The organism is Pseudomonas sp. CFBP2511, assembly GCF_030209255.1.
Classification (GTDB): domain Bacteria; phylum Pseudomonadota; class Gammaproteobacteria; order Pseudomonadales; family Pseudomonadaceae; genus Aquipseudomonas; species Aquipseudomonas avellanae.
In genome coordinates this window covers 1-57,406 of the sequence record NZ_JARVSI010000001.1, presented here as the reverse complement: position 1 = coordinate 57,406, position 57,406 = coordinate 1, and the positions used below count along the sequence as shown (strand labels likewise).

The window sequence follows — 57,406 nt, the reverse complement described above, 5'->3', positions numbered from 1 at the left end:
CACAACCTACACATTCGAATTTCACAGCCGCAACTCCTGACTGGTAAAAAGAGTTTGATGGCTTATTCCGCAGAATTTTACATACTATCTGTGAAGTTTACTTTATTGCTGGTACTGGATTCATAGAATCCCACGATAGCAACGATGAGTTTGATGGATTAATAGCGTAAAAAGTTTTGGTTGCCCTCGTTGCATGAGTCATGATGATGTTAACCTTCTTAACCAAGGCGCAGCAGAAGAAGCTGCTGCGGTATATTTGTCAGCGAGACGCTATTGCGCTGAGGAGCCGGTGATGACAGACTTATATTGAGGCCACCCACTTCCTGCTAAGCAATTCTCATGATCTTCAGACCTTTGCAATACCGATGATTAATGCTGGTTTGTTGTTTCAACTCGCGAAGCAGGTTTATATTAATATGCTTTGTGCACGCTTTCGGAAATCGCGCTGCAAGCAACCTGCTTTTTAAGCTGGTTAGCCCCCTAGATGAGGTCGACTGATAACACCCCTCTGATTTTAGCCTCCCAGTTTTATTGGGACAGATTAGCAATTATGTGTAAATTATTAGGATTAGGAGCTTTACATGTCTCGTCTCGCTGACTACAGAAAACTCGAACAGCAGCTCGCAGCCCAGCTTGCAGAGTTAGAAATGCTTAAAAACGATTCCGGACTGAAAAAAGAGATCGAGTTTGAGACAAAGCTCCGTGGACTTCTGGCTGACTACGGTTACAGCTTGAGAGAGATAGTTAGCATAATTGATCCTCAAGGATTGAATAGTCGAAAAGTACCGGCAACTGTTCCTGAGAAGAAAACCCGTAAGCTGAGAGTGACGAAGGTTTACAAAAACCCAGTGACCGGCGAAGTCGTTCAAACCAAAGGTGGTAACCATAAGATACTCAAAGCTTGGAAAGCCCAGTTTGGGCGAGAGGTCGAGACCTGGCTGGTAAGATAAGTCGTCTCAGAACAGCCGTTTTCGGGCGGCTTTCTTGGCCAAGATTGATCTGTCGCCATGCTCATATGACCCATCAGATTGTGCCGATTGAACTGCGCCATCGTGCGTTGATAGATGTTGTAGTGGTCACAGTAGCTTGAGCGCCCGCCTATTTGCTGATTGAGTTCTGTACAGCGTATCGGACGCCATTCCGGGTATCCTGGCAAGGCTGAAGGGATGTTCTACTGCGATCGCAAATGCGGCTGGCCGCTTGAGCTGGACTTCCGGTGTCATTCCAGCGTAGATGACCGCACGTGCGGCATGGACTGGGGCCTATCTGCTAGGTTAATGCCATTTTTTTCTCTTTACCGAGAGCAGACCTTGTTGCCATGGCCTGCTTCGGTAATTTGTTACAAATAATCCCCAGTGCGTTTGTCCGTCCGATTCGGGTAAAGCATTCGTGACCTGCAGTGGTCGCTTCGGCGCATTGGCGTTCATTAATCGAGCCAGCTCATACCTGTGATTTTATGATTGCGATAGTCAATTCATTAGCCGAGCGGATAATTTAATCGGTCAAACTCAATGGCAGCCCGCGTTATTTAGAACGTCTGCTTGAGCTTTCCGAACCTAAAAAACCAAGAACCGTACGATCCCTGATGAGGATGGAGCTATGCCAAGCGATGAAGCTAACCGGGATGACGATGTAAGTCTCTCCCCATCTTCAATTGTTGACAGCGTTGTACCGTCGCGCCGTAGCTTTCTGAAATTCGGTGCCTCAAGCGTCGCTGCGGTTACTGTGTCCACTTGGTTACCGCAAGCCGTTGCTCAGATTGCTGAAAGCTCACAAGGTGCGATCTCCGATGGAGAACCAGCAGTAGGCGAGCGGCGTATCCAACTTTTCGTAAACGGCCAGCGTCATGTTCTCAACGTTGCCACTAATGCCATCTTGCTCGATGTTCTCAGAGACCGCCTTCACCTCACGGGGACGAAGAAGGGTTGCGACCAGGGTCAGTGCGGCGCTTGTACGCTGTTGGTCAATGGTGTTGCGATCAACTCATGCCTCTCGGTTGCGGTACAGCACGATGGTGACCAAATTCTCACGGTCGAAGGGCTGGAAAAAAATGGGCAGTTGCATCCAATCCAACAAGCTTTTTGGGAGCATGATGCTTACCAGTGTGGCTACTGCACGTCTGGACAGATCATGAGCGCACTCGCGATCCTGAAAGATCCGAACGTTGGAACCGACGACGCCAGTGTTCGAGAGGCCATGAGCGGCAACATCTGTCGGTGTGGTGCGTATAAAAATATTCTATCTGCGATCCAGTCTGCTCGCTCTAAAATGGGGAGTATTGGTTGATGCGTACTTTTGATTATACAAAAGCTGATTCTGTACTTAAGGCCATAGGTCGCAGCGACACCTCTCAGCAAGCCTTTCTCGCGGGAGGCACGACTCTACTTGACTTGGTGAAGCTTGATATCATGCAACCGCCAACAGTCGTTGATATAAATCACTTGCCGCTCAAGCAGGTCGAACGGCTCCCTGACGGCAGATTGCGTATTGGAGCGCTGGTTACTAATACCGATCTTGCCCGGCATCCGCAGGTAAGAGAACACTATTCGGTTCTATCAGAGGCTCTTCTGGCCGGTGCCTCCACGCAACTGAGAAATAAGGCTACCACCGCAGGAAATGTCATGCAGCGCGTGCGTTGCGGCTACTTTCGAGATGGGGTTTCACCTTGTAACAAACGAGTTCCTGGCTCGGGGTGTGCCGCCATTGATGGTCATAACCGCAGCGTTCATGCAGTCCTAGGCACTAGCGACTCATGCATTGCAACTCATCCGTCGGACATGTGCGTCGCAATGGCCGCGATCGGGGCTCGTGTCATCGTACAAGGGCGTTCCGGCACCAGAGAAATCGACTTCGCCGATTTTCATTTACTGCCCGGCAATACGCCGTGGGCCGAACATGCACTCCAGCCCAATGAACTCATCACTCATATCACCTTGGACGCTCCAATCCCCGGCGGTAAGTCTGCGTATCTGAAGCTGCGTGACCGCACTTCTTATCAGTTCGCTCTCGCCTCAAGCGCGATCATTGTCTCTCTGGACGGCCAGCGGATTCGCGATGTTCGCATCGCTCTCGGCGGTCTTGCGACAAAGCCTTGGAGAGCGCGGGAGGCGGAGGCTGCGCTGATCGGCAAGGTTGCATCCCTTGAGCTGGTCGCAAAAGCAGCCGCGGCGGCGTTTAAAGATGCCCATCCTTACTCTCAAAACGCTTTCAAGATCCCGTTGGGGCAGCAAGCCATCGTCCGAAACTTTCGAAACTTGATCGCCTGAGGAGCATCCCGTGAGCGCAGAGACAATAGGAAGTCCCCACCGGCGCATTGATGGCCGTAAAAAGGTAACCGGCAGCGCGGCCTATGCTGCTGACCACCCAGTTGACGGTCTGGTGTACGCCTATGGCGTTTACAGTACCGTGGCAAGCGGGCGCATCCGTGCGATACACGATGAGGATGCCAAGCGCATGCCAGGGGTGTTAACCGTTTTGCATCATGCAAACGTGAACCACCTGCACCGAGCTCCAAAAGCAGCGTTTACTATGGACATCACCAAAATATGCTACCAGGACGAGCGTCGGCTGCCGTTTGAAGATGACGTTGTCAGTTACCCTGGCCAGTTTGTGGCGCTTGTTGTCGCCAAGACGTTCGAACAAGCGAGAGCTGCAGCTTATCGCGTAAAAGTTGATTATGAGGTGGCTGCTGCTGTGGCGACCATGGATGCCGCACTCAAGTCATCGACGCCCAAAGATAATGGTGCTGGTCATACTCGGGGTAATGCTGAGGGTGCTTTCACGTCCAGTGCTCATCGAGTGGACGCGACATACTTTACGCCGATAGAAACGCATAACCCGATGGAAATGCATGCCACTACCGCTCGCTGGCAGAACGGGCGTTTGTACGTTTACGAGTCCACTCAGGGGGTAGTGAATCACCGAAACGTATTGGCTAGCGTATTTGACCTCACTCCGGACAAGGTGGAGGTTAACGCCCCGTTTATTGGTTCCGGTTTCGGAGGGAAGCTGTTCCCCTGGCCTCATTCCATTGCTGCCTGCGAAGCGTCACGACAAGTTGGACGTCCCGTGCAGATGGTGGTGCCCCGTGCCCAGATGTTCACCACTGTCGGCCATCGCCCAGAGACGCTCCAAAGGCTGCGACTCGCGGCGGATTCGCGCGGCAAGCTGGTCTCAATCCGCCACGAAACGATCAACACCACGTCCATGACTGATGATTATTTCGAGAACTGCGGTGGCGTTACCAAAAGTCTTTACTCCTGTGCCAATGTCACGGTCTCTGAAAAGTCCGTTCAGGTACACCGAGGCACTCCTACGTCGATGCGTGCGCCTGGAGCAGCTCCAGGCCTCTTCGCGTTGGAATCTGCCATCGACGAAATGGCCCTTGCATGTGGCCAGGATCCGCTGGCGTTTCGCCAGCTAAATATGGCCAAACGCGATGAGAGCAGTAACTTGCCCTGGTCAAGCAATCACCTCGCCGAGGCCCTATCCACGGGCGCCGAACGCTTTGGTTGGCACAATCGAAATCCAGCGGTCGGATCGATGCGCGATGGTGACGAGATCATCGGCTACGGGCTGGGCGCGTGCAACTGGGAAGCCTTCAGATTGCCCGCCCATGCTCGCGTACTACTGCGCGCCGACGGTACTGCTCTGGCTCAATGCGCCGTACAGGACATCGGTACCGGCACCTATACGATCGTTGCGCAGACAGTGTCGGACATCACAGGCATCCCTATGGAGAACATTGAGGTGGAACTGGGCAGTTCTTCCTTTCCCCCAGGGCCACTGTCGGGGGGGTCGTGGGCAACGGCTAGTGTCATGCCGGCGGTAGCCGAAGCCAGCCGTGAGGCGCTTCGGAAGTTGCGAGAGTACGCGGTCTACGCCAATGGCCCGTTCCCGGGGGCTGCGCCGGAATCTTTGGAACTTGAGGGTAGCGGCCTACGTTTGGGTAGCAATGTCGCCTCGTATGTCCAAATCCTTAAAGGGCAGCGTCTCGCCAAGGCGGAAGGGGAATATGCGAGCCCCGGCGGGGATGTTTCAAAATACTCCTTCCGCTCGTTCGGAGCTCACTTTGTCGAGGTTCGCTGGGATCCGGGTATTTCCCGTTTACGCGTTGCTCGGGTGGTGAGTGCGATCGACGTCGGCAAGGTCATCAACCCTCTCGCGGCGCGAAATCAGGTTGAAGGCGCGGTAGTGATGGGCATCGGTATGGCGCTATTTGAGGCGTCGGAATTCGATGCCCGCAACGGGATGCCGGTGAACAACAACTTCGCTGAGTACGTTGTACCTGTGCACGCTGACCAGCCGGAGATCGATGTGATTCTGCTCGATCATCCCGACTTGCACCTCAACGAGTTTGGCGCCAGGGGCATCGGGGAAATCGGTATGACTGGCTTTGCGGCGGCGGTGGCCAATGCTGTCTATCACGCTACTGGCAAACGAATCCGGAATTTGCCCATCACGCTGGACAAGTTGATGGAAAGCGTACCGGTTTGAGGAATCGCAGGATTGCTCGGCAGCTCCGTTGCTGTAGCAATCCTCACCTTCGGTCAGTGCTCGTCATCGTGGAAATTCAGCTACAACATCTGTGGATCGCATGAAGCACTTAGATTTGCAAGTGATACAGCAGGGTATTGCATGGCTGGAGGAAGGGCGGCCGGTGTGGTTGTCAACTGTTCTGGCGACCTTCGGTTCAGCTCCTCGCGGGCCTGGGTCGATGCTGGTAGCAGCGTCGAACGGCGAATCGCGTGGGTCACTATCAGGGGGGTGCGTAGAGGAAGATTTCCTTGAGCGAGTTTCCGCGTCTGGATTCAGCAAGCTCACTGAAGTAGTCCGCTACGGCGAGGGTGGGTTAGCACCAAACTTGGCGCTGCCATGTGGCGGCGCCCTCGATGTGCTGGTGGAGCATTTCACCCCAGGCAATGAATCTCTGAATCATTTTCAACATATCGCAGACGCGCTTTCCGGGAGTCGATGCATCGGCCGGGTCATCAGCGTGGGTACTGGTATTAAACGGATTGTGTCTACCGAAACGAAACAAGCTCGGGTTACCCGGTCTGAATCGGAGGTGACAATTTTGGTCGGCCCTGCCAAACGGCTGATTGTTGCCGGCTTTTCGCCGGTAGCAGAGCACTGCGCGATCTTCGCCGTGGCATTAGGATTTGAAGTTATTGTTTGTGATCCGCGGCCGGAACAAGTCGCACAGGCTCAACGCGTGTTACGCAATGTTCAAGTGCTCGAAGTCATCCCGGCATTGTTCATTGAGCAAGGCGGATCTCACGCAGAGACGGCGATAGTCGCTCTAACCCACGATCCTCGGCTTGATGACCTGACGTTGATGGAGTCCATCCGAACCGAGGCCTTCTACATCGGAGCGATGGGATCTACTAGGACAAGTATTAAACGACTGGAGCGGCTGGCCCGCATTGGCGGATTTACTCATGAGCAGAAGCAGCGCATTCATGCGCCAATAGGTCTTAACTTGGGTAGCAAGACTCCAGCCGAGATCGCAATAGCAGTGATGGCAGATGTAATTCGAGTCGGCAATGGAGTCTTACGAGACGCCCTGTGAATGGGTCATTTGGTCATGGGTATAGATCCGATCGGTGTTGCTAGCGCGACCTGGATTGTGGAAAACCCTGAGGAAATCGTTGCGATTGAGAAGTCGCAGTGGGGGAACGTCAATAAGGTTGAAATGATGCGAGCTGCACTGAGCTATGACAACTTGAAATCCTATGATCTGCGCTGGGGGTTCTCGGATGATCTGGCCCCGATGGTTAATTTCATCAGGTTGGCCAATGCCTCATGTTGAGCCTGGATCAGGTTCGCCTTATCATATTAAGACGATAGCCTTCACTGGCCTGCTTGCGCTTCCCGTGTCCTCTTTCTCGAGGAGGATCGGGCTCGATGACAATGAGACGACAAGGCACAGGTTTACGCTTGATCGCGTTTCCAAAGCTTATGCACTGTTTGCTTACTGATCCCAAGCGTCGCCGCGGTGTCCTTCTGAGACATCCCCTGCGCTTTGCACCTCAGGACATTCTCAAGCCTTTGCAGGTCAATTTGCCTACCAGGGGGGCGTGAGACTAGCTCGCCATCTTTTATCTCACTATTGAGCTCATCCAGCCCGCCGGATGCTTCGAACCTGTCAAGCTCCATGCGAGTCTGTGACAGTACTTCCTCAATCGATTTGCCCTTACTCGTTGCGAGAGCAAGGGTCAAAAAAGTCAGTGGGGTGATATTGAACGTCGTACTGATGAGCTCAATCTTTTCCAGAGTAACCGCGGATCTTCCGTGCTCCAGCCTGGCTAGGTAGGTATGGCTGCTAACATCAGCAAGACTTTCGCGGGTTCGCTTCTCTTTACTCCGTAGCGTGCGAAGCACTGCGCCGACCGCGAGCTTAAGGTTCATGAAGCGTTCCCAAAGCCCACGATAAAGCCATGTTGCTTAGTCCCCTTCCACTGTATATAGTTGCTGATAGGGGACTGTCCTTGTCTGGGGGGGGGCTGGGTGAGGCCCAACGCCTGCCTACGCCGATAGGGCGAGCATGTGCGAGCATGTGCGAGCGCGTGCATAGCTACGGGGTTCAACGTTGTCTGAGGCGGGCTCAATATACCGCTAAACCCACTATTTTTAGCGTCCCTGCCTTGATCATCTGGCGCATGCCAGCGGTAAGCACCAACTGCGCGGTACGCCTGCGAGCGCTCATGAAAATTTTGGTTTTATCAGATTTACACAACGAGTTTTCAACATTCTCACCGCCTGACCATGAGGCTGATCTGGTAGTGCTCGCAGGTGATATCGATCTTAAAGCCCGGGGGGTGGTATGGGCTAATGAGACGTTTACGTGCCCTGTCATTTACTGCTGCGGTAACCACGAGCTTTACAGAGGGCACCTCGACCGTACATTGGCCAAAATGAAGGCTGCAGCAGCGCCACATGTCCATGTGCTTGAGAATGAGGTTTGGATTGCCAGCAACGTCAGGTTCTTGGTCGGAACGGGCTGGACTGATTTTTCGGCTACCGGAGACGTGGTTGCCGCTTCAATGATATGCGCACGTGAAATGAATGACTTCAAGATGATTCGTGCTGATGCTCAGTATCGCCGCCTGCGCCCGGCCGACCTCATTGAGAAAAATCAGGCCGCCCGCGAATTTCTTGATCGAGAGCTCAGTACCCCTTTTGAAGGGACGACAGTTGTAGTAAATCATCATTGCCCAATCGCTGAAGCAGCTGGCGATGAGCATGAAGGTCACGTCAGCGCAGCCTATTTCAACCGATGGCATTCACTGTTGGAAAAGGCTGATATGTGGATCTTCGGGCATACGCATCGATCCATTGATGAGATGTTCGGCACGTGTCACTTGATCTCGAATGCTCGCGGGTATCCCGGTGAAGAAACGGGGTTCGACCCGCACAAGATTGTGGAGATCTGAACATGATTAAAAGGCAGGTGTTGGGTCTGGTCGACCCGGCGGTGGTTCCTTCCGGGGTGTTAATAGCCAGCAGTCTCGACTGGGGCGTCACTGTTGATGCCTATTTGATTGACGCTGCACGAATGGGTGGTCGCTACGCGGCTCAAGCGTACCTCGACCGCTCCGGAGAGATTCGCGATGGCATGACCGTTGTGACTCCTGAGGTTACCCAGATATCAAGAAAGGGAGGTTTTCTAATGGTACGCAGCCTGAGTCAAAAGGATCACTACGTCATCGTCACCGAACAATCTTGAAGGTCGACTCCATGACACCCAACTTGGATGTGCCCGCAGGGGTAGCACGAGCTTCTCGCGTCAATTTCGGACGGGCGATCACGGCTTACTTGCATCAGCCGGCCATGGAGGGATTCAGCTTAATCGGCAGGGTTTACTTTGATCGTAAGGATAGATTCAAGATCGGTCGTCTGATTCGGACGTCCGACGTCGTTGAGTTCATCGAGATTGCTGATCACCTCGTTGCGATCACCCGCACTGAGAGCGCTTACGTGCTAATCGACCCGCAGTGTCAGCTGCTATCAGCACCATTGGAATGACCATGGATCTTTTGTCAGTTCGCCAAATGATTGCATTGGAAGGGCGGCACGTGAAGGGAGCGGGGCCGGACAGCGCTTGTGCTATCGAGGAAAAGCTTCACGTTTCCGGCAAACCCTGGTGCGCGGTCTGCGCCTGGGTGCTGATCGACGTACCTCTGGACGTGACTACGGATCCCTTACCTAAGCCGATGCTCCCGATGGTCATGTACGCACATTTTCGTCCAGTTGCACAGCAGCGGGAGGCTCCGCATCGGGGATACCGTAATGACAGGTTATGCTACTTCGTATCGCGAAGAGGGCATATTTGAAACGCCCGACACTGTGTACGTGCTGATCGGCAACGGTTTTCGTAAATCTGCAGACCTTGTCACTGTCAGAGGGGCGCAGTTGCGTCCGCCAGGCGAGTAGGTGTCACAGGTCGCAGATGCCGAGGCTCTGTTGAGTGGATTGATTGTTTGCTTTCTGGCTTGGGAGAGGTGATGGAATACAAAGCAATCTTACTCGACGCCTTTGGCACAATCCTTCGAATAAATACGGGCACGCATCCTTACCGTCTGTTGTTGAAAGAGGGGCGCCGCAATGGTCGCCAACCTCGGCCGGATGATGCGCGGGTTCTCATGATGTTCAACGGAGGATTGTCCCAAGCAGCAGGGCATCTGGGCATCGACATAACCGCCTCACGGCTGGCCGAGATCGAAGAAATGCTTGAAGCAGAAGTAAGCTCTATCGAAGCCTATCCCGATGCCCTTGAAGCCGTTGCTCTGCTGCAAGAGCGCAAGCGTCTCGTCGCGGTCTGTAGCAATTTGGCTTACCCGTACGGCAGGGCGGTTACCCGCTTATTCCCGACCTTGGACGCCTACGGGTTTAGCTATGAAATCAGTGCGACTAAGCCAGATCCATACATGTATCGTCAGACCTGCGCGTTGCTTGGCATGGTGCCTGGTGACGCTTTCGGCGAGAACAGGATCGTCATGACGGGCGACTCATTACGTTGCGATTGCTACGGGCCACGAACCGTTGGTATCACAGGCGTACATCTGGACAGATCCAATCCCAACGGCATTAGCGACCTAGTGGATTTCGCCAAGCAGGTGTTGATCTAGGCGTAGTTTTATTGCTCGTGCGTTAGGGTGATTCACAGTCGCAATGTCTGCAACGGACACGTGCACACACGGACATCACTATAAGCCTAGAAAGCTGCACTTCAAGCGAAATGTCCAGCCTGTGTCAGACAAACTTATCTAAAGTCGGCATTTCTTATAGAATTGCGACAACATTGCTACCCCACCCCCTTGAAAATTTCAAAACCAGACGGGGTTCTATATTTGAGGGCAAAGGAAAAGCAGCAATACCACAGGTCACGGTATTGCCGAGGTATTCAGACGGTTTTACATCGGATGCTTGCGAAATTTTGCTAACGCGGTCTTGTAGGTAAAACTTGGTCAGATGGCAGAGCGATGTGGCCGGGGGCCTAGAAGAGGTCGCCTTCCTTTGCAGCCGGCAGGCTGCTGCTTACGCTTTGAATACAAAGTACACACGATTTTTTTCAAAAATACTATATGTAGTGTTTATATGTTTGATTTTAGTGTTGTATATCAATATTGTGTTCTGTGTGATTTCGCCTAGCGAGAACGCGTGAATCTTGGATCTGATTTGGAAGCGAGCATCTGGATGGATGCGTCACGGGCCTATGGGCCCTCTTTTCATCAAGTAATTGGCCAAGCGTTCGCAGAATACAAACGCCAGCCAGGAATAGACGACCTGACTCGATTGCATATGAGCATGGCGGGATCCGACACCCTCAATATCCTCGCCTCATTTTCACTTCCGCTCGCTCGAAACGAAGGTGAGTCAGAATACTTAGAAATCAGACATCGGCTGAGATGGCACATCGTTCGCCATCTGCAGCGACGCCTGATTGCCGATGGCCATGCTACTGATGAGATGCGTGACGATCTCTTGGGTACAGATCTAGGGCTCTGAGTTGTCATCAAATCTAGGGGTAGGCAGGCCCGGGGGGCGGGTTTGCGGTTGACTAGGATGGGGGTAGGGCTGCTGTAAACCTTCTTTTTGATGTGTAAATCTGCAAGGTTTACAAGTCGATTTCCAGCTTTACAGTTGGCCAGAGCTCTAGCTCGACAGTTTCTATGTCTGTTGCTGACCAATTAGATCAGACAAGCGAAACAAGTTCCATTAACGGCCTCGGTTTAGCTGAATCAAGCAGTCAGCAGGGCAGTACTGGCCAACAGAAGTGACACGCCCTTGTCCTTCTAAAACGCCGTGCCCAGCCAGCTACCAAGGCAGAGAAGCCTGCCGACCTTCGCCAAGGCAACGTACTCTTCGTCTGTGTTCAGCGGCTTACCTTTGAGCTTGAGATGCAATCACCACAAGTTGCGAAAAAGGTATCCCAGAACTGGAGCGGCCGCAATGGCGATAAGCAAAGGTGCAAGGTGCTGCGGGACGTCGACGGCTAGGAGTGGATCTGTGAGCTGCCGGGTTTGGTCAGCGCAGAGTCAGCTTCGGTTATGGCGTACAGCTAGTGATTCTCAAGGGCCATCGTGCTGGGATAGTCTGCCCAAACCACAAGGATAGGACGATAAGGAATGCCCGTGAAGATTCGAATCACCGAAGCGTACTGTGTAGAGCTTGAGGCCACCGTTTCGATTACCGAAGCACGCAGAGCGTACTTTTCCCTCTCTGAGCCGAGGGCTCGATTCACGTTCCAATGTTCATACTCGGCGTGTCTGGTATCAGAAAAGCCGCCTACGATTATCGGGGTGAACTATGCAAGCTTACCGGCAGATACCTATAAAGCTGCGCACTTTCGCGACCCCGCTGAAGGGCATGTGCGTGGGTGCCCTTGGCAGGATGAGGAACTGGGTGTGAGTGGCCTCACCCAAGCGTCGCAGGCTCAGTCCACGGATCAAGAGGCTAAGCGTAAGCTTCATGACTACATCAATGAGTTTGACCCTTCTCCCTCAAAGCCTAAGCCCGATCTAGGAGCGCAAAAAGGTACGGGTGAAGATCCTTCTACTCATGGCGATCGGGATCAACGAGGTGTTGCGAAAGGTGACTCGTTTTCCAATAGGAATCGTACCAGCAGCTTTGAACGGCTCGTTGAGTGCTATCGCAATGCACACAAAGATTTAAAGCCTCACGAGTTCTTCGCTTTACGGCTCAAGGTCGCCGGTGAGGGCGAAATGTCGCTGATATCGTATTTCCCGAATGTATCTAAGGCCGATCCAGCCATGCCTGCCCGCGTCATACAGGGCGGCGCGAGGTTAGAGCCGCGCAAGGGAGGCAGAGGATTCATGCTCTGGTTCATAGGTCGTGTAGGAGGAAAGGGCGTCTACCTTAAAGTGACAAGCGAAGAAATGGATGCCTACAGGTTCCGTGAATTTTTCAATAACACCCTTGGCCAACAGGATGCCGACTACTTCAGGGTATTCGCCTTGGGCAATCTCGTGCTTTCTGAAACCAAGAAAAGCTATAGACTAGTGCCTCAAGACTTGAACTATCTGACACTCTTTGCGGCGAAAAAACAGCAAGCCGCGCCAGCGGAATAGACTAGATGGGAGCTTTTCATTGGACATCAGAGATGGGGATGAGATTACTTCTCGACTGAGTCGTTTTGTAGCTTGCAAGAAAATGTGCAGCCGAACGTATCGCTTAGCACCACAGTCTTAGAGCGAACCTCGTTCATAAACGGATTCGGGTACAAACGAATATAGCCATGGAGCGGCAACCTGCTTTCAATCTCGCTACCTTCGCCGCTCAACGCAGGGCATCCCAGGCTGCGTCATCGAGCATCTGCGATGAAACCCACCACTCCTAGTACCGCCAGAAGTGAACTGGCCGACCGAAAGTGCTGCCGCGTGTGCCTCCTTTCTATGAGACCTGTTGCGGTAATTCGAACCAATGCAATCTGGCTCGCCACCGAACCGATAGATAGACGCGCTGGGCCCAAAACGGCCATAGGCTGGGTCATTGCGTGTTCGGTGCCGCGAAGCCTTAGTGCGCTTATCTGATCGGCAACCGCCGCGTCCATCGGGTAAAAGTAGTCGTGCATGATGGCTAAACCAAAAGACGGTCTGTTGGTCTGTGGCAATCGCTTTAATCACGCAAGACTCCTACATTGGGTTGACCAGGAAGCATGCAGGTGTAGGGAGAAACCAGGCAATAGTCGGACGACGCCAGCAAGGCCGCCGTCATGATCTCCGCAGTTAAAGCGTCGTGCGTGGAAGTCTCAGGAAGACTCTTCGGGTATATCCTTTGCCCTGGCTATTATTTGGCTGAGGCCTACTACGGCGGTCTCCACGACTGCAATCAGCCTCTCTTCCTCCCAACCCTCCTTCGCCGCAGTCGACAGGCCAAGCATGGTCACGGAGACATAGTCTACGACGTGGCTAGCAGCGGAGATGCCAGATGCTTCGAGAAACGCCATCACTTTTGCACGATTCTCGTCTGCGATTTGCTTAGCAGCTATTCCCGACTCAGTGGTTCCGGCCTTCGCATGCTCCAGAATAAAACAACCTCGGCGGTTCGGATGTGCGGCGTATGCATGCGCCGCAGCCCTAAGCATCTCCCTCAGTACAGTCTGCGGCGGTTTGTCTGGGATCAAGAAAGTGTCAAGTGGCACGACAGTCGCGGAGTAGTGCTTCAACGCATCGTTGAAAAACGCACCCTTGCTGCCAAAGGCCGTATAGAAACTCGGCGCAGTAATCCCTATCGCTTCGGTCAGCGATGCGACGCTGACGTTCTCATACCCGTACTCGTGGAACAGATGCTGCCCGACCTGGATGGCGTCCTCAAGGACAAATTGGCGCGGTCGCCCACGGGATCGCTTATTTACGTTAATGGTCATTACATAATCCGTTTACTTTAAGGCTTGTGAATAATATAGTGGTTGCTAACGTAAATATCCATGCTGTCAGCTAGCGCTCTGCACGGCAGCCAGTACGCCAATCGCGAGGAAAATTATGCAGCCCTCCACATCTCAAAGCCTGTCCGATGAGGCTCCTGCCAATGGCCCCGGACTACCCATCGCGGCATTGGCTGGCCTAGCCGCCGCAGGCTTTCTATGCATCGTCACTGAGACACTACCCGCCGGTTTGTTGCCTAGCATCGCCTCTGGCCTTCAGATCTCTGAAGCTATTGCAGGGCAGCTTGTCGCGATATACGCACTTGGATCTCTGTTGGCGGCAATCCCACTCACCAGTCTGACCCAAGGTTTGCGCCGCAGGCCTGTCTTGCTTACAACGATCATCTGCTTCGTTGTCGGCAACACGTTGACCGCAATGGCTGAGTCAATCGGTGTCGTACTGATCGCACGATTCATAGCAGGATGTGCCGCAGGTTTGGCGTGGGGAATACTTGCGGGATACGCACGCAGCATAGTCCGTCCCGAACAGACTGGGCCGGCAATGGCGGTCGCGATGGTAGGTGTCCCCCTGGCGCTATCACTTGGTGTGCCGTTGGGTACGTTCCTTGGGAGCTTGGTAGGGTGGCGTGGGTCGTTCCTTATTCTATCGGCACTTGCTGTCATGTTGATCGCTTGGATCATCGCCAAAGTTCCCGATGCTCCTGGTCGAACCGGGGACAATCGCCCCTCGCTCACAGGCGTCATCAGAACCAAGGGTGTCCTGCCGATTCTACTTGTCATTCTGGCCTGGATGACTGCCCACAACATTCTCTATACCTACATTGCGCCGTTCTCCACTGCCTCGCAATCGCGAGTCGATCTAGTCCTGCTGGCGTTCGGAATAAGTTCGCTTGTTGGTATATGGGTAGTCGGGCGTTGGGTCGACCGGATGCTCCGCCTGATGGTGCTTGCATCAATCGGTTCGTTCGCATTAACCGCTGTGCTCTTGAGTATTGCTGCAGAGCAGAGCATCGCGGTCTATCTGGGCGCCGTCGTCTGGGGCCTGGGTTTTGGCGGCGCGGGCGCCATGATGCAGACAGCGTCAGCTGATGCCGCCGGCGATGGCGTCGACTTGGCCCAGGCCATGGTAACCACTGCGTGGAACCTGGCAATCGCGGCAGGCGGAGCTGTTGGCGGGGCGCTCCTTACGCAAGGTGGTACGTCCATGCTGCCGCCCACTGTCGCCATTCTCGCACTGCTCGCTTTTGTAATAGCACTGGCAGCACGTCGCTATGCCTTTCCTCCCGGTAGTCGCGCTCAACAAGATCGCTGATCGCCCAATCATTTACCGTCCCACTAGGTGAAAAACATGAAGCTCCACGCAATTGCACTAGCCGTTGCTGCGCTCGCTATGGGTGTAACTCAGGCCAACGCAGCACAAATCAATCCTGCACCGCCTCCAGCTGTCAGCGCCCAACAGGCAGAGTTTCCGATACCCGAAGGTTTTACCAGCGCCTATGAGACTGTTGACGGTGTGAAGTTGCATTTCGTACGCGGCGGCAAAGGCCCCCTTGTGCTGCTTGTCCACGGCTTCGGCCAGACATGGTATGAGTGGAATAGCCTCATGCCGCAACTCGCAGAACGCTATACGGTCGTAGCAGTCGACCTGCCAGGTCTTGGCCTGTCAGCGCCGCCGAAAACGACTTACACCGGAGTGGATGTTTCGGAGTACCTGCACAAGCTTGCCAAGCGGATCAGTGCGGACAAGCCCTTCTATCTTGTTGCACACGATATTGGTATCTGGAACAGCTATCCAATGGTTGCCCGCCATCCAGGGGACATCGTGAAGGCTGCGTTCATCGAAGCGACCATTCCTGACGAAACGCTCTATTCGCTGCCAGCCTTCGTCTCTACCGGAGAGGCACCTGGATGGCACCACAGTTTCTTCGCAGCCTCGGGTCAGTTGGCCGACGCAATGGTCAAAGGAAACGAGCAGTTGTTTCTGACGCATTTCATTCGTCACCATGCCAGCAACCAAGCGGTGTTCACTGACGAACTGGTAGACCGTTACGTGCGGTCATACTCTAAGCCCCAGACCTTCCACCACGCATTTGAATATTATCGTGCGCTTCCCCAATCGATTAAGCAGAACGAGAAGCTGGTGGCTACTAAGCTGACAATGCCTGTACTCGCGGTTGGCGGTGGGGGTAACGGCGGGTTCGGTGCTCAGCAGCCTGAGAACATCCGCCGCTACGCCACTAACGTTGAATCGCACGTGTTGCCAGATTGCGGCCATTGGGTTCCAGAGGAGTGCGCTCCAGCGTTGAACCCTTTGATCAACTCCTTCTTGGGTCGACCATAGGTGGGAATGCTCAATGTCTAGCAATGTACGTGGCATAGATCATATAGGCATAACGGTTCCAGACATCGAGGCAGCAACCCGGTTCTTTCACGAGGCCTTCGATGCAGCTATCGTCTACGACACAGTGGTCGATGGCCAACCGCGTCGCCCCCCCGAAGAACTTGCCGCAACGGTAGCGCTGAAAGAAGAGCAAAGAATCGTGGCGACTCGCATGATTCGTCTCGGTGAAGGTGCCAACATTGAATTGTTTGAGATCGAAGGTGCAGCACCGGGCGTCGATGGAATAGGCTCCATGGGGCTTCAGCACTTCGCCGTTTACTGTGAGGATCTTGCCCGGGTGCTCCATCGTGTCTTGGCTGCAGGAGGTACTCCGCTTCGCGGGCCGAACGCACTTTTTGGTATCGAAAAAGGAACAGGCAATTCTATGCATTATGTCCGAGCGCCATGGGGCTCGTTGATAGAGTTGATCTCCATCCCCACCGCCACAGGGCCGAGCTGCGAGGTAGATCGTTGGAAACCTTCTTGAGCTAGATTTCGTCCAAACAATCAGCCTGCAAGCATTTCTTGATGCAGGCTCGTGCAACTATGGCTTTGAAGCTGTTCGCCAGCTTGTACCGAGCGACAGCATTACGGTCAGCGGGAAGCCGTTGCTGTCGCAGGCGAGCTGTATTTTGGTGATCAATCTGCCTCGGCTATGGCCGAGGCAGTGGCGTTGTAGCTGTTGTCTATGGCACTGTAAGCGATGGCCGATCTCAGAGATTATCTAAAGATCAAGCTGTGACGACGGCGTTTGAAATACTTCTAGGAATCTAGGTTGACGCTCACGGCCCCGGCACGACTGTCGTTAACCAAACCATTACTTCGCTTGTGTCTTGACCCTTCAGGCTTCCATCTCCGCGCCTGCATGCTCCGCTTGCCATAATCACCTTACGTACGAGGCGGCGATGAGCGACCTTAGGCTTACGAGGTCAACGAGGGGAAAATGGTGTGGTCAAGGTGTATCTACCGGACGCTTACGTTGGTCTTGCACTCATCGAGGTCTGGAAGCAACAGTTTGGAGGAATGGAAACATTTACCTGAACCAGACGTCCTAACGACCATATCGCCTTCAATCGTAAAGGATAAAACGATACAAATTAGAGAAGTGACACAGGCGGTGTTGGTTGTCGGTGGTGCGTGGATGCTTGTTGCCTGCGCAGGCGGGCCTTCGGAAGGTGAGATTCAGGCCGCGTTGCAACCTAAGCTTGAGGGCGCCTCATGTGTGCGTGCGCCGATGTTCAAAGCCTTCCCAGTGACTCTGGAGGAAGGTTTCGGGAGTGGCACGTCGATGGGCAATGAGCGTGCTTTCGACGCGCTGGTGGCCGCGGGGCTGCTCGCCAAAAGCGGCAAGACATATTCCCTTACTGACCCTGGGCAAGCTGCCTACGTCCAGTAGGAGTCAGGATTCTGTTACGCCCAGGGTTATGAGATAGCCAAGATTAAAGATACGTCAGAAAACGCCGAACAAATGGGCTCGGCCGTCGATAAGTCATGGGTCGTGACGGTGGACATTCGCCAGAAGTCGGTAGCGGCATGGGCCAAAACACCTGCTGTTCAGAAACTGGCGCGCAACCCAGAAACGCTTTCTGAAGAACCGAAAAGCTATCGCGTGGTTGTCGGCAGGTTGAAGGCGGATAACAAGCTCCAGTTGATCGACCCGCGCTTTTCTATCATGCGTGGTTTAAGCGTCAATCAAGCGTTTTGAATCCATGGCAATACCCCATCGCTCCCTGCAGCACATGAGGCCGGGTTTTGCGATTAAGGTCTTTAGCGGATGGCAATCCTGATGATACGGGCGACAGTGTCTACGTATTTTGAGTGGTAAAATCGCCCTTGTCACTGGGTCGGAAAGATGGATTCACCGGACGGTGACATCGCTTATGGCTCACGAGCTGCTCTACATGAAATGCTTCCGAATCGATGAGAGCGGCTATACCGGGCATGATCTGTTGAATCAGGTAGAGCTGTCCCAAGGTGTTTGGGGATCGCTATAGAGCATGCAGAGGCTGCCCAGCTCATCCGAGAGTACTTCACGAAGCTTCAGGCATCCGAAATGAAGGGCAGGTTTTGATCGAACGTTCAGGTAACCACCTACGGCTCTTCGGCTGATGTGCAAATTACTTGCCAACTACAAATGCACCTACAGCCTACGCACGTGCTTGCAGCTTAGCGGCAAGTCCTAGACGGCTTTCTTCAATCGTCCCATCAAGTACCAACCATGCCACCACTATACGACCAAACTGGATATGACAATTCCGATGAAGATTTCATTGGATCGAAAATCAAGGGGTGGCAGTCAGGCAACCGCCACGACGCCCTAGATTTGGCAGATTTTTATGCCGCGCAAGGCGATGACGAACAAGCTAGCCTCTGGGCGCGCCTTGCCGATGACACTGAAATTTTACTTGGCCACCTACATAGCGGGCTGGCCTTGATCGAGACTGCGCCCGCGCGCGCAGCTCAACACCTCATAGCTGCCTTCAACGGTTTGCGCACCGAGGCTATAGCGCCTCTTCATCAGCTTCTGCAGCTGAATTCTGCGGAACGCCTAAGAATGCCCCCTTATGAGCACAGCAGGGTCTTTGTGCAACTGCAGGAGATCCTTGAAAGAAAGGCTACGATCGAACTGCGAACAGCGCTTCTGACGGGTACCCGCCCAATTCTTTTCCAAAAAATTCCTGGCACAGCAACGTACGATAACGCGCAGTGGGGCGGAGGGTCGCTGTTTGTCGTCATATGGCATGGTGTTCATTTCGCGGTTACGGCTTTGCACGTTATCGAAAACTTAGGGGCCGAACGCAAGGAGTTTCGGCTTCTGGTTCCGGGTACGGAGGTTACCTTAGAGATGTATGGTGGGGGTACCCCCTCTAAAGCGCCTCGACTCGATCGGGATGAGCTTGATGACATTTATGCATGGCACATTCGGGGGCTGCCGAACGGTCATGATGAACTGGGGTGGTGGTCTTGGAAGCTGGATCAGTGGAATCGGCCCGCATCTGAACTTAAGCAGGGGCAATCCCTTTATGCTGCAGGATACCCGGACGTTGAGGATCGATACGACCCTGAAAACTTCAAGATTGTCCCTATCGCTTCGATTCTGCATGGACGTCTAGGCAATGACACAGGCGTGGAAGGTATCTACGCAATGGACGTCGAGGAGGTGGATCACCCCATGAACCTAATGAGCGGTGGGCCGGTATTCGCCAGAATTGATGGCTTCCTTCACTACGTCGGAATGATTTTGCGTGGAGACGCAGAAGTGCGAAAAATCTATTTCATAGATTCCAGATATGTCATCGCTCTATTGGATCGGCACAATCATGGCGCGCACTAGGTGACCGGCCTATTGCTTCTGTCTACGTAGGTGTTCTTTGGGCGGAAGGCTACATTCTCTAAAGGTAATACAGGGTCACCTACAAGCGCCATGAACGCTGCGCTACTGCATTTGATGAAGGAAAAGCTCGCGGCGAGGTCTTAAAAAGACATGTCTTTGCGAGACAGTTGGCAGTTCAAAGCCGGCTCATACCAGGCTAAGCCCCGGGCCTACTCCACCTTCTTCAGTCTTTCCCCTTCCAAGCGCTTCCTTGATCGTTACCACTCGCATCCGTTAGCGATTGTGTTGGATGTTCTCTATCAGGTCTTCTGAGCTGTTGGTGGCTGCCGTGATTTCTTTATCCCCACCGAATCGGCAGTCGGCGAATGGGCCTCGGGGAAGAGGCGGGATCGTCCTTCGACGAAGACAGGTTTGTCATAGACCTCTTTAGGGTAGGGCGGTTTGTGGACTACCGGCGTTCCACATTTGCTCGACAGAGGCTCTGCGCCTGTGCCTTGGACGGAGGCGGCCGCCTTGCACCCCACGCCACTTTGGTCGAAGGCGTGATCAATGTTGATAACCATGCAAAATCGTTAATTATCCGGCTCTGAACATCCAGAATAGGCGTGTATACCATTCGGAGCCTCTGGCTCGCGGTTTTCATGGATACCTGCTCAGGCTCCCTCCGAAATCTTGGCTCGTAGGGGCTACCCTTGTCGGGATTGCTGTATGGGTGTAGCTGGCCTGGATTGTCACGCTGTTCTCCCGTAAATCATCCGCATCGGGACATCCGTATACACCCTGTAGCCGAACGTATAGGGTGAGACTTCTACCCCTATTCATAGAGGAACGGCATGTATCAAGTCATAGGGATCACCAAGACCCTCTGGTATTTTGCTACCACATGTGTGGTCATTTTCCTGCTGCTGCATTACCGGGACATGTCCGTGCTGTTGGCTGGCCCAGTGATGGATCTTCGTCGGCCTGTGTCCTCTGCGGTCGGTATAGGCGCTGCCGTTTTCTATTTTCTGGGCCAGACCTTCATGTTCGTATGGCTGTGCAAGCTGCCTTTTGTCTGCAAAATCTTCCCGCCCATTGACGGTGAGTGGGACATGAAGCTGAAGTCCAACTGGGGGATCATGCATAAATGGCTTGGCCAAGGGGATGGGTCTGCGCTCTACATTGTTGAGGGGAAGGTCAAGATCAAAGCTCGCCTCTTCAGCGTCAAAATGGAGTTCGTTGGGGCTGACGGCTACTCGGAATCAAAGACCATCAGTGTATCTGTCCGGCCAAGTGAGCAGACTGGCCTGCTTGAGCTCAACTACATGTTCATCAACTACACCCGGGTGCCACTGGCAACTGACACGAATCAGCACACCGGTGCGGGGAGGGTATTCGTCAAGGAATCTGGCGACCGGCTAGTCATGGAGGGCACTTATTTCACCGACCGCAAATGGACGGAAGGGCTCAACACCGCGGGTCAAGTAACGTTCACAAGGCCCATTGCTAGCTAGCGCAACACTGTTGGCTAATACTATATGTAGTGTCTTTTAATGGCGCTTGATCTATATGTGGTGTGATGGCACTATAGGTGGCACGTGTCATCGAGCATTTCGGCTGACGTACTGGGTAGGGCTGCACCCTCTGGAATTACGTGGTTGGCGTAGGGTTGCAGTGACAAGATTCATGAGCATGGCGCTCGGTAGTCTTGGTGTGAGGGTCAGCATTGTCGGAGACACCGTTCATTCAGCCCTTGAGCGGAGGCGTCATGCCAAATTTTAGTCCCTTGCTATTCACGACTACTGGGGAAGCCTGCTTCCTTGATGAACTCGACCTTAAGTCCAATGAGCTGGCCGAAATTGATGGGGCGCGTCAAGATATTCGCGAAGCCCTGAAAGCTGACCTGCCTCGCGTACTCAGTGAGAAAGGGCTTGAAGGTGAAATCTGTGAGCCACGGTTCTACATCCAGGGATCGCGTGCGTACAAAACCCTCAACAGCCCTTGCACAACGCCGCCTCAGCAGTCCGATATCGACGATGGCGTCTACCTTCCGCTGAGTGTCATGCGCGAGGAGAGCAGTCCTAAGCTCGCGATCAGCTTGTTCTTCGACGCGGTCATCGACGTGCTCGGGCCGATGTGTGCCGAAAGAGGGTGGTGCACCGAGAGTAAGGATACCTGTGTCAGGGTCACGATCTCTCCCTATGCTCACATTGACCTTCCCCTGTATGTGATTCCAGACACGTTGTTCAAGCTGATCAAAGCCAGCATGGAAAGCCGTGGCCACGCAACGTTTGACAGTGCGATTAATTCTGAGCGCGACAGCTGGAAGACCTTGCCCTCGGACAAGATATTGTTGGCCGACCTCAAGCAGGGTTGGCGTAAGTCTGATCCGATGGCGATGAAAAACTGGTTCAAGCGCGAATGCCAGGAAAAGGGCGACCAACTCATTCGGGTGGTTCGTTACCTGAAGGCCTTTCGTGACAAGCAGTGGGAAGACAAAGGCCCTAGTTCAATCCTGCTAATGGCAGCAGCATGTCCTCTCTTCGAGTACTTTGACAAGCGCGATGACCGGGCTCTGCTGAACGTGGTTAAGGGCATTTCGGATGCACTTCGCAACGGCGTCCAGAGCCCCATCGATCCCGAAGCGTCGCTCACGGCTCACATGCCCAAAGAGGCGATCGCGGAGGCCGTAGAGCTGTTCCAAGAATTTGCGAAGTACCTGCAAGGCGCTATTGATGCAGCGGATGCGCAGACAGCCTACAACTGGGTGCACAGCATGTTGGGCGACCGGTTCCCGTATGCGCCTCACCGCATGAAGTCCAATCCTGAAGGCATGCCAGCTTCCATGGCTGCGATCGCCCCTCTCGCGGGCCCGCCGGAGCCTGTGAAACGCACCAAGGCAGGCTGACGTATGGATTCCATGCCCGAAGTGTTGCGCCATATGATCGGATGGGGATTTATCAAGGTAGAACCCCAGCCGAATCCAAGTTGGCTGGCAATGGCCGGAGAATTGACTACCTCCACTCAGGGGACTGTTCAGTGCGAGGTGTGGATTGATCGCGCGTTCGAACGTCCTTTGAAATTATGGGTGACCGGTGTGCCTAAGCCACTACCGAACCTTGTGCCTCACCTGAGCCCGAACGGATATCTATGCTACGCAGCGCCGGGAACCGAGGTCATAGACATCTACGACCCGGTAAGGCAAACCCGGACGTCGCTGCTCCAGGCGACTGAGGTACTGGAGGAAATTATCGCCGGGAAAATGAAGGACGATTTGCAAGAGGAGTTCTTCATCTACTGGGAAGGCGCGTACTGCTTTTATGATGTTGATCGTCGCTCGTCCGGCTCACTGAATGTGCTTCAACTGTCGGACAGCAAGTTTTATGTGCTTACCGACGATGTCGAGAGAAGCCGGCTCAAGTTTACGCATGCACGCCGAAAGATTTTGGAGTTCTACACGCGGGTTGAGATGATCACGTCCACCGTGGCGCCGAGACCACTTCAAAAAAATTGGCCGCCAAAAACAGTCGGTCATATTCTCGACTGGCAAGCAGAGCTGGACGATGCGTGCCGCCGCAAAATTCGCGACAGAATCACCGCGGCGTACCGAGATGGGCAGCCGAATGTCATGGTCGTCATCGAGTCTCAAAAGACTGGATACAGCTACGGTTTTCTTGTGCACGACCTTCAGGCCAACCGACCCAATGATCAACGTTCGACTGATCAGCGTCTTCCCATCTTTGAATGCGCTGTCACTCTTCTTACGATGCTCCGACTTGATGACGCATATTTAAGCCAGCGCAATATCCCGGGTCGGACAACCTTTTCAGGCAAGCGCATCGGGATGATTGGGTGCGGCACCATCGGCGGATTTCTCGCTGAGATGCTCGTCAAGGCCGGCGCTGGAACGGGCGGTGGTGAACTGGTGCTGATCGATAACGACACGCTGATGCCTCAGAATCTCGGTCGACATCGACTGGGCTTCAACCAACTCTTCCAAGGTAAAGCAACTGCAATGGCCGAAGAGCTGGGCGGCGCGATGCCAACTGCGAAAGTGGCCCACTTTTCCAGCGATGCCAAGGATGTAAATTTAGCCGGCTTGGATTTGATTATTGATGCCACAGGGGAGGAGGCGTTCGGACATTGGCTTGCCAAGGCTGCATCCTGTCCAACCTTGCACGTCTGGATCGAAGGCGCGGGTGTCGCTGTGCGCACCCTGATCAAGCAACGTCCAGAACAAGGTTGCTATCGATGCCTCACGCAAGCTAACAGCCGAGGCAGCCTGTTGCCGGTCGTTGGGGGTGTGCCGCCTATATTCGCAGGGCAGGGATGTGAAGGGCTGTATGTCCCGTTTCCTGCATCTGTATCGATTCAAGCTGCTGCCTTGGCATTAGATACCGCTCTGGCATGGGTTGCAGGCAAACTGTGGCCTGCGCTTTCTACTCGGTTAACCGACTACAGCTACGAGCTAGCAACCCCGGATTGCTCGCCGCTGCCTTTTGCGGAATGTCCTGCATGCCGTTCGTGAAGACCTGGGTGGTGCCTGGAACGGAGCAGTTGGTGTACGTGAATCAGCAGCCTTTGGAAGTCTTCAGTCGATACATCCAGGATGGCATCGACTCGAAGGAAGCAGGGGGGATATTACTGGGCCACGTTCGCGGCGAGCATTTGGAAATTACTGAAGCCACTGAACCCTCTTTCTGGGACAGACGCTTCCGGTTTCTTTTCGAGCGCATGCCTTACTTTCATCATCGCCTAGCAATGAAACGCTGGAAGGAAAGCAACGGGTTGGTGCGATATATAGGGGAGTGGCATACGCATCCTCAGAATCACCCGACGCCGTCTTCAATAGACCTTAGGGAGTGGCAGATACTCGCTGTTGATCGACTCGACGGTCGTGAGCTCCTTGCCGTTATCGTCGGCTGCCATGATCTGCATGTTGAATACATGTCTGGCACCGGCAAACGGCGCGTTCTTGAGCATGCAAAACTCGAACGTTAGGAGGGATTTGAAGGTTTGGTCAGGAAGGGGGCCTGAGCGTACAAGGCCCCTCGATCACCAGACGCTAATCGTAAATTCTGGTGTGGTTATAGAACGGATGATCGTCGTGAAAACCCGTGTAGAAAGGTATGCCGTCGCAGCTCAGGCTGTTGCGCACAGTGAAATGCGTGGCGTTGACCCTGTACTGAGCAGCCAAACGCTGCGCAACTTTTTTGCAGTAGTGCTCCTCGAAACCCTCAGGGAACGAATCGAAATCGGCTATATCAAGCAGGTACCGGCCTTCGGTACTGACAATGATCCTGTCTGTGGCACAAAGCGCCCTAACTAGCTCAGAGCCGTTGTCCGGAATCCACACCCACGACTTTCCAAAGCCGTCGTCTCGATCCTTCGGCTCATGGCCAACTGATGCGAAAATCGTTTCAATAATGTCATCGACCTGGCAATTGATCTCGTCTACTCGATTTTCTGCGATGGAGAAGTAGGGAGCCAGATCAACTAAGTGTTCATTGATCAGCTTGGATACGCGGCCTGGATCCATGATGCTGCCATGCTGCTCTACGTCGCACAGCGGTATCACGAAGCTGAACATCGACCGATGGATAATTTCGGCGTCTACCAGGGTTAGGATGTCATAAACAATTTTCTGCACATCTTCGCGATCCTGAACCAACACGCCCATCCCACTGATGGGCGTGCTCTCTAAGTCTAGCCCTGGCATTTCCTCCAAGCTTTCGACCAGATTGTTATATCCACCTGGCTCGAAATGCGACTGTTCCCCTCTGTACGGCCATCGCCATTCTCGCTCATGCGTCCAGTCAATCGTTTTGTCGTCTCCAATGCTGTAGGCGACGTAGCGGTACTGCTCAGCCAATGGAAGCAGATCAGTCTCAAGAACTCGAAACGGGCGAACGCCGTGGCGTTCCCAAGCGTCTTGGCTCAAACCATAAATCGCGGGGCGAGCACCTACGCTGAACATCGCAGCCTTAGGGAACATGAACGCATACCGACCAACTTTTTCGCCGCGCGCCAGACGCTCATTGCTGGATTGAACGAAGGCGGCCAACGGCATATCGGTGAAACAAACTGCAGGTGAGCGACCATAAACTGTGGGTCGCTCATTACGATACGACCACGTTGCAAAGACCTTGTGGTGGCGTAGCGCGCAGCGCATGAGAAACAGCGAGTCTAGAATCTCGGACTCTGCAACGTTGTTAAACCGAGCGTGTTCTGGGAAAAGTATGCCGTCAGTACTGCTCTGGTCGACGTCCCTGAAAAAATGGATCAGATAGTCGGAAAGGTCGAACCTGACGTTGTTGAGCATGAAGATATCCTGTACGCGCACTTGGGTTGAAACCAGCGTAGCAGAGCGGCTGCGGACTGCTACATGCTCCGTGATTGTTGATTGTTGATTGTTGCTAAGCGCTCGTGACAGCGAGGCGCTTGGCACCTTGCAGGAATGCTGGGTATGAAGCGTGACCGTCAACCCACCCAGAAGGAGCCATGCTCAACATCCCCGAGGCGCGAATGCTAATGCACTGCTCATTGCATTGCAGATAACTCGGCTGGCCATGCTCAGATAGCTATTCCTAGAGTCACGTGTCCTCAGATCTTGTTATTGAATCGGCGGCCTGACTCAACGGCTCAGGCCCAGCGAGCTGTGACTGCACACGTTTCTGAACGAGTTGCTTACACATCCATTCACCGGCCATGTCGAACTCATGCATCATCGAGTCAAATTCTTGAGTTGTAAGTCGCCTTGGCATGTTGAGGGTCTCCATACAGGTTCCATGTGGATCTTCACAGAGGGCGAAACGTCTAGGTCGAAGCTTACGTAAAGCCGCTTGGCTATTGATCAACCTTCGGCTGTAGACCATTAAATGAAGGTTGGCTGGTCAGTTGAGTCGGGTAGGGGGGGCGACGTTGCCTCATCCTTTCTAAGGGTGATCACGCCCATGTACAGCGGCATCGTTCCGCAAACCGGTAGGCAGTTTTGCTGCGGGCTCGGGGGCTGTATCACGGGAAGCGGATCGTCGATCGTATTGGCCATGAAGGGCACCTCAGTCAGTGGTATGTGCGAGCAGTTGGAAACGTACCAGCGATAGTCTCCCCAAGTCGCGTTCAGCATGACCCCTCGGTCAGTACCGTCCCAGCAAGGCAGCCATTTGAGCGCATGTCATGGTTTGCAAGCAAACAGGCAAAGTGAGCACGCAGGCCGGCACGACCGCAGGCATGAGGATGGACGCCTGCGGGGCCAAGACAGCGGCTTTGTCGTTGGCCTGGTTTACAATAGCCGTCCCACAGGGGCGCGCTTGGATGTATGGGCTAATCAGACCTATGCGGGGGAAAGTGCCGCATGAGTTAGCCTAGATATCTGCCTTGCCCAATTTGGGCAGGAGGCTCTCGATGTAGCCAATTGTGGACGAGTGCGACTTATGCCCAAACATTTCCGAAAAATCCAATGGTGTAGTTCTCTGATCAGCCATCAGGCGGCGAATGCTGCTTGCCGAAAAGCGTCGGGCCCTAAGTTTCGCCAAGACTGACCATGCTTCGCAGATACGATCAAGCTCATAGGCGGTCATAGGTTGCTTGGGGTCGTTGCGGGAGGGGAACAGATAGTCGTCGTTTCTGAATTGCTCCGAGCGCATATAGTTTTGCATGATCGCGGCAGCAGGCAACGCCATGAAACTGGTGTGCAATAAGCGGCTTTGTTCTTGATGGCCGCGAGCTTTATGCACTTTAAACCGAGCCTGCGCAATCCAGGGTTGTCCAGGCGCTTGGGCTGAGACTGACACCTGACCAGCTTTGAGCGCGATGAATTCATTCCTGCGCAGTCCTGATAGCATAAACGCCAGTAACGCCATGTCACGTAATTTGCCAGATTGCTCAACGACTCGAACAATGGATTGAAGCTCCGATACGGAAAGGAGCGGTCGGTTGCTCGACCCATCGACCGCTTCGGCGCCCGTCTTAGGCGCTGGCTGCTGATAGCTAACAGCTTGCTCAGCCAGATACGACCTATCGGTGGCTGTCGCTACAGAAGGCGACGGGGCTAATGAGGAGGCCGTCGGTGAACGTTTCAGTGCGATCAACGCATGCAGGGGAAGCGACTTTACCAACTGCTGCAGGTTATCCAAGGAAATGGACATGGCAGCATTCCCTTGGCCAACCTCGATGACCGCGCGCTCGATAGCGTTTTGCACTTCAGCCTCAGATGGCGCAAACGCCCCTGGCTGACATGTCTTTGCTGACATGGTCACGTCGTGATAATCAGCGTACCCAAAAGCGTGGGCGAGAATTTCTCTTGCCAGTGACAGGTTGAGCGGATGTGGGCCTTTCCAATCCCGGCTCAGCACCTTGGCAATTCGCTTGAAGCCTTTCTGCGATTCAAGATCTGAAGGGTATACGGGGACGCGCATGCAATTCTCCAACGTCAGAGTGTCGGCTGCCCGCTGACCATTGTCGAATGCGTGCAAAGAAGGGGGGTGCAACCTGTGCTAGTAGCTTTGCGTGCCGACCGCGCGATCCAGGTAGATCGCTATGGCCTGAGGCTAGCATGGGCTAGTGCTGACGTCCATCAGTGGGCATGGGCATGTGCGCTGGGGTGAGGCGGAACTGGCCTGATCTTCTAGCTCGCTGAGGTTCTCAGATGGGCCATGAACAAAATGGACGCAACGAGGCCTTTCATGCGCGGGTGGTTGCAGGTTAAAGAAATACCCTTGCTTCCAGTAACACCCCTGTCTTTTTCAAAAAGTCACCGCCTACCAACTGCGGGTGGTAGATGATTGCTTCTGGAAGGTCATCCGGGTGGGAGACGCATGCTCTGCCGATGAAGTCAGGAACATTATTCACAACCCCAACCGTCGTGAGAAAGGTCAAATCGATAATCTCGTGGCTCGGCAGCGTCAACCAAGCATGCAGGTTGACCTGCTGAAAGCTCAAATTTTGCTTGAGCATGGGTTTGAGCTTGTCGGTTGGCGTATGAAAAACGGGTCGTCCCTCGAACTGCACCCACCCCAAGGTAAAATACAAAGGAATACCTAGCAGGTCTTCGAGCGGTGCCTGAATCGCTCCTGTGGCCTGGAAACATTTGCCTGCGAAGGCCTCGGGTCGTTCGTTCGGAAAGGTATCAATCCAGCATCGGCCGATGTCAGCTGCATTTTCCCCGCTCAGGTATCGTTTGGGCGTTGGAGTGAAGTGAGGAAGCTCCAGCCCCAACTGCTTGGTTCTCTTCAGCGCATCAGAAAACTGGGCCTGGTAGCTGACGGGTTCTGAGGGGCGGTTTGCAGGGAAGAGTTTTCTGAACAGCGACATGTATGCCCTTAGGAAAGCTTGTTTGAGGGAGGGGTCAAATGGTATTGCGATTGGCAGCGGGAGGCCGACATGGCAGGTATTTTGCCATTGTTTTTCCTGAGGGAGAGTAGACCAGCATAATTTGCCGCTGCATCTTTCACGAGGTCACAGAGACGGTGATGGCGCTTGCGGTAGAGCCCTTGAACTAACAGAGAGGGGACGTCTGCGGCTGTGGGGACGAAGGCCCCGTCGTGCAGTGGCGCCCTTGGGACAGGACGCCAGGTATTGGGTATTTGGTAGAATATGATGAGAGCGGGTGCGGCAATCGGCAGTTGGGCTCACGCTGGAATAGACGAAAGGCCTGTTAGAACTCCTCGTCGTCTGTCTCCATGGACTGGACAATGTGCTTAAGTTTGTCCTCTTCAAATAGGTGCAGGAACTCTAGAACACTGCGAGACGGTGCTGTGATGAGCTCCTGAACTCGCCCGCTATGAGCATCCATGATGACCCGTGCCATGTCTACGTAGAATTTATAGGTCGTTTCGGGCGATGCGTGCCCCATCTGGTCAGCCAACGCCTGAGCTGCGGCTTGAATGTAGCCATCGGCATACTCGGTCATGAGTTTGTCGCCAAAGAACTCAATCAAGTATTTGGTTGGCCACCAATGTCTCGTTTCGTAGAATGACAAGTGAGGCCGGAACTCGGGGTCGTCTTGCATCGCACGCTGCTTAGCCACATAAGTGCGTGTCGCCACCATGTGTGGGGTAACCGGGATGCCACGCGAGTTTAGAAACAGCACGTCTAGGGGGCAGTCATGACCAAATCGTTGCTTGTAAAGCTCTCGCCGTGCAAAATAATGTTCACTGATGTACGTTTTCTCAAGGGCTTCAAGGTCTGAAATGTTTACAACAATGCCCCTGGATTTGTTTCCCTTGCTGGCCGTTACCTCGTAACTGACGGTTTTCTTCGATTTCTTCGATTTCTGCATTTCTGAGAATGGCAGGATGTGCTTGTTGTCGCCGTTTCCGATATATGGGACTTTACATAAGTCCATCGGCCGCATTGCAGTGCCCAGCGCCAATAAGAACATGGCTGGATAAACAGGGTCGCGGTAGGCTTTGATAAGCGTTTCAATTTCTTTATTTGTAATCAAATCCCGCGAGACCTTCTGCCTACTTTCCCTGTCTAGGGTGTCGATATTGCGGCTGTCAATGCTCGCGTTTGCTTTGCGCTGGATATAGTTCAGCATATTTGGATTCTTGAACTTCGCTTCCCATGTCTTAAGTGCCACATCGACATCGGTGATGAAATGATTGTCCTTAAGCCAGCGAAAGAAAAAAAGCAGTATCGTCGCGTCATTTGAGGTTGTTTCTGTGGTCGGTCGTAATGATCCCTTGGCCACGCGGTCGACCTGTCGCTGGACTTTCCATCGCCGGATATCCCTATTGTTAGCAATGACATGATACTGGCCAATATCCACATTAGCAAAATGTGGCTCCGTAGACAAATAGCGGTAAAACATCAGTATGATGCTTGCATAACGCTTTGATGTGGCAATAGACTTGCGCGTCGTACTGTATAGATATAAGTTTGGGTGGCTGAGCAATATTTGCTTTTTTTTATGGGATGCAATCAGAACACAGTGCGAGACTGTTGTGCTCAAATCAGTGGTTACGTAGGTGAGTTCCTTCCGTTTTATCGAAATCATCAATCACCCTGCCTAATTTTTTGCTGGACAATACGATTGAAGCCTTGCTCTAACTTCACCGGATCGGCGGAGTCGGCTTCATTCAGCTCAAATTCGGGAACCATGCGCGCGTAGAAGCTGCGCTGGGCTTGCTTTTCAGCGGCTGATATACAGCTCGGGAGATAAGCTATGACCTCGTTGGAAGTCTCAATCGCTGCCAAAAAACGCAGGTATTCCGATCGTCTGAACAATGGCAGTCTAACCAATAATACATTCTGAGATAATGGGGCTTCATATTTCTCAGCGAATATCTTGAATTGTGAAACATATCGCTCAAGGAACAACACTATCATGGTGTCGTCGCCTTTTGAAAGCTTAGTGATTCTTGTTGTCGTGGTTTTTATTAATTGTAATTTTTCAGTATTGTATTTTTCTAGGCTATTATGCTTTGCGTAGTCCTTGAAAATCGAATCAATGTCTATGTCAACCACAGTGATCTTGCCGCGAGCTTCCTTGAGAGGCAAATGTCTGCTAGTTAATAGGCTATTCATTCTTTCTAGCGCCAGTTCGGCTTCAAGTCTGAGCCCTTTGTTAGCAAGGTTATCGACCTGTAATGACTGGGCTTCAAATTTTGAGCGGATTTTATCCGCATTGAAGAATGCAATGTCATTATTCATCAGCGTAGTGATATGGCTAATCAGGGTTTTTTCCATCAGTAGTGCATGTTCTTCTTGCTGCTCAGCGAGAGAAGCTTCGAGCTCTTCAATCCTGGCCTGACTCTTAACTAAAAAGTCCGAGAGCGCGATGTCAGGAGAGTCAGCCATGAGCTCTCCAATTTTTTTCTCGCCTTTAATGTATGGCTTCAAATCACCATAGTATCGGTTGAACGCTTGGCGACTGATACCAGCTTCTTCTGCCACATCTGAAAGCTTAATCCTTGCACCATTGCCTGCTAATTGGCGCTCTGCAATGATTTTGATCAAGCGCTCACGGGTCGCATTGACGATCATGCGCTTTCCCCCGATTTGACGATGATACTGCTTCGTTGCTCGACCCCAACCATTTTTTGACCCGAATTAGTGGTCAAAGGAATCTGAAGCCTGTTCATCATCAGGTTCTGCAGGTGATGCTTGCTGGCAGCCACCCGCCTGTTGAGTTCCTGTTCAGCCTTGGCATTGAGCTTGTTGTGTGGATTCTCCAAAATTGCGGTGTAGAAAACGATGTTCTCTTCCAACGCGGTCTTGGCCTTTGCTACCAGCACCAGCTTGCTGCATTCGACTTGGCAGTTGCCGGGATTTGGGATCAAAGCATCACCCGGCTTCCAGGACTCTACGATGCAGGGAGGAAGGTTGCTTGGCGTGTAATCTTCGCCCGTGACGCAATATGAACCGATCGCAGTCCGCCGAACGTAGATAGGCTCTCCGGCCTTCAGAAGGTGCGAGATATAAACCGTCACTGAAGCTTTCATCTGCCCGCCAGTGAACTCATCAGGTCTGGCCTTGACTTGCTCTGCAATCCGCGAGCCGGCTAAGCCGGAGTAGCGCCCGTATTTGATGTCGGCGATGAGTTGATGGAAATCCTTGGCGTAATTCTGCTCGATCGCCACGGCTACCGCTCTGACCATCAGAGGATTGCGGGCGATGTACTTCAGCGTCATCGCGTAGCTCTTATGCCCGAACAAGGCCCGGATGAGCTCGATATTGCGCTCGTCGCGGTTGATCAAAATTTCGGCAATTGTTTTGCGGAAGCGATGGGGGTGCAGCCGCTCTACAGGGATCTCATTGTTGAGCTGGGTGAGCAGGATGTTGATCAAGCCAGGGGTGGCACGCTCCACCTTTCGGTAGCTTTCATTTGCCTGGAACAGGTAGGGGCGGTCGATCTCCGGATTTGCCTTCTGGGCTTCAGAATAGAGTTCGATTGTCTCCCCGATAAACCTCGGTAGCGGAAGGGCTTCAGTATCGCCATGATAGTTGGGGTCTTTAGACGTTTTCCAGCGGGTGATATTGACCCAGTAATCGCCTATCTTGTCTTTGTATATGTCAGGAGAACGAAGAGTGGCAAGCTCGCCCTTCCTCGCCCCGGTCACTAGGGCAAGGAGGATGAAAATCGAGTTGCGTACCCTGTCCATGGCTGTGTTATAGCTGCGGCGCCAAGAGGTCATATAGAATGTCCTTCCCTCATGGTCTCGAACTCTGATAGAGGGTGCCATGACCTTTTGACCATCAATGGAAATGGTCAACACTTTTTCCGCATCGGTTGGGTAGGTATAGTTGGTGATAGTGCCTTTGTTTCGCGTGTAACCTTTTTCGAGTACGAACTCTTTTACATTTATCAGCGCAGGCAATGCTTTTTCCGTCCAGAATAGGGCGTAGTCAAGGAGCAATTCCAGGTCTTCTTCAGAAAATGCGACCCAACTTTCCATGCTGCCCGTGTAAACATTCACTACGTCCTGTTTGCGTTCGACTGTGTCCAGTTCGCCAAGAGTGACTGACAATTTTAAGTCGTCTGGTATCATGTCGTGATTTGAAAGTGACGTCCACAACATGACAAACTTAAATAGGCAAAAGTAGTGGGATTTCTTGTCCTGCTCTCGGGCTTTGTCCAGCGCCTTGTTGATTAGAATAGCAGAAATTGCTCGAATGCCATCTGGTGTGGCATCAATGAGGTTATCTAAGAAAATGTATTTCTCTAGGATGGAGTATTGGTTGGCTCCAACTGTTGAGGTTTGGTAAGAGCGTATGTTGCCCATGAATGCGTTTTCAGGCAGCATGTGGAACACCAAGGCCCGCTTCAAGTCGTTGGAGCCGGGAACCACTCGATCAAACTTAATATTGTTCGGGTGCCGGTGTTTTCCGCTAGGGAGCGACCACACTGCCGACTGGTAGTTTGAGTTTTCAGAGACTGAGAAATCCCCATCCCCATACAGGAGCTTGTACTTGAGAGTGCCACGCACTAAAAGTTCAGTGAGATCCAACTCTTTGAACATTTCATCAATGTCGTCTTTGTTTTCGCTGCGTGCGTCCTCAACGTCCAAGCCCAATTCGCGTTCAAGTTCTTCCAGGGTTAGATCAGACATCGAGAGACTCGCTTTCAAAAATGAGTTTTAGACTATTGAGATTGCGTGGCAGAAGTGGCTTGTTCAACCGCTGGAAGTTCTCTGCATCGGTCATGGCTTCTTCTTTTTCTTTTGGCCAGTTGTCTAAGACGAACTCGATGGCCTTGATCTCACTCGATACCCGCGAAGAAAAGATGTAATCGTCCATCTCTTCCAGTTCTTGCATGAGCTGGCTCATACGCTCGATCAGGTAGGGGAGCGAGTCTTCGAAGAGCCAGACCCTGCTGCAGAAAATGCATTGATCCAACTCAAAGCACTTACGGCCTTCTTCACGGATGATTTGTGAGCCTGCCCAGTCGGGCTTTGTTTGATCGCTACATGCCCACATGGGGCGGCTGTGACCCGGAATGTGGAAAATCTTCAGGACAGAGCTTGCCTGCTCTTGAGCGTGATCGGGCAGCAGGCCTTTGAATTGACGTGCCCGCAGCAGCTCAAGGATCTCCTCAAGCTCTACTCGCAGACGCTTGAAGCGTTCAGTCTGGGCTTGCGAGTGATTGTCGTAATAAATGTCAGTGGTTGACTGGTCTTTGTGGCCAAGGCTGATGCGAGACAGCATCGACATGGGATGTGTTTTCTTCTTGTACGTCGTCCAGGTCGGCCTTAGGCGGCGAGTGATATCCTGAGCACCGCTAAGACGCTCCCCCTTTTCCATGATCTCGTATTTCTCAAGCACGTATTTCACGCCGACGCGGAAAGCCTTGGGATTCGCGATGGAGGTGTGCCTTCCCCCTTTCATTGACCACTCTGCATGATCGCGGATGCAGAGGTACAGGGGGTTCAGGCTTTGCTTGGTTTCGCTCCGTGGAATGTAATCGTACTCATACTTCATAAGCGGCCTGGCCAAATGCTTGGACAGGCGGATGAGGTTGTAGATCGAGTAGGGATCTTTGTTGGAAGTCGGCGCATTGTGTCTTTGCGGCTTTAGATACGGCTTGTCGTTGCTCTGGGATTTCTGCTTTTCCGAAAATACTACTCGCAGCGAATCCTCAATCGTGGCCGTTAGCGCGTGCTCAAAGTTGTCCTTATCAATGGCAAGCACTGTCTCTTTGTTCCATCCGCTCTGGAGCATGATGAACAGCACCAAAACTGTCATGTCTAGTTCAGTGGGATAGTAAAGCCCCAGCAGGTCGTCCAGAAAAGGCAGCTTGACGGTGTCTTCGTGCCAATTGACCCTCTTGAGTCGATACATGACCATGGAAATCAAGTCGTCACGGTAGGTGTACCGCACGGCGTTAATGTTCGCGTACTGCTCGGCGGCAACCTCTAAGGGCATCTCAAAAGGAAAGCCGTGGGTAAGCAAGGTTTTTAGCAGGCGGGGTAGTTCTGGACTCCATGCGCCAGGCCCAGGATGCTTTCCAACGTCAACGGTGCTAACAGGTTGGATTTCAGGCTCTCCTTTTGCAATCGCAACTAGGGTTGCACGTGCGTCCCCGCCCGCCTGTGCAATCGCATTGACTGTTGGATCATTACACCGTTTCGCAGCACTTATCGCTTGTTTCCTTAACTTCTCGCTCCACCCATGATGTTCGTTGTACTTGCAGAATCCCAATACCTGCTCGCGTGTGATCTCCGGGTAAGCGTACGAGTCGATCTCAAGCATTGTGTAGGGTTCGCTGGCATCAACGATTTTGCGAAATTCCAATTTTGCATAGAGACTGTCCGTGTGCAGCCGTAGGGCGGTCTCCAATTGCTCAAACGTTTCTGGCTCTAAAGGCTCCGTTTCTTTCTTGGGCCTCTGGGGAACAATGGGAAGCATAATCATTGGGAGCTTGCCGGTCTCCTTGGCAGCCGCGATCATTGCCGTCTTTAGTCGCTCGGCATAAGCGATAGGAATTTTGTTTGCCTGAATGTGATGGATATAGCGCGAGAATAAATCTGACGTAATGTGTTCGTAGCGGGTAACAGCAAGGCCCGGAGGATTGACGCGGTTATGCTGCTGAACAACCGTCATCAATACTTCAATGGCGGTTAATAATAGATACCCGTTGGAAGCGGAACGACTGCCCGCGTAGTGCTTGAACATAAAGTCCAGAGCCTTACACATAGGCAACTCGCGATCCCATGCGGGGTGCTGGCGAAAGCGGCATGGAACTGGCTGGCTTTTCAGGCTCGTGATTTTTTCGTCTAGGTAATCGGTGAGATCTGACATGATCACTTTTCCCCCTTTCCAGGGATGCTTACAGGGAGCGATTCGCTAGGATCTGGCAGCGTTGAAACGAGCTGTTGCCATGCGGATTCGACCCGTTGCTCCAGCTGGTCAAGGGAACCGTCGTTCATGATCACAATGTCTTCCGGCTTTCGCTCGATACCAGCTTCGGAGGAATGAGCATTTACCAGTTGTACGCCCGGCCGGACGATGTGCCAGATAACCCCGTGATGGTTCCTCAGGAAGGCGGCTTCGTTTTCGAAGCGGATGTCGGTGATAACGATGACAGCAGCTGTTCGTGGCAGGGCAGGGAGGGCTCTAGGGGGCTGTACCGGGCGTACCGAACGCTTGCGGTAAAAGTCGGGGTCGAACTCAAGTGCGCGCTGCTCCAAGAACGCTACAGCCTGCTTAGGGCTGAGGCCCCAGTATGGATCGACGATTTCAAAGTGGGCCGCCTCCCAGACTTGATGCGAGGTGAAATTGAAGAATGATTGGGCGGCCAGCCGGAACGGGGCGTCAGCCAAGGTCAGGTCAGGCGGGGTGGTCAAGTGCTCCTGGCCCACAGGCGGATTGATCTCTTTCTCTGCACGCTTGAGCCAGTGGTTCGTATCGCGACCTCGCATCCACTCAGTGCCAACCTGTTGGAAGAACTCTCGGGGTGATATCCCCCATAAAGGGATCTGTCGCTCTTTGTATTCGTCCGCCCAAGCTTCGTCCTCAGACAAACCGAATAATGCCTGGCAACCCACTTTGAGTGGATTAGCGAGGGCGAATGCCGCTACCCTACTGTCGTTTAGCAGGAGATGGGCCGTGGTGTCCTTCCCTGAGCGAGCCTTGGCTGCCAGTCCCAATATTGTTCTCACGCCTTGTTCTCCCTGGGCTGTAGGGGTATACACACCCCCTCTGCAGCCATGTTTACATTTGTTTATTTGGGTAGATAATAGCACTGTGTTTACATTTATACAAAAGGCGAAACAAGACGCAACCTACGCCTACCAAGGGGGTGGGCGTGGCCTGTCTCACGAGCGTATCGCAGCGCTGGAACAGTTTGTTCAAGGCGACCTGCGCCCGGACCTGACGCTGGTGTTCGATCTGCCGGTGGAAATCGGCTTGTCACGCGCTGCGGCACGGGGGCGGCTGGATCGTTTCGAGCAGGAGGGCCGAGCTTTCTTCGACGCTGTGCGCAGCACCTACCTGAATCGTGCGAAGGCTGAACCCGCGCGCTATCGCCTGGTGGATGCCGCGCAAAGTCTGGCTGACGTGCAGGCTTCGCTCGATAAGCTGCTGCCTGAGTTGCTGGAGCTGCAACGTGGCTGAGGCCTACCCCTGGCAGGAATCACTCTGGCAGCAGATGGCCGGTCGTGCGCAGCACGCTCACGCTTATCTGTTGCATGGCCCGGCAGGTATCGGCAAGCGGGCATTGGCCGAGCGCCTGATGGCCAGCTTGCTGTGCAGGGCACCCGAAGGGCTTGAGGCCTGTGGGCACTGCAAGTCCTGCCTGTTGCTGGTGGCCGGCAGCCATCCGGACAATTACGTGCTGGAGCCCGAAGAGGCCGATAAGCCGATCAAGGTCGATCAGGTGCGTGATCTGGTCAGCTTTGTCGTGCAGACCGCACAGATGGGCGGGCGCAAGGTGGTGCTCGTCGAACCGGTGGAGGCGATGAACGTCAATGCCGCTAACGCCCTGTTGAAAAGCCTCGAAGAGCCGTCGGGCAATACCGTCCTGCTGCTGGTCAGCCATCAGCCAAGCCGCTTGTTGCCAACCGTCAAAAGTCGCTGTGTGCAGCAAGCCTGCCCACTGCCAGGCGAGCAGATGAGCCTGGACTGGCTGAGCGGCGCCTTGCCTGATTGCACAGCCGAAGAACGCTTCGAACTGCTGACACTGGCCGCCGGCTCGCCGCTGTTGGCGGTGTCGCTTCACGCCCAAGGCGTTCGCGAACAGCGTGCGCTGGTAGTGGAGGGGGTCAAGAAGCTGCTCAAGCAGCAACAATCGGCCACTCAGTTGGCTGAAGGCTGGAAAGACATTCCGCTGTTGCTGCTGTTTGACTGGTTCTGTGACTGGTCGCATTTGATCCTGCGCTATCAGATGACGCAGGATGAAGAGGGCCTTGGTCTGGGTGACATGCGCAAGGTTGTGCAATACCTTGCGCAGAAGTCGACGCGCGGCAAGGTGCTGGATATTCAGGACTGGGTGTTGGCGCAACGACAGAAAGTCATGTCCAAGGCCAACCTTAACCGGGTATTGCTGCTCGAAGCATTGCTGGTGCAGTGGGCAGGGTTGCCGGGACAGGCGTAGACTCCGCAGTATTCGGAAACGTCGAGGTGTTGTCATGAGTTTGCCGCTGAGCACAGGTCCACGTAATGGCATTCTGTCCCTGACCATCAAGGACAAATCCGTGCTGTACGCCGCCTACATGCCGTTCATCAGAAATGGCGGGCTGTTCATCCCCACCAGCAAGAGCTACAAGCTGGGCGACGAGGTGTTCATGCTGCTCAATCTGATGGACGAGCCGGAGAAGGTTCCGGTAGCCGGGCGCGTAACCTGGATCACGCCCAAGGGTGCACAGGGCAACCGCACTGCTGGCGTCGGCGTGCAGTTCAATGACGGCGACAACACCGCACGCAACCTGATCGAAACTCACCTGGTCGGCGCTCTCAAGTCCGATCGTCCGACCCACACGATGTAGTTGTTTTTCAGCCCATGCTTGTAGATTCCCATTGTCACCTTGATCGTCTCGATCTCACCCAGCACAACGGTTCCCTCGATGCAGCCCTTGAGGCAGCGCGGGGCAGGGGGGTCGGGCATTTTCTATGCATAGGCGTCAGCGCTGACAACGCAGGTGCGGTCAAGGCACTTGCCGATCGTTATGCCGACGTTGATTGCTCGGTCGGCATTCATCCGCTGGACGTGAAACCGGGTGAGATGCCGCCGCTGGACTGGTTGCTCAAGGAGCTGGATCACCCGCGTGTGGTGGCCATTGGTGAAACCGGTCTGGACTACCACTACGAGCCCGAAGCCGCCGAGCTGCAGCAGGCGTCTTTTCGCGTGCACCTGGAAGCGGCCAGCGTGACCGCCAAGCCGGTGATCATCCACACCCGTGGCGCGCGCGCCGACACACTGAGCCTTTTGCGAGAAGCGGCGCTGCCCCAGGCGGGCGTGCTGCATTGTTTCACCGAAGACTGGGACATGGCCAAAGCCGCGCTGGACATGGGCTATTACATCTCGCTTTCGGGCATCGTCACCTTTCGCAATGCCGACGCCCTGCGTGACGTGGCCAGGCAGGTGCCTGCCGATCGCCTGCTGGTCGAGACAGACTCTCCGTATCTTGCCCCGATCCCTTATCGGGGCAAGCCGAATCTGCCGCAATACGTGCGTGAAGTGGCTGAGTTTCTGGCGATGCTGCGTGGCGAAAGCTATGAGCGTTTCGCCGAACAGACCACCGCCAACTTCGCCCGCCTTTTCCCGTTGGCGCACCTTCAGCGCTGATTGCCCCGTAAAACGATAGCGGCTGAATCGCAGGCAAAAAAAACCCGGATTCTGGGGGGTGAAGCCGGGTTAAGACCATTAGGAGTAAAACAAAGGTGCGCTGATCCATTGGCACCTCCACTGGCGAGTCATTTGGGGGATATGACGCGTCAGCGCTTATAAGTATTGCTCAGGACGGGCCGCCGTCCAGTGTCTTTTGGTCGTTTTTTAAACAGTTTTGGAATACCAAAGCGCTTCTTGAGTCCTCGAAAAGCACTTGCGCGTCTTCAGAGCGTGCAGCGAAGGGGTCAGTGTGCCAAGGGTTTTCAGCGTTTGCCCGGAGTTGTCAGGTGGAGTTTTCCAACGGTTTTCTGTTGAGTCTGTCGTTATGCCTGGACATAGGTCTGGCCAATATCGCCATGATCACGCTGTCGATGCAGCGCGGTTTTGCCAAGGGCTTATGGCTGGGGCTGGGGACCTGCGTCGGCGATCTGGCGTATGCGATTCTGGCCATGCTCGGCATGGCGGTGCTGCTCCAGTATGAAGCCGTGCGCTATGTGCTCTGGCTCGGCGGAACTGCGGTGCTGGCCTGGTTTTGTTTCAAGATGGTCATGAGCGCTACGACGGTCAGTGCCGGTCTCGATAATCAGGAGGTCCAGTCGGACAAATCCAGCCTGTCGCTTTTCCTGCGCGGGATCTTTCTGGCGATGTCGTCACCTAGCGCCATCCTCTGGTTCGCTGCCGTCGGCGGTGCGCTCATCGCTCGGCAAGGCTCTGATCTGCTCAGCGCCTCGACCTTTCTCGCCGGGTTCGTTGTGGCGGGTGTCGTCTGGTCGATCTCGCTGTGCGCACTGGCTCATCAAGGCGGGCGTTTTATGGGCGAAAAGATGTTGCGCTGGTCCTACATTGCCTCGGCGCTGATCTTTGCCTATTTCACCCTCTACGTCGTGATCAGCGGATACCTGGAATTTGTCGCCGTCTCACCTGCGTTGCCTGCGTCGTAGGATGGCGTCGATTTGCGTCCTGAAGTGTTCGTATAGGTCATAAAGATGGATGATCCGTGCAATTTAGCGCCGATTGGGCATAATACCCGGCTTCGATTTCGATCCTGACAGACCTCCTTATGCAGAAAGAACCTCGTAAGGTCCGTGAATTTCGCCGCCGTGAGCAGGAAATTCTCGACACCGCGCTCAAGCTGTTCCTGGAGCAGGGCGAAGACAGCGTCACTGTCGAAATGATTGCGGACGCCGTCGGCATTGGCAAAGGCACCATCTACAAGCACTTCAAGTCCAAGGCGGAAATCTACCTGCGCCTGATGCTCGACTACGAGCGGGATTTGAATGAGCTGCTGCATTCTGCCGATGTCGACAAGGACAAAGAGGCGCTTTCGCGTGCCTATTTCGAATTCCGCATGCGTGATCCTCAGCGCTACCGCCTGTTTGATCGCCTGGAAGAAAAGGTGGTCAAGGGCAATCAAGTGCCTGAGCTGGTCGAGGAGCTGCACAAGATCCGCGCCTCCAACTTCGAGCACCTGACGCTGCTGATCAAAGGTCGCATCACCGAAGGCAAACTCGAAGACGTCCCGCCTTACTACCACTACTGTGCCGCTTGGGCGCTGGTGCACGGCGCGGTTGCGCTGTACCACTCGCCGTTCTGGAGCAACGTGCTGGAAGATCAGGAAGGCTTCTTCAATTTCCTCATGGACATCGGCGTACGCATGGGCAACAAGCGCAAGCGCGACACCGACGTCCCTGCAGAGCCCAAGCCTGACCCTGACGTCTGATAAGGCGTCAGTCCGGTCCGGAACACCTGCTCAATACTTTGCTGCTGGCTGCGTCAGAGATGGCGCGGAAGCTGCATCCGACGACCATTCGCCGGTTTTCCGTCACCGGCATCTGGGAGGGGATGATGCGTAGCCTGATTCTGCTGCTCACGCTTTTGGCGTTGAGCGGCTGCATGAAAGTCAGTGACATGGGTGAAGGTGTTCGCGAGCAATTCAGCGATGCAGGCCTGCTCGACCACAGCAGTACCCGCCGCACTGCCAACTGGCGCGTGCAGCCTGACTCGTTCATTTACATCGCCCAGGGTGCATTCGTGCCGCCAGGCAGGGCTTACCCGCGCCCTAACGTGGTGGCTGAAGAAGCGTTCAAAGGCTTTATCGAATACTTCCCGATGGTCCGTCGTGCCCGTGCGCCGCTGGGGCTGGATGAGGCCATGGTCGAGGCGCGCAGTGCCGGCGCGCATTATTTGCTCTACACCCGTTTCGCCAAGGCTGACGATCGCATCGGCAACGGGGATCAGTGGTCCGACCAGGAAGCGGTGGATCGCCTGGGCGTCGACAGCGGCGTCATCCAACTGATGCTGATCGAGACCAGCACCCGCTACCTCATTGACAGCGCGCGTATTCGCAGCCGTGGCGGATTGCTGACGCTTTACGACACAAACCCCGAAGATTTGCTCGGCCCGCCACTTGAGGACTACGCTCGTACCTTGTTAGGCGTCGAACGCTAAACCCCGTCAAGGAGTAAGAATGACCGAATCAGGCAAGGCAGGTGATCTGTTTGCGCAGATCCCCAAAACCAAGGGGTTGCCGCCTGTGCATCTGTGGAACCCGGATTTCTGTGGCGATATCGACATGCGTATCGCCCGCGACGGCACCTGGTACTACCAGGGCACGCCGATCGGTCGCAAGCCGATGGTCAGGCTGTTCTCCACCATCATGCGCCGCGACGGCGATGACTATTTCCTGATTACCCCGGTAGAAAAGGTTGGCATCAAGGTCGATGACGCGCCGTTTGTCGCGATCAGCCTTGAGGTGCAAGGCGAGGGGGAAGGGCAGGTGTTGCGTTTTTCGACCAATGTCGAGGATCAGGCCGAGGCCGGGCCGGATCATCTGTTGCGGGTGTTTATCGACCCCGACACTCAGGAGCCGGCACCTTATATTCATGTGCGCAACAACCTTGAAGCGCTGATTCATCGCAACGTTTTCTATCAGATGGTCGAGCTGGCCGTCTCCCGTGAACTCGACGGGCAGCAGTGGCTGGGCGTCTGGAGTCACGGTGTATTCTTTCCAATAGGTCTTGAGCCTTGAAATACATGGCTTTTTATTCCCTTGAATTGCCTGTTGGCGGTGCGACAGTTAAAGTGCCGCTCCCTGATTTTCCTGAGGTTTTTGCATGAGCCAGTCCTTTGATATCGCCGTAGTCGGCGCGACCGGCACTGTCGGCGAAACCGTTGTTCAGGTTCTGGAGGAACGTCATTTTCCGGTGGGCAATCTGCACTTGCTGGCCAGTATCGAATCAGCCGGCCATTCAGTGCCGTTTCGCGGCAAGAACGTGCGTGTGCGTGAAGTCGATGCGTTCGATTTCAGCCAGGTCCGGCTGGCATTTTTTGCCGCAGGCCCGGCCATCAGCCGCAGCTACGCTGAAAAGGCGATCGCGGCAGGCTGCTCGGTGATAGACCTCTCGGGCGCATTCCCGTCCGCACAGGCTCCCAATGTCGTGCCGGAAATCAATGCTACGCTTTTGAACACTTGCGGCGTCGCGCCCCACCTGGTTGCCAGCCCGAGTGCGTCTGCCACGGCGGTTGCGTTGGCGCTGGCCCCGTTGCGCGCGCTGCTCGATATTCAGTCTGTAGCGGTAACGGCCTGCCTGGCAGTGTCTGCGTTGGGACGTGAAGGTGTCAGTGAGCTGGCGCGCCAGACCACTGAACTGCTGAACGTGCGCCCGCTGGAAACACGCTTTTTTGATCGCCAGATGGCCTTCAACGTACTTGCCCAAGTGGGCAAGCCGGATGAGTCGGGTCATTTGTCGCTGGAAAAACGCCTGGTTGACGAGTTGCGCGAACTGTTGGCGCTGCCTTCGCTCAAAGTATCGGCCACCTGCATTCAGGTGCCGGTGTTCTTTGGTGACAGTTTCACGGTAGCGCTGCGCACTGGCGGGCCGGTTGATGTGGTGGCAGTCAACGCCGCGCTTGAGTCCGCTGCCGGGATCGAGCTGGTCGATGCGGGTGATTACCCGACGCCGGTTGGCGATGCAGTCGGTCAGGATGTGGTCTACGTCGGGCGGGTCCGGGCCGGAACAGATGATCCTGAGCAACTCAATCTGTGGCTGACCTGCGACAACGTGCGCAAAGGCGCGGCGCTCAATGCTGTGCAGGTTGGCGAATTGTTGATAAAAGACTATGTGTAAAAGATACTTGGCAACAATTTGAATGATTGTTTAAGTGGCGACACGCCTTACACCCAAATGCAGGACTACCTCTCCGGATGTCGGGGAATCTTTAAACAAGGGATGGGCTATGGTTCAGGTTCGTAAACTGGTATTAGCAATCGCTGCGGCTTCAGCGCTGTCATCGGGTATGGCGCAGGCGCTGGGGCTCGGGGAATTGTCGGTCAAGTCGACCCTGAATCAGCCATTGGTAGCGGAAATCGAGTTGACCGATGCGCAGGGGCTCAACGCAGCGCAAGTTGTGCCGAGCCTTGCAACCACGGCCGATTTTGCGCAGTTGGGTGTCTCCCGCCAGGAACTGCTTAACGACCTGACGTTCACCCCGGTGATCGACCCCAACGGCAGAAGCGTCTTGCGGATTACCTCCAGCAAGCCTGTGCGCGTCCCATATGTGAAGTTTCTGGTTCAAGTGCTCTGGCCCAATGGCCGGTTGGTGCGTGACTACAGCCTTCTGCTCGACCCGCCGAAGTATTCGCCTGAAGCCGCTGCAGCGGCAGCCGCTCCGGCCCCCGCGCCAGCAGCGGCCCCGGCAGCGCCTGCGCAACTGGCGACAGTGGCACCGTCAACAGAGGCAGCGGCACCCCAGGCCCCGGCTCCAGCCCCCGCACCTGCCGCCACCCCCGCTGCAGTGCCGGCACCTGCCGCTGACAAGCAGGCTCAATACGTCACCGCCAACAACGATACCCTGTGGGAAATTGCCGCGAAGGTGCGTACCGGTGGGACTGTTCAGCAAACCATGCTGGCGATTCAGGCGCTGAATCCGGATGCTTTCATGGGCGGCAACATCAACCGCCTGAAAAAGGGGCAGGTGCTGCGCCTGCCGACCCCGCAGCAGACCACCGCACTGCCACAGCCGCAGGCGATTGCCGAAGTTTCCCGTCAATACAGCGCCTGGCGTGAAGGTCGGCGTTTGCCGACCGGTACGCGTCAGGTCGATGCCACCCGGCGTGATCGGGCCGGTGCGGCGCCTTCAAAGGTTGATACTTCCGATAATCTCAGCCTGGTCTCGGCAGGTGGCAAACCGGCCGCCAAAGGTGGGGCGGGCGACGCTGACCTGGGCAATAAGCTGGCCGTGGCACAGGAAGCGCTCGATACCACGCGCCGTGACAATGCCGAGCTGAAAAGCCGCATGAACGACCTGCAAAGCCAGCTTGACAAGCTACAGCGTCTGATCGAGCTGAAAAACGGTCAACTGGCCAAAATGCAGGCTGCCGGAGCAGCGGTTCCGCCTGTGGCAGCAACCCCTGAAGCTACGACCCCGGCCAATGCGGCAGTGCCTGCTTCGCTGGTCGATGCCAATGGTGCTCCGGTCAAGCCGGCTGGCGAAATCGCCCCGGAAGACGCGTTGCCGGCAGGTGCTGCCCAGGTTGCAACACCTGCGGCGGATCAGCCACTGGCCGTTGAGCGTGTGGCCGCTACCGAAGATGACGACATGCTGCAAAAGGCACTCGACAACCCGATATTGCTTGGGTTGATCGGCGGTGCTGCGTTGTTGATTCTGGCCTTGCTGTTGTTGTTTCTGGCGCGTCGTCGTGCGGCGAAAGCGGAAGCCGAAAAACACAAGCGCATGGCACGAGCGCTGGCTGAAGAATCCGATTTCGTTTCAGACATGGACATGGACGCACCGCAAGCCAGCTTCGACGGGCTTGACGTGCCGCCGCCCAATGTTCGTATGGGCGCAGGTGCTGCTGCCGGAGCCGCCGCTGCTCGCGAGCGTTCGGCTGATCCGCTGGTGCAGGCCGAGATCCATATTGCTTACGGGCGCATGAATCAGGCTGTCGAACTGCTCGAGGAAGCGGTCAAGGACGATCCGGCGCGCGATGATATTCGCCTCAAGCTGATGGAAATCTATGCTGAACAAGGCAATAACAAAGCCTACGCCGCGCATGAGCGCAAGCTGGTGGCTGCGGGAAAGCGTGAAGCTGAGGTCGAGCAGCTGGAAGAACGTCACTCGACCCTGAAGCCTGTTGCACCGGTTGTCTTGCCGGTCGCGCCGCAGGCTTCTGAACCTGCCTCTGCACCTGCGTCGGCTGCCCCTGCAGTTGCCGCCGCGGCAGTAGCAGCCAGTGCGGCTGCATTGGCGGCGGAGCTTGATGCCAAATATGTAGAAGAGTTGCTGGCCGATGACTCGGCTGAACAGCCGCCTGAGCCGGTTGCCGAGCCTGAACCTGTTGTGGTCCCTGAGCCCGAGCCGCTGGCCGCTGCGCCTGTCGAGGAAGAGGACCCGTTCGATCATGACTTTGATCTGAGCCTGGACGAGTTCGATGAAACGACCACGCCGCAAGTCTCCACGGTCGACAATCTTGATGATCTGATGCTGGACGAGCCCGCGCTGTCGGCGGTGCCTGACGATGAGCCGTTGAGCTTCGAGTCGATCATGCAGCAGCAGGAAGAGGCCCGGGCCGCGACGACGCCTGAAGACCTTGCCGATTTTGACCTGGATCTTTCCGAAGAGGATCCTGCGCTCAAGAACGAGGACGACTTCCTGCTGGGCCTTGGCAGTGAGCCGCTTGATCTGGGCGAAACAAAGCCTGTACCGCCGATCAGCGACGATCTGGAGCTTCCCGAAGACTTCGATCTTTCGCTGGCAGACGAGATTGAAACCGATCAGGCCAGCCAGGCGTTCGCCACCGAAATCGACGACGTCAACGCCGAACTGGACCGTCTTGCGCAAAATCTTGAGCATCCGCCACTGGATGAGCCAAGGTTCACCGCCGAAGATGCAGCGGCACTGGATGACGAGCCGGACTTCGACTTCATGGCCGGTACCGACGAAGCGGCAACCAAGCTCGATCTGGCGCGTGCCTACATCGACATGGGTGATGCGGACGGTGCTCGTGACATTCTTGATGAAGTGGTCACCGAGGGCGATGACGGGCAGAAAAGCGAAGCGCGGGAGATGCTTTCGCGGCTGGCGTGATTGCACCGGTTTCAACCTGCAAACGGCCGCCTCTGCGGCCGTTTGCGTTTCAGTCGCCCGGCTTGAGTGGCGTGTTTTTTTTGCGACCGTATAATGGCCGACTTTTCGCGAACCGATAGGCTGTAGCATTTTGGCGAACATAGATAACCCGGTTGCCGAAATGGCTGCCGAGGGCTTTTCCCGAATCGCGTTGGGCGTCGAGTACAAAGGCTCGCGCTATTGCGGCTGGCAGCGCCAGGCCTCCGGTGTGCTGACGGTGCAGGAAACCCTTGAAAATGCGTTGTCCAAGGTTGCGGCCTCGCCCGTCTCGCTGATGTGTGCCGGGCGTACAGACGCGGGCGTGCACGCCTGCGGGCAGGTGGTGCATTTCGATACCCAGGCCGAGCGTTCACTGAAAGCCTGGGTCATGGGCGCCAACATCAACCTGCCTCACGACGTCAGCGTGTCGTGGGCCAGGGTTATGCCTGCCACGTTTCATGCGCGCTTCAAAGCCATCGCCCGTCGTTATCGCTACGTGATCTACAACGATCAGATCCGCCCGGCGCACCTGAATCAGGAAATTACCTGGAACCACCGCCCGCTGGACGTCGAGCGCATGGCGCAGGCGGCGGAGTATCTGGTGGGGACGCATGACTTCAGCGCCTTTCGTGCCGGTCAGTGCCAAGCCAAGTCGCCGATCAAACAGTTGCACCACCTGCGCGTGACCCGGCACGGCAAGATGATCGTGATCGATGTACGCGCCAATGCCTTTTTGCACCACATGGTGCGCAATATCGCCGGCGTACTGATGACTATCGGGGCCGGTGAGCGCCCGGTCGAATGGGCGCGTGATGTGCTTGAAAGCCGCGTTCGGCGTACCGGCGGAGTGACGGCTCATCCGTATGGTCTGTACCTGGTTCAGGTCGAGTACCGTGACGAATTTCCGTTACCCGAGCGCTACATCGGTCCGCACTTTCTTACAGGCTTTACAGAATTGGACGGCTGACGACCCGAGCAGCATTTGCTAACATCCGGGACTTTCCGAAAGGTCTGAGGTTTTCACGATATGTCAGCCGTTCGCAGCAAGATCTGCGGGATTACCCGCATAGAAGATGCGTTGGCTGCGGCCGAGGCGGGGGCCGACGCGATCGGTCTGGTGTTTTACCCCAAAAGCCCGCGCGCAGTGACGGTGCTGCAGGCTCGCGCGATCATCGCCGCGCTGCCGCCGTTCATTACCACTGTCGGCCTGTTCGTCAATGCCAGCCGCTGCGAGCTCAACGAGACGCTGGATGCGGTTGCGCTGGACATGCTGCAGTTTCACGGCGACGAAACACCAGAGGAATGCGACGGTTATCATCGCCCGTACATCAAGGCGCTGCGGGTCAAGGCCGGTGATGACATTGCCCAGGCGTGCCGGACTTACCGCAATGCGCGCGGCGTACTGCTCGACACCTACGTAGAAGGCGTGCCCGGCGGTACGGGCGAAACCTTCGACTGGGCGTTGATTCCGGACGACCTGGACAAGCCGGTCATACTGGCAGGTGGCCTGACCTCGGCCAATGTGGCGCAGGCCATTGCTCAGGTCCGGCCCTACGCTGTGGATGTCAGCGGCGGAGTTGAAAAGAGCAAGGGCATCAAGGATCGGGAAAAGATCCTGGCATTCATGAGTGCGGTGCACGGCACCTGATGTGACGGTTGTTGTTCGGCCGCCGTCCATAAGCCTGTTCCCGCCGCAAGACTCGCGGGTCGAATCAAGTAAGCGGTGGTGCCGATGCGCAACGCCGTCATTGTGAAAAACCGGGGTGAGGGGTGTGCAGGTCTGGCCATGTGCCGATCGCTGCCCTTTCATCATCGTCCACACACGAATTTATCCGAGGGCATGCGGCTGGCGTGTAGTTTGTCAGTCGTTCGAGCCACACCGGTACTGGAGATATAAAGCATGAGCAACTGGTTGGTAGACAAGCTGATCCCATCGATCATGCGTTCCGAGGTCAAGAAGAGCTCGGTACCCGAAGGCCTCTGGCACAAATGCCCGTCCTGTGATGCCGTGCTCTATCGCCCGGAGCTGGAAAAGACCCTGGACGTCTGCCCCAAGTGCAACCACCACATGCGCATCGGCGCACGCGCACGCCTGAACATCTTTCTGGATGTCGACGGCCGTGAAGAACTGGGAGTCGATCTGGAGCCGGTAGACCGTCTGAAATTTCGTGACGGCAAGAAGTACAAGGACCGCCTGACGGCTGCACAGAAGCAGACCGGTGAAAAGGACGCGCTGATTTCCATGAGCGGCACCTTGCTGGGCATGCCGGTCGTCGCTTCGGCATTCGAGTTCTCGTTCATGGGCGGCTCGATGGGCGCCATCGTCGGCGAGCGTTTCGTCCGTGCTGCCAACTATGCACTGGAAAACCGCTGCCCGATGATCTGCTTCGCCGCCTCCGGTGGTGCGCGGATGCAGGAAGCACTGATCTCCTTGATGCAGATGGCCAAGACTTCGGCTGTTCTGGCACGTCTTCGTGAAGAAGGGCTGCCGTTCATCTCGGTGTTGACCGACCCTGTCTACGGCGGCGTTTCTGCCAGTCTGGCCATGCTGGGCGACGTGATCGTTGCCGAGCCCAAAGCACTGATCGGTTTTGCCGGCCCGCGCGTTATCGAACAGACCGTCCGCGAAAAACTGCCCGAAGGCTTCCAGCGCAGCGAGTTCCTGCTGGACCACGGTGCCATCGATATGATTATTGCGCGTAGCGAGCTTCGTCCGCGTCTGGGCAACCTGCTGGCGCAGATGATGAATCTGCCGACGCCACGCTTTGTCGCACCGGTCATCGAACCTATCATCGTTCCGCCGGCACCGACCACGATATGACCCCTACGTCCCTGGGCGACTGGCTCGCCTACCTGGAACAGCTGCATCCGTCAGCCATCGACATGGGCCTGGATCGGTCGCGACAGGTAGCGCTGCAAATGGGCCTGATGCGCCCGTCGCGTCGGGTAATCACTGTAACGGGCACCAACGGCAAGGGCTCTACCTGCGCCTTCGTCGCTGCCTTGTTGCAGGCCCAGGGTCTTAAAGTCGGTGTTTACAGCTCTCCGCACCTGATCCGCTACAACGAGCGGGTAAAAGTGCAGGGCGTCGAGGCCACCGACCTTGAATTGTGCGATGCCTTCGCGGCAGTTGAAGCGGCGCGTGGCGATGTCACCCTGACGTATTTTGAAATGGGCACGCTGGCGGCGTTCTGGCTGTTCGAGCGGGCTCAGCTCGACGCAGTTGTGCTGGAAGTCGGGCTGGGTGGCCGTCTGGATGCAGTAAACCTGATCGATTCGGATCTGGCGCTGGTCACCAGTATCGGCGTCGATCACACCGAGTACCTGGGTGATACTCGTGAGTCAGTCGCGTTCGAGAAGGCCGGCATCTTCCGTGCGGGCTGCCCGGCGTTGTGTGGCGATCCTTCTCCCCCTGAACCGCTGCTGGAGAAAGCCCACGAGCTTGGCTGCCCATTGCTGTTGCGCGGTCGGGACTTCGACCTTTCGATAGGCGACGACAGCTGGGACTGGCGCGGCGTTGCTCATGGTGAGCAGATAGAGCTGCGCGGCCTGCCACTGCTCGACCTCCCCATGCAGAACGCCGCGTTGGCGCTGCAAGCGTTCGCCTTGCTGGGGTATCCACTCCAAACAGATGCAATCGGGCAGGTTCTTGCGCAGACCCGGCTTGCCGGTCGTCTTGATCGCCGAACGGTGCGCTGGCACGGCAAGCAGCTTAATTTGCTCCTCGACGTCGGCCATAACCCGCACGCTGCACACTTTCTGCAGCAACGCCTCGCCCGTCGGCCAGTGTCTGGCAAACGTTTTGCGGTGTTCGGTCTGCTCAACGACAAGGACCTTGATGGCGTGGTCGCGCACCTGGCGCCGGTTATTGCAGACTGGGCCGTTGCGCCGCTGTCCACCTCCCGCAGTCGCCCGGCAGAAGACTTGCATTCGGCATTGCAGAACCTTGGCGCTCGCGTGACGTCCTATCAGAGTGTTGCGCAGGCATTGGACGCTCAGTGTGCGCACGCCACGCCCGATGACGAAATTCTGCTGTTCGGATCTTTTTACTGTGTTGCCGAGGCTCTGGAATGGTTGGCCCGGCACACCGATGAGGAAGCTGCAAATGGCTTTGCTGGATAACGTAGTCAAGCAGCGAATGGTCGGAGCGCTGGTGCTGATCGCTGTTGCGGTCATCTTCCTGCCGATGCTGTTCACGCGTGAAGATGAGACGCGCCAGGTTCAGGTCGAAGCGCCTTCGGCTCCTCACGCACCTGCCGTTTCACAGGTCAAGGTCGATCCTGTGCCGGTTCCGGAGCCTCAGGTCCTGCCTCAGGAGCCCGTGCCGGGCGACGCTGACATGGGTAGCAACAATCAGCCACCCGCCATGCCGATTGCACCGGCCCCGACTGCACCGGCAACGGCTCCTGCATCAAAGCCTGCGGCCAAGCCGGCACCAGCGCCTGCGCCTGCGCCTGCGGCAACTGCGCCGGCACCGGCTCCTGCCAAGCCAGCCGCACCTGCCGGGGTAGATGCCAACGGTCTGTCGATCAGTTGGTCGGTTCAACTGGCGAGCATGTCCAATCGAGCCAATGCCGATAATCTGCAAAAGACGCTGCGCACCCAGGGCTACAACGCCTATATTCGTACTGCTGATGGCGTGAACCGGGTGTTTGTCGGTCCGTTGATAGAGCGCGCCGAAGCCGATCGCCTGCGTGATCAGCTCGACAAACAGCAGAAGCTCAAGGGCATTGTGGTGCGCTTCCAGCCTGAACGGGGCTGACCGTCCGGCACCTGGTGCCGCTGCCGTGAAGGAAAATGCCTCCCGCCGGTAATCGCTGCTTACCGGCAGGCGGGCGCTCTGCTAAAATGCGCCGCCTTATCCGTCTGCAGGCTGCAACGTGCCATTTACTCCGGTTGACTGGGCAATTCTGGGAATTGTCGCCATCTCCGCCCTGATCAGTCTGAAACGCGGCTTCGTAAAAGAAGCACTGTCGTTGACGACGTGGATCATTGCAGGCGTAGTGGCCTGGATGTTTGGTGCAGGGCTGTCGCAGTATCTGGTCAATTACATAGAAACACCCTCGGCGCGCGTCATAGCGAGCTGCACCATCCTTTTCGTCGCCACCCTGTTGGTGGGCGCCATGGTCAATTTTCTGATAGGCGAGCTGATTCGCGTCACTGGGCTTTCCGGGACCGATCGCTTTCTGGGTATGGTCTTCGGCGCAGCGCGCGGAGGCCTGCTGGTCGTTGTAGCGGTAGGGCTATTGAGCCTGGGGCCGGTACAACAGGATCAATGGTGGCAGCAGTCCAGGCTGGTGCCGCAATTTCTCATCGTCGCTGACTGGTCGAAAAACCTGATTCTCGGGATGTCCAGCAAGTGGCTCGCCAGCGGCATCAGCGTACCCGCTGATCTGCCGTTCAAGGAACAGATCCTGCCGCCTACACTGCCGCAGGATGTGCTCGGTAAATCCAGTTCCACTAAGTAGGGGTTGTGTCGCATGTGTGGCATCGTCGGTATCGTCGGCAAGTCGAACGTCAATCAGGCGCTGTATGACGCGCTTACCGTCCTCCAGCACCGCGGCCAGGACGCTGCCGGTATCGTAACCAGCCACGATGGCCGGTTATTCCTGCGCAAGGACAACGGATTGGTGCGTGATGTGTTTCATCAGCGCCATATGCAGCGCCTGGTCGGGCATATGGGCATCGGTCATGTGCGTTATCCAACGGCGGGCAGTTCGACTTCGGCCGAAGCCCAGCCGTTCTACGTCAACTCGCCTTACGGCATCACGTTGGCGCATAACGGCAACCTCACCAACGTTGAGCAACTGGCCAAGGAGATTTACGAATCCGACCTGCGCCATGTGAACACCAATTCCGATTCGGAAGTGCTGCTCAACGTTTTTGCCCATGAACTGGCCGTGCGCGGCAAGTTGCAGCCGACCGAAGAAGATATCTTCGCGGCCGTGACCGACGTGCACCATCGCTGCCGTGGCGGCTATGCGGTCGTGGCAATGATCACCGGCTACGGCATCGTCGGTTTCCGTGACCCGGATGCCATTCGTCCTATCGTGTTCGGCCAGCGTCATACTGACGAAGGTGTCGAGTACATGATCGCGTCGGAAAGCGTCTCGCTGGACGTGCTGGGCTTCACCCTGATTCGCGACCTGGCACCGGGCGAAGCGGTCTACATCACCGAAGACGGCAAGCTGCACACCCGTCAGTGTGCGGCCAACCCCAAGTACGCGCCGTGCATCTTCGAGCACGTCTATCTGGCACGTCCGGACTCGATCATCGATGGCATCTCGGTCTACAAGGCGCGTCTGCGCATGGGCGAGAAGCTGGCTGACAAGATCCTGCGCGAGCGCCCGGATCACGACATCGATGTGGTCATCCCCATTCCAGACACCAGCCGTACCGCTGCGCTGGAACTGGCCAACCACCTGGGCGTCAAGTTCCGCGAAGGTTTCGTCAAGAACCGCTACATCGGTCGGACCTTCATCATGCCGGGTCAGGCAGCGCGCAAAAAGTCTGTTCGCCAGAAGCTCAACGCAATCGAGCTGGAATTTCGCGGCAAGAATGTGATGCTGGTGGATGACTCCATTGTGCGTGGCACGACCTGCAAGCAGATCATCCAGATGGCCCGCGAAGCCGGTGCCAAGAATGTCTACTTCTGTTCGGCTGCCCCGGCAGTGCGTTACCCCAACGTCTACGGCATCGACATGCCGAGTGCTCACGAGCTGATCGCTCACAACCGTTCCACCCAGGACGTGGCCGACCTCATCGGTGCCGACTGGCTGGTCTATCAGGATCTGAATGACCTGATCGAAGCGGTCAGTGGCAGCAAGAAGATCAAGATCGACAACTTCGACTGCTCGGTTTTCGACGGCAAGTACGTGACCGGTGACATCGACGAGCACTACCTGAACAGGATCGAGAGCGCGCGCAACGACGCCTCCAAGATCAAGACCCAGGCAGTGAGTGCGATCATCGATCTGTACAACAACTAATTGAACAAGGAGTGGGCGGCATGACTCAGGAATGGGATGCAGGTCGGCTGGACAGCGACCTTGAAGGCGTGGGTTTCGATACCCTCGCCGTACGTGCCGGGCAACACCGCACCCCGGAAGGTGAGCATGGCGACCCCATGTTCTTTACCTCCAGCTACGTATTTCGCACGGCCGCGGATGCTGCCGCGCGTTTTGCAGGCGAGGTGCCGGGTAACGTCTATTCGCGTTACACCAACCCGACCGTACGCTCCTTTGAAGAGCGTATTGCCGCACTGGAAGGCGCAGAGCAGGCCGTTGCCACCGCTACAGGTATGGCGGCAACTCTGGCGGTGGTGATGAGTTTGTGCAGCGCCGGTGATCATGTGCTGGTGTCGCGCAGCGTATTCGGCTCGACCATCAGCCTGTTCGACAAATATTTCAAGCGTTTCGGCATTGAGGTGGATTACGTTCCGCTGGCAGAGTTGAGCGGTTGGAATGCGGCGATCAAGGCCAACACCAAAATGTTGTTCGTCGAATCGCCTTCCAACCCGTTGGCCGAGCTGGTGGACATCGCTGCGCTGGCCGAGATTGCCCACGCCAAGGGCGCGATGCTGATCGTCGACAACTGTTTCTGCACGCCAGCCTTGCAGCAGCCGCTGCTGCTGGGTGCCGACATTGTCGTGCACTCGGCCACCAAGTTCATCGACGGCCAGGGTCGTTGCATGGGCGGTGTGGTTGCCGGTCGCAGCGAGCAGATGAAAGAAGTGGTGGGCTTTCTACGTACCGCCGGGCCGACGCTTAGCCCCTTCAATGCGTGGATCTTCCTCAAGGGCCTCGAAACCCTGAACCTGCGGATGCGCGCGCACTGCGCCAATGCCCAGGCGCTGGCCGAGTGGCTCGAGCAGCAGGACGGCATCGAAAAGGTCCACTACGCAGGGCTCGAGAGCCATCCGCAGCATGAGCTGGCTAAACGTCAGCAAAAGGGTTTTGGCGCTGTGGTGAGCTTTGAGGTCAAGGGTGGCAAGGACGGCGCATGGCGCTTCATCGATGCTACGCGGCTGATCTCCATTACTGCCAATCTGGGTGACACCAAGACCACGATTACGCACCCGAGCACCACGTCCCACGGCCGTCTGGCGCCTCAAGAACGTGAGGCGGCAGGTATTCGCGACAGCCTGATTCGGGTTGCTGTAGGTCTTGAAGACGTGGCTGACCTGCAGGCTGACCTGGCCCGTGGTCTGGCGGCGCTGTGAGTGACACGGCCAGTCACACGACCGGTGGCGAGAAAGGCGAGGAGTGGGCGCTGAAATTTGCCAGCACCCACAATGGGCGTGTCGCGCTGGTGACCGGGGCCGCTCGCGGCATCGGGCTGGGTATTGCGGCGTGGCTGATTGCCGAGGGCTGGCAAGTTGTTTTGACTGATCTGGACCATGCGCGTGGCTCGAAAGTGGCCAGTGTACTGGGTGAAAACGCCCTGTTCATTGGCATGGACGTCGCCAGTGAAGAGCAGGTCGCAGCCGGCGTGGCCGAAGTGCTCAGGCAGTTCGGTCGTCTGGACGCGCTGGTGTGCAATGCGGCGGTCGCCGATCCACACAACACCACGCTGGAAAGCCTTGAGCTATCGCACTGGAATCGGGTGCTGGCGGTCAATCTTGGCGGCCCCATGTTGTTGGCCAAGCATTGCGCGCCTTACCTGCGTGCGCACTGCGGCAGCATAGTAAACCTGACGTCCACTCGCTCCCGTCAGTCCGAGGCCGACACCGAGGCCTACGCGGCCAGCAAGGGCGGTCTGATGGCCCTGACGCATGCGCTGGCGATCAGTCTGGGGCCGGAGATCCGTGTCAATGCCGTCAGCCCGGGCTGGATCGACGCGCGCGACCCGTCGTTGCGAAGGGCCGAGCCGCTGTCCGAGACCGATCACGCCCAGCATCCTGCTGGCAGGGTAGGGACGGTGGAAGATGTTGCGGCGATGGTCGCCTGGCTGCTGTCCCGAAATGCAGGTTTCGTTACCGGGCAGGAATTTGTGGTCGACGGCGGCATGACCCGCAAGATGGTCTACGCCCAATAGTGTGCCGAGGCGTTTCGCACCGTCTGCCGGGATTGGCTCCTTGTTGTGCTTTTGATGTGTGGTAGCGGTTTAGCGATTGAGGCGATTTTTTAAAAAACTTCAATCAGGCTATTGACTTAGGTTCGTTAGGTGCGTAAATTTCGCGGCCTCAACGAAGCAAAGGGTGATTAGCTCAGCTGGGAGAGCAGCTGCCTTACAAGCAGCGGGTCGGCGGTTCGATCCCGTCATCACCCACCATCGTTGAGTTTGAAAGCTGAAGTATGAGGGCTTTCAAATGCAGTACACAGGACGCAAGTCCACAATGCGCAGCGGTAGTTCAGTCGGTTAGAATACCGGCCTGTCACGCCGGGGGTCGCGGGTTCGAGTCCCGTCCGCTGCGCCATATTTGTACAGATCGGGTTAGCCGGATCTGCGATTGAAAAGCACAAGGCTCTTTCAATCACGAGTACAGAAGCAAGCTACACAAGGTTTGTTTCAAACAGGTTTACAGCGATACGCAGCGGTAGTTCAGTCGGTTAGAATACCGGCCTGTCACGCCGGGGGTCGCGGGTTCGAGTCCCGTCCGCTGCGCCATACACCGCTTCAAGGCCCTTGAACTCCTTGAAGCAAACAAAAAAGCGACCTCAGGGTCGCTTTTTTGTTGTCTGCGTTTTGGTCGGTTACGCATCCGGCCTGTCCTCTGGATCAGGTAGGATGTCCAAATCCTTTTGCGCTGTACGTTGATACAACGTCTGCCTTGTTGCAGACTTACCGCCATTTCCCAGTTCGCAGTCTTGCTGGCAGTCTTTTCCTTCCTCAGGATTTTCGATGTTTAAGCTATTGACCCTTCGTACCGCATTCTGGACTTCGGTCCTGCTGATGGCAGCAGGCTGTTCATCGCCCAAACAGGCGATTTATGACCATGAGCACTTCGATGACGCCGGGACTTTCTCGCGCAGTTATCCTGCGACTGATCTGGCGTATTGCGAGGCGGGGCGGCGTGCTCTGCTGAGTCAGGGCTACATCATCACCAGCAACGATCCGAAAATGGTCGCAGGCCGCAAGAGTTTTCAACAGACCGGTGATACCCATATTGAGATCAGCTTCAATCTGGTGTGCGCGGCCGACATGAAAGATGGCAGCGCCACCATGTTCGCCAACGCTTTGCAGGACCGTTATGCACTGAAGAAGACCAACAACTCGGCAAGCCTCGGGGTGGGCGTGCTGGGCTCTGTATCGATGCCGATAGGCTCTACCGATGACTCGATGGTCAAGGTCGCCAGCGAAACGGTTTCTTCGGCGAAGTTTTATGAGCGTTTTTTCGGTCTGGTGGAAAACTTCCTGCCACCGGAAGTGAAAAAGGCAGCGCATATCGTCGAGAAGCCCAAGGCTGATCTGGGCGTGCCTGATGCAGCACCTGCTGCTGTGGCGCCGGTCAAAGCGGCCGAGCCCGCCAAACGGGTACCAGAAGCCAAGGAGTCATCACCCAAGACCGAGCCCGCCGCAGAGCCTGCCACGCCGCCTTCAGCAAGTGAGCCCATGCCCGCGCCAACCGAGCCTGCGTCGTTCAAGGCCGAAACCATCGACACCCCAGCGGCGGAGCCTGCAGAAAGCACCACGCCAGCGCCAGTCGAGCCCACACCTGCGCAATAAGGTGCGTACACATAATGTGTGCGGACCGGGCGACGCTTCGCTCGTCCGCGAACTGCCGGGAACCGGCAGCAAAGCCGGTACACACGGTACATCAGACGCAACCGAGGTGGCCTGTTTTGGGGCCGCTTCGCAGCCCTTCGCGAACAAGCGAAGCGTCGCCCGGTCCGCTCCCACGCCCTTCGGATAGAAGCCCGCTCTGCGTCCAGGCGTCAGCCCAAAAACAGCCGATACGCCGGGTTCTCGCTCTCGTCCCAATACCGATAA

Annotated in this window: 53 protein-coding genes and 3 tRNA genes (1 of these 56 cut by a window edge); 45 read left to right on the top strand and 11 right to left on the bottom strand. The window is 55.5% G+C overall.

Features of this window, described 5'->3' with window-relative positions; all coding sequences use genetic code 11:
• Positions 1-25, bottom strand: partial view of a YkgJ family cysteine cluster protein gene (locus QRN38_RS00275; protein WP_159420712.1) — the start only. 719 nt of this gene lie to the left of the window's left edge; the window shows 25 of its 744 coding nt (coding positions 1-25); the start codon lies at positions 23-25; the stop codon falls past the left edge of the window.
• 556 nt (positions 26-581) lie between these two features.
• On the opposite strand from QRN38_RS00275, the gene QRN38_RS00270 reads away from it, so the two are divergent.
• The 6 genes from QRN38_RS00270 to QRN38_RS00245 all read left to right on the top strand — a co-directional run bounded on the left by QRN38_RS00270 (position 582) and on the right by QRN38_RS00245 (position 6,811).
• Complete coding sequence (locus QRN38_RS00270; protein WP_057417549.1) at positions 582-950, top strand: histone-like nucleoid-structuring protein, MvaT/MvaU family; 369 nt, start codon at positions 582-584, stop codon at positions 948-950.
• A 649-nt stretch (positions 951-1,599) separates the two neighbouring features.
• Entirely contained in the window at positions 1,600-2,286 is a 687-nt protein-coding gene (locus tag QRN38_RS00265; RefSeq protein WP_081025288.1) for a (2Fe-2S)-binding protein, read from the top strand.
• A complete protein-coding gene (locus QRN38_RS00260) occupies positions 2,286-3,266 on the top strand; it encodes an FAD binding domain-containing protein (protein ID WP_057417548.1) in 981 nt (326 codons plus the stop codon). Before QRN38_RS00265 ends, QRN38_RS00260 begins: the two co-directional genes overlap by 1 nt.
• A 10-nt stretch (positions 3,267-3,276) precedes the next feature.
• On the top strand, positions 3,277-5,496 hold the full coding sequence (locus QRN38_RS00255) for a xanthine dehydrogenase family protein molybdopterin-binding subunit (protein WP_057417547.1): 2,220 nt from the start codon (positions 3,277-3,279) through the stop codon (positions 5,494-5,496).
• A gap of 100 nt (positions 5,497-5,596) precedes the next feature.
• Positions 5,597-6,571, top strand: coding sequence for an XdhC family protein (locus QRN38_RS00250; protein ID WP_057417546.1), 975 nt, complete (start codon positions 5,597-5,599; stop codon positions 6,569-6,571).
• The gene (locus QRN38_RS00245) at positions 6,572-6,811 is read left to right on the top strand and encodes a hypothetical protein (protein WP_057417545.1); all 240 of its coding nucleotides are present in this window, start codon (positions 6,572-6,574) and stop codon (positions 6,809-6,811) included.
• Positions 6,812-6,933: 122 nt separating this feature from the next.
• On the opposite strand, the gene QRN38_RS00240 is transcribed toward QRN38_RS00245, so the two are convergent.
• The gene (locus tag QRN38_RS00240; protein ID WP_057417544.1) at positions 6,934-7,410 is read right to left on the bottom strand and encodes a helix-turn-helix domain-containing protein; all 477 of its coding nucleotides are present in this window, start codon (positions 7,408-7,410) and stop codon (positions 6,934-6,936) included.
• A 296-nt stretch (positions 7,411-7,706) separates the two neighbouring features.
• Here QRN38_RS00240 and QRN38_RS00235 point away from each other — a divergent pair, with 296 nt between their 5' ends.
• The 6 genes from QRN38_RS00235 (at position 7,707) to QRN38_RS00215 (ending at position 12,593) form a co-directional block, all read left to right on the top strand.
• On the top strand, positions 7,707-8,435 hold the full coding sequence (locus QRN38_RS00235; RefSeq protein WP_057417613.1) for a metallophosphoesterase: 729 nt from the start codon (positions 7,707-7,709) through the stop codon (positions 8,433-8,435).
• Positions 8,436-8,437: 2 nt separating this feature from the next.
• Entirely contained in the window at positions 8,438-8,728 is a 291-nt protein-coding gene (locus tag QRN38_RS00230) for a hypothetical protein (RefSeq protein ID WP_057417543.1), read from the top strand.
• A gap of 563 nt (positions 8,729-9,291) precedes the next feature.
• Positions 9,292-9,435: a DUF6957 family protein gene (locus tag QRN38_RS28100; protein WP_375233366.1), complete on the top strand. Its 144-nt coding sequence runs from the start codon at positions 9,292-9,294 to the stop codon at positions 9,433-9,435.
• Positions 9,436-9,506: 71 nt separating this feature from the next.
• Complete coding sequence (locus tag QRN38_RS00225) at positions 9,507-10,130, top strand: HAD family hydrolase (protein ID WP_057417542.1); 624 nt, start codon at positions 9,507-9,509, stop codon at positions 10,128-10,130.
• Between the two features lie 532 nt (positions 10,131-10,662).
• Complete coding sequence (locus QRN38_RS00220) at positions 10,663-11,010, top strand: hypothetical protein (RefSeq protein ID WP_144433540.1); 348 nt, start codon at positions 10,663-10,665, stop codon at positions 11,008-11,010.
• Positions 11,011-11,630: 620 nt separating this feature from the next.
• Positions 11,631-12,593 (top strand): hypothetical protein, encoded by a 963-nt coding sequence (locus QRN38_RS00215; protein ID WP_057417540.1) that lies wholly within the window; start codon positions 11,631-11,633, stop codon positions 12,591-12,593.
• Between the two features lie 680 nt (positions 12,594-13,273).
• On the opposite strand, the gene QRN38_RS00210 is transcribed toward QRN38_RS00215, so the two are convergent.
• Positions 13,274-13,891: a TetR/AcrR family transcriptional regulator gene (locus QRN38_RS00210; protein ID WP_057417539.1), complete on the bottom strand. Its 618-nt coding sequence runs from the start codon at positions 13,889-13,891 to the stop codon at positions 13,274-13,276.
• Between the two features lie 115 nt (positions 13,892-14,006).
• Here QRN38_RS00210 and QRN38_RS00205 point away from each other — a divergent pair, with 115 nt between their 5' ends.
• The 10 genes from QRN38_RS00205 (at position 14,007) to QRN38_RS00160 (ending at position 24,603) form a co-directional block, all read left to right on the top strand.
• Positions 14,007-15,221: an MFS transporter gene (locus tag QRN38_RS00205; RefSeq protein WP_057417538.1), complete on the top strand. Its 1,215-nt coding sequence runs from the start codon at positions 14,007-14,009 to the stop codon at positions 15,219-15,221.
• A gap of 36 nt (positions 15,222-15,257) precedes the next feature.
• The gene (locus QRN38_RS00200) at positions 15,258-16,250 is read left to right on the top strand and encodes an alpha/beta fold hydrolase (protein ID WP_217998279.1); all 993 of its coding nucleotides are present in this window, start codon (positions 15,258-15,260) and stop codon (positions 16,248-16,250) included.
• A 13-nt stretch (positions 16,251-16,263) separates the two neighbouring features.
• Positions 16,264-16,776, top strand: coding sequence for a VOC family protein (locus QRN38_RS00195; RefSeq protein WP_081025287.1), 513 nt, complete (start codon positions 16,264-16,266; stop codon positions 16,774-16,776).
• 528 nt (positions 16,777-17,304) lie between these two features.
• Entirely contained in the window at positions 17,305-17,685 is a 381-nt protein-coding gene (locus QRN38_RS00190; protein WP_235814493.1) for an SEN1982 family lipoprotein, read from the top strand.
• Between the two features lie 72 nt (positions 17,686-17,757).
• The gene (locus tag QRN38_RS00185) at positions 17,758-17,994 is read left to right on the top strand and encodes a hypothetical protein (RefSeq protein WP_235814492.1); all 237 of its coding nucleotides are present in this window, start codon (positions 17,758-17,760) and stop codon (positions 17,992-17,994) included.
• A gap of 513 nt (positions 17,995-18,507) precedes the next feature.
• Positions 18,508-19,623 carry a hypothetical protein gene (locus QRN38_RS00180; protein WP_057417536.1) on the top strand — a complete coding sequence of 372 codons (1,116 nt, stop codon included), beginning with the start codon at positions 18,508-18,510 and terminating at the stop codon, positions 19,621-19,623.
• Positions 19,624-20,456: 833 nt separating this feature from the next.
• Positions 20,457-21,116: a hypothetical protein gene (locus QRN38_RS00175; RefSeq protein WP_057417534.1), complete on the top strand. Its 660-nt coding sequence runs from the start codon at positions 20,457-20,459 to the stop codon at positions 21,114-21,116.
• 254 nt (positions 21,117-21,370) lie between these two features.
• Positions 21,371-22,510 (top strand): CBASS cGAMP synthase, encoded by a 1,140-nt coding sequence (locus tag QRN38_RS00170; protein WP_057417533.1) that lies wholly within the window; start codon positions 21,371-21,373, stop codon positions 22,508-22,510.
• Positions 22,511-22,513: 3 nt separating this feature from the next.
• Positions 22,514-24,130 (top strand): ThiF family adenylyltransferase, encoded by a 1,617-nt coding sequence (locus tag QRN38_RS00165; RefSeq protein ID WP_057417532.1) that lies wholly within the window; start codon positions 22,514-22,516, stop codon positions 24,128-24,130.
• Positions 24,118-24,603: a Mov34/MPN/PAD-1 family protein gene (locus QRN38_RS00160; RefSeq protein ID WP_057417531.1), complete on the top strand. Its 486-nt coding sequence runs from the start codon at positions 24,118-24,120 to the stop codon at positions 24,601-24,603. The genes QRN38_RS00165 and QRN38_RS00160 overlap by 13 nt, the downstream gene beginning before the upstream one ends.
• Positions 24,604-24,667: 64 nt before the next feature.
• Here the strand turns inward: QRN38_RS00160 and QRN38_RS00155 are convergent, their stop codons facing one another.
• The 8 genes from QRN38_RS00155 to QRN38_RS00120 form a co-directional block, all read right to left on the bottom strand.
• Entirely contained in the window at positions 24,668-25,924 is a 1,257-nt protein-coding gene (locus QRN38_RS00155; protein WP_057417530.1) for a DUF4427 domain-containing protein, read from the bottom strand.
• Positions 25,925-26,966: 1,042 nt separating this feature from the next.
• On the bottom strand, positions 26,967-28,019 hold the full coding sequence (locus QRN38_RS00150; protein WP_057417526.1) for a tyrosine-type recombinase/integrase: 1,053 nt from the start codon (positions 28,017-28,019) through the stop codon (positions 26,967-26,969).
• A 286-nt stretch (positions 28,020-28,305) separates the two neighbouring features.
• Positions 28,306-28,914, bottom strand: a complete 609-nt coding sequence (locus tag QRN38_RS00145; RefSeq protein ID WP_122222953.1) for a hypothetical protein — start codon at positions 28,912-28,914, stop codon at positions 28,306-28,308.
• Positions 28,915-29,257: 343 nt separating this feature from the next.
• Positions 29,258-30,415, bottom strand: a complete 1,158-nt coding sequence (locus tag QRN38_RS00140; RefSeq protein ID WP_159420720.1) for a site-specific integrase — start codon at positions 30,413-30,415, stop codon at positions 29,258-29,260.
• 185 nt (positions 30,416-30,600) lie between these two features.
• Positions 30,601-31,590: a hypothetical protein gene (locus tag QRN38_RS00135; RefSeq protein WP_057418835.1), complete on the bottom strand. Its 990-nt coding sequence runs from the start codon at positions 31,588-31,590 to the stop codon at positions 30,601-30,603.
• Positions 31,587-33,656, bottom strand: coding sequence for a tyrosine-type recombinase/integrase (locus tag QRN38_RS00130; RefSeq protein ID WP_057418836.1), 2,070 nt, complete (start codon positions 33,654-33,656; stop codon positions 31,587-31,589). Before QRN38_RS00130 ends, QRN38_RS00135 begins: the two co-directional genes overlap by 4 nt.
• Entirely contained in the window at positions 33,649-35,844 is a 2,196-nt protein-coding gene (locus QRN38_RS00125) for a hypothetical protein (protein ID WP_057418837.1), read from the bottom strand. Before QRN38_RS00125 ends, QRN38_RS00130 begins: the two co-directional genes overlap by 8 nt.
• A gap of 2 nt (positions 35,845-35,846) precedes the next feature.
• Positions 35,847-36,704 carry a deoxynucleotide monophosphate kinase family protein gene (locus QRN38_RS00120; protein WP_081025471.1) on the bottom strand — a complete coding sequence of 286 codons (858 nt, stop codon included), beginning with the start codon at positions 36,702-36,704 and terminating at the stop codon, positions 35,847-35,849.
• Positions 36,705-36,762: 58 nt separating this feature from the next.
• Between QRN38_RS00120 and QRN38_RS00115 the strand changes: the two genes are divergently transcribed.
• The 23 genes from QRN38_RS00115 (at position 36,763) to QRN38_RS00005 (ending at position 57,142) form a co-directional block, all read left to right on the top strand.
• A complete protein-coding gene (locus QRN38_RS00115) occupies positions 36,763-37,158 on the top strand; it encodes a dTMP kinase (RefSeq protein ID WP_081025472.1) in 396 nt (131 codons plus the stop codon).
• Positions 37,151-38,137: a DNA polymerase III subunit delta' gene (locus QRN38_RS00110; RefSeq protein WP_005770613.1), complete on the top strand. Its 987-nt coding sequence runs from the start codon at positions 37,151-37,153 to the stop codon at positions 38,135-38,137. Before QRN38_RS00115 ends, QRN38_RS00110 begins: the two co-directional genes overlap by 8 nt.
• 34 nt (positions 38,138-38,171) lie before the next feature.
• Positions 38,172-38,528: a PilZ domain-containing protein gene (locus QRN38_RS00105; protein ID WP_003381088.1), complete on the top strand. Its 357-nt coding sequence runs from the start codon at positions 38,172-38,174 to the stop codon at positions 38,526-38,528.
• Positions 38,529-38,542: 14 nt separating this feature from the next.
• Complete coding sequence (locus tag QRN38_RS00100; protein ID WP_057418838.1) at positions 38,543-39,328, top strand: TatD family hydrolase; 786 nt, start codon at positions 38,543-38,545, stop codon at positions 39,326-39,328.
• A 329-nt stretch (positions 39,329-39,657) separates the two neighbouring features.
• A complete protein-coding gene (locus tag QRN38_RS00095; RefSeq protein ID WP_005770609.1) occupies positions 39,658-40,311 on the top strand; it encodes a LysE family translocator in 654 nt (217 codons plus the stop codon).
• Positions 40,312-40,430: 119 nt separating this feature from the next.
• Positions 40,431-41,090 carry a TetR/AcrR family transcriptional regulator gene (locus QRN38_RS00090; protein WP_005770607.1) on the top strand — a complete coding sequence of 220 codons (660 nt, stop codon included), beginning with the start codon at positions 40,431-40,433 and terminating at the stop codon, positions 41,088-41,090.
• A gap of 125 nt (positions 41,091-41,215) precedes the next feature.
• Positions 41,216-41,818, top strand: a complete 603-nt coding sequence (locus QRN38_RS00085; protein ID WP_005770603.1) for a DUF4823 domain-containing protein — start codon at positions 41,216-41,218, stop codon at positions 41,816-41,818.
• Positions 41,819-41,837: 19 nt separating this feature from the next.
• Positions 41,838-42,398 carry a DUF1285 domain-containing protein gene (locus tag QRN38_RS00080; RefSeq protein WP_057418839.1) on the top strand — a complete coding sequence of 187 codons (561 nt, stop codon included), beginning with the start codon at positions 41,838-41,840 and terminating at the stop codon, positions 42,396-42,398.
• Between the two features lie 85 nt (positions 42,399-42,483).
• On the top strand, positions 42,484-43,497 hold the full coding sequence (locus QRN38_RS00075; RefSeq protein WP_057418840.1) for an aspartate-semialdehyde dehydrogenase: 1,014 nt from the start codon (positions 42,484-42,486) through the stop codon (positions 43,495-43,497).
• Between the two features lie 109 nt (positions 43,498-43,606).
• Positions 43,607-46,456 (top strand): motility hub landmark protein FimV, encoded by a 2,850-nt coding sequence (locus tag QRN38_RS00070; protein ID WP_285362353.1) that lies wholly within the window; start codon positions 43,607-43,609, stop codon positions 46,454-46,456.
• 160 nt (positions 46,457-46,616) lie between these two features.
• Complete coding sequence (gene truA, locus QRN38_RS00065) at positions 46,617-47,441, top strand: tRNA pseudouridine(38-40) synthase TruA (RefSeq protein WP_005770596.1); 825 nt, start codon at positions 46,617-46,619, stop codon at positions 47,439-47,441.
• 60 nt (positions 47,442-47,501) lie between these two features.
• Complete coding sequence (locus QRN38_RS00060) at positions 47,502-48,122, top strand: phosphoribosylanthranilate isomerase (RefSeq protein ID WP_005619689.1); 621 nt, start codon at positions 47,502-47,504, stop codon at positions 48,120-48,122.
• A gap of 252 nt (positions 48,123-48,374) precedes the next feature.
• Positions 48,375-49,295 (top strand): acetyl-CoA carboxylase, carboxyltransferase subunit beta, encoded by a 921-nt coding sequence (gene accD / locus QRN38_RS00055; RefSeq protein WP_005619688.1) that lies wholly within the window; start codon positions 48,375-48,377, stop codon positions 49,293-49,295.
• On the top strand, positions 49,292-50,596 hold the full coding sequence (gene folC / locus QRN38_RS00050) for a bifunctional tetrahydrofolate synthase/dihydrofolate synthase (RefSeq protein ID WP_054089981.1): 1,305 nt from the start codon (positions 49,292-49,294) through the stop codon (positions 50,594-50,596). Before accD ends, folC begins: the two co-directional genes overlap by 4 nt.
• Positions 50,580-51,236 carry an SPOR domain-containing protein gene (locus QRN38_RS00045; protein ID WP_057418432.1) on the top strand — a complete coding sequence of 219 codons (657 nt, stop codon included), beginning with the start codon at positions 50,580-50,582 and terminating at the stop codon, positions 51,234-51,236. Before folC ends, QRN38_RS00045 begins: the two co-directional genes overlap by 17 nt.
• 118 nt (positions 51,237-51,354) lie before the next feature.
• Positions 51,355-51,942, top strand: a complete 588-nt coding sequence (locus tag QRN38_RS00040) for a CvpA family protein (protein WP_005770588.1) — start codon at positions 51,355-51,357, stop codon at positions 51,940-51,942.
• Positions 51,943-51,954: 12 nt separating this feature from the next.
• Positions 51,955-53,463 carry an amidophosphoribosyltransferase gene (gene purF, locus QRN38_RS00035; RefSeq protein WP_003381064.1) on the top strand — a complete coding sequence of 503 codons (1,509 nt, stop codon included), beginning with the start codon at positions 51,955-51,957 and terminating at the stop codon, positions 53,461-53,463.
• A 20-nt stretch (positions 53,464-53,483) separates the two neighbouring features.
• Positions 53,484-54,695, top strand: coding sequence for an O-succinylhomoserine sulfhydrylase (locus QRN38_RS00030; protein WP_005770586.1), 1,212 nt, complete (start codon positions 53,484-53,486; stop codon positions 54,693-54,695).
• Complete coding sequence (locus QRN38_RS00025; RefSeq protein WP_057418431.1) at positions 54,692-55,510, top strand: SDR family oxidoreductase; 819 nt, start codon at positions 54,692-54,694, stop codon at positions 55,508-55,510. The genes QRN38_RS00030 and QRN38_RS00025 overlap by 4 nt, the downstream gene beginning before the upstream one ends.
• A gap of 161 nt (positions 55,511-55,671) precedes the next feature.
• Positions 55,672-55,747: transfer RNA gene (locus QRN38_RS00020), tRNA-Val, on the top strand.
• A gap of 68 nt (positions 55,748-55,815) precedes the next feature.
• Positions 55,816-55,892: transfer RNA gene (locus QRN38_RS00015), tRNA-Asp, on the top strand.
• 114 nt (positions 55,893-56,006) lie between these two features.
• Positions 56,007-56,083: transfer RNA gene (locus QRN38_RS00010), tRNA-Asp, on the top strand.
• A gap of 234 nt (positions 56,084-56,317) precedes the next feature.
• Positions 56,318-57,142, top strand: coding sequence for a DUF2242 domain-containing protein (locus tag QRN38_RS00005; protein ID WP_057418430.1), 825 nt, complete (start codon positions 56,318-56,320; stop codon positions 57,140-57,142).
• Positions 57,143-57,406 lie beyond the last annotated feature (264 nt).

Excerpts from the sequence above, each read along its gene's own strand:
- QRN38_RS00225 (WP_057417542.1), top strand. The coding sequence starts at position 9,507 with ATGGAATACAAAGCAATCTTACTCGACGCCTTTGGCACAATCCTTCGA.
- QRN38_RS28100 (WP_375233366.1), top strand. The coding sequence starts at position 9,292 with ATGACAGGTTATGCTACTTCGTATCGCGAAGAGGGCATATTTGAAACG.
- QRN38_RS00250 (WP_057417546.1), top strand. The coding sequence starts at position 5,597 with ATGAAGCACTTAGATTTGCAAGTGATACAGCAGGGTATTGCATGGCTG.
- QRN38_RS00230 (WP_057417543.1), top strand. The coding sequence starts at position 8,438 with ATGATTAAAAGGCAGGTGTTGGGTCTGGTCGACCCGGCGGTGGTTCCT.
- QRN38_RS00090 (WP_005770607.1), top strand. The coding sequence starts at position 40,431 with ATGCAGAAAGAACCTCGTAAGGTCCGTGAATTTCGCCGCCGTGAGCAG.
- accD (WP_005619688.1), top strand. The coding sequence starts at position 48,375 with ATGAGCAACTGGTTGGTAGACAAGCTGATCCCATCGATCATGCGTTCC.
- QRN38_RS00245 (WP_057417545.1), top strand. The coding sequence starts at position 6,572 with ATGGGTCATTTGGTCATGGGTATAGATCCGATCGGTGTTGCTAGCGCG.
- QRN38_RS00260 (WP_057417548.1), top strand. The coding sequence starts at position 2,286 with ATGCGTACTTTTGATTATACAAAAGCTGATTCTGTACTTAAGGCCATA.
- QRN38_RS00240 (WP_057417544.1), bottom strand. The coding sequence starts at position 7,410 with ATGAACCTTAAGCTCGCGGTCGGCGCAGTGCTTCGCACGCTACGGAGT.
- QRN38_RS00045 (WP_057418432.1), top strand. The coding sequence starts at position 50,580 with ATGGCTTTGCTGGATAACGTAGTCAAGCAGCGAATGGTCGGAGCGCTG.
- QRN38_RS00130 (WP_057418836.1), bottom strand. The coding sequence starts at position 33,656 with ATGTCTGATCTAACCCTGGAAGAACTTGAACGCGAATTGGGCTTGGAC.
- QRN38_RS00070 (WP_285362353.1), top strand. The coding sequence starts at position 43,607 with ATGGTTCAGGTTCGTAAACTGGTATTAGCAATCGCTGCGGCTTCAGCG.
- QRN38_RS00145 (WP_122222953.1), bottom strand. The coding sequence starts at position 28,914 with ATGTCGCTGTTCAGAAAACTCTTCCCTGCAAACCGCCCCTCAGAACCC.
- QRN38_RS00155 (WP_057417530.1), bottom strand. The coding sequence starts at position 25,924 with ATGCTCAACAACGTCAGGTTCGACCTTTCCGACTATCTGATCCATTTT.
- purF (WP_003381064.1), top strand. The coding sequence starts at position 51,955 with ATGTGTGGCATCGTCGGTATCGTCGGCAAGTCGAACGTCAATCAGGCG.
- QRN38_RS00085 (WP_005770603.1), top strand. The coding sequence starts at position 41,216 with ATGCGTAGCCTGATTCTGCTGCTCACGCTTTTGGCGTTGAGCGGCTGC.
- QRN38_RS00170 (WP_057417533.1), top strand. The coding sequence starts at position 21,371 with ATGCCAAATTTTAGTCCCTTGCTATTCACGACTACTGGGGAAGCCTGC.
- QRN38_RS00005 (WP_057418430.1), top strand. The coding sequence starts at position 56,318 with ATGTTTAAGCTATTGACCCTTCGTACCGCATTCTGGACTTCGGTCCTG.
- QRN38_RS00105 (WP_003381088.1), top strand. The coding sequence starts at position 38,172 with ATGAGTTTGCCGCTGAGCACAGGTCCACGTAATGGCATTCTGTCCCTG.
- QRN38_RS00100 (WP_057418838.1), top strand. The coding sequence starts at position 38,543 with ATGCTTGTAGATTCCCATTGTCACCTTGATCGTCTCGATCTCACCCAG.
- QRN38_RS00160 (WP_057417531.1), top strand. The coding sequence starts at position 24,118 with ATGCCGTTCGTGAAGACCTGGGTGGTGCCTGGAACGGAGCAGTTGGTG.
- QRN38_RS00235 (WP_057417613.1), top strand. The coding sequence starts at position 7,707 with ATGAAAATTTTGGTTTTATCAGATTTACACAACGAGTTTTCAACATTC.
- QRN38_RS00060 (WP_005619689.1), top strand. The coding sequence starts at position 47,502 with ATGTCAGCCGTTCGCAGCAAGATCTGCGGGATTACCCGCATAGAAGAT.
- QRN38_RS00265 (WP_081025288.1), top strand. The coding sequence starts at position 1,600 with ATGCCAAGCGATGAAGCTAACCGGGATGACGATGTAAGTCTCTCCCCA.
- QRN38_RS00125 (WP_057418837.1), bottom strand. The coding sequence starts at position 35,844 with ATGTCAGATCTCACCGATTACCTAGACGAAAAAATCACGAGCCTGAAA.
- QRN38_RS00140 (WP_159420720.1), bottom strand. The coding sequence starts at position 30,415 with ATGTTTTACCGCTATTTGTCTACGGAGCCACATTTTGCTAATGTGGAT.
- QRN38_RS00205 (WP_057417538.1), top strand. The coding sequence starts at position 14,007 with ATGCAGCCCTCCACATCTCAAAGCCTGTCCGATGAGGCTCCTGCCAAT.
- QRN38_RS00180 (WP_057417536.1), top strand. The coding sequence starts at position 18,508 with ATGCCACCACTATACGACCAAACTGGATATGACAATTCCGATGAAGAT.
- QRN38_RS00270 (WP_057417549.1), top strand. The coding sequence starts at position 582 with ATGTCTCGTCTCGCTGACTACAGAAAACTCGAACAGCAGCTCGCAGCC.
- QRN38_RS00195 (WP_081025287.1), top strand. The coding sequence starts at position 16,264 with ATGTCTAGCAATGTACGTGGCATAGATCATATAGGCATAACGGTTCCA.
- QRN38_RS00215 (WP_057417540.1), top strand. The coding sequence starts at position 11,631 with ATGCCCGTGAAGATTCGAATCACCGAAGCGTACTGTGTAGAGCTTGAG.
- QRN38_RS00150 (WP_057417526.1), bottom strand. The coding sequence starts at position 28,019 with ATGCGCGTCCCCGTATACCCTTCAGATCTTGAATCGCAGAAAGGCTTC.
- QRN38_RS00200 (WP_217998279.1), top strand. The coding sequence starts at position 15,258 with ATGAAGCTCCACGCAATTGCACTAGCCGTTGCTGCGCTCGCTATGGGT.
- folC (WP_054089981.1), top strand. The coding sequence starts at position 49,292 with ATGACCCCTACGTCCCTGGGCGACTGGCTCGCCTACCTGGAACAGCTG.
- QRN38_RS00210 (WP_057417539.1), bottom strand. The coding sequence starts at position 13,891 with ATGACCATTAACGTAAATAAGCGATCCCGTGGGCGACCGCGCCAATTT.
- QRN38_RS00030 (WP_005770586.1), top strand. The coding sequence starts at position 53,484 with ATGACTCAGGAATGGGATGCAGGTCGGCTGGACAGCGACCTTGAAGGC.
- truA (WP_005770596.1), top strand. The coding sequence starts at position 46,617 with ATGGCTGCCGAGGGCTTTTCCCGAATCGCGTTGGGCGTCGAGTACAAA.
- QRN38_RS00075 (WP_057418840.1), top strand. The coding sequence starts at position 42,484 with ATGAGCCAGTCCTTTGATATCGCCGTAGTCGGCGCGACCGGCACTGTC.
- QRN38_RS00165 (WP_057417532.1), top strand. The coding sequence starts at position 22,514 with ATGGATTCCATGCCCGAAGTGTTGCGCCATATGATCGGATGGGGATTT.
- QRN38_RS00175 (WP_057417534.1), top strand. The coding sequence starts at position 20,457 with ATGTATCAAGTCATAGGGATCACCAAGACCCTCTGGTATTTTGCTACC.
- QRN38_RS00080 (WP_057418839.1), top strand. The coding sequence starts at position 41,838 with ATGACCGAATCAGGCAAGGCAGGTGATCTGTTTGCGCAGATCCCCAAA.
- QRN38_RS00135 (WP_057418835.1), bottom strand. The coding sequence starts at position 31,590 with ATGATCGTCAATGCGACCCGTGAGCGCTTGATCAAAATCATTGCAGAG.
- QRN38_RS00185 (WP_235814492.1), top strand. The coding sequence starts at position 17,758 with ATGGGCTCGGCCGTCGATAAGTCATGGGTCGTGACGGTGGACATTCGC.